Consider the following 57,671-nt stretch of genomic DNA (forward strand, 5'->3'; position numbering starts at 1 on the left):
CCCAACATGCCGGCTAACCCGCCCGCGCCGGGGCCGGCGATCGGCAAGCCGCACGGTCCGGCGCTCGCGAGCATTTTGTCAATCTGTCCTTCGACGAAGTTTCTGACGATGTTCTTCACGAGGTCTTTGGCCAGGAACGCGAACGGCCCGATGGCCTGTGCAGGCAGGGAGAGCAAGGTGACCAACAGGAAGTATCCGGCTATGCGCTTCATAGTTACTCCTCACCGTATTTTGTGCAGGATGCGGAATTAGTTGTTAGTTGGGATGGCGCGTCGAATTTCCCAGTATACAGAGCGACAGAAAAAAAGCGGTGGATAGTTGAATTACCGTGAATTAGGTCGGCATCCCAATGAAAAAAACTGAATCAAGAGGCCTGAGGAACTGCTTTGATGGGGACGAACAAGAAGTTAGCCGATCTCGCCCTTTTTGACTTTCAGCCGCAGCGCTTTGACACCCATCTTCTGCAACTGTTGGGCCGCGCCTTCTAATTGCTCGATATTATCGTAGGGGCCGAGGCGCACGCGGTGGTACTCGCCCTTGCCCTCGATAATGATTTTCTGGATATGCGCGACCAGGCCCGCGAGCGCGAGTTTGGCCTTCATCTGGTCAGCCTCTTCGAAGCCCGCAAAGGAACCTGCCTGCAGAATGTAACTCACTCCCTCCTCCGGTTTGGCTTTGACCGGTTTGGCGCGGGCCCGCCGCTCGGGTAGCACGGTCTCGGTTTCCGGCAGGATGGTATAGAAATCGAATTTCGGCTTGGGGGTTTTCGCGGGTTCCAGTTCTTTCCTGGCGGGCTTTTCCGCCGGCTTGCTGATACTGGAAAAGAAATTCCCGAGGCCGCTGCGGCCGTCTCCGCGGTGGGAGTACATCTGCCACAGCATCACCCCGGCCACGCCGATGCCGATGCCGACCACGAGCAGCAGCCAGCCGGGTTTGCGGAAACGGCGTGCCGAAAATCTTTTGCGTCTGCGCACCATGCGGCTACTTTACATTGCCTCGGGCGCTGACACACCCAGAAGCTTCAGCCCGTTGGCAATTACCTGACGCGTGGCCACGATCAGATTGAGGCGTACATCGCGTACCGCCGCGTCCTCGACCAGAAAGGTATGCGCACCGTAATAGGTGTGAAAGTCATGGGAGAGTTCGCGCAGGTAATAGGCAAGCTGATGCGGTTCGTGGTCCCGCGCCGCCGCTTCCAGCACCTCCGGGTAGCGCGCCAGCCGCTGGATCAGCGCCACTTCATGGGCCTGTGTCAGGCGCGCGAGGTTGCGGTCGCCGTTCGCCGGATCGTGACTGAAGCCCTTTTCCTTCATCTGCCGGAACACGCTGTAAATGCGCGCGTGCGCATACTGCACGTAATACACCGGATTGTCGTTGGACTGCGACTTGGCCAAATCGAGGTCGAAATCCATGTGCTGTTCGCACTTGCGTAGCACGTAGAAAAAACGCGCGGCGTCATTGCCGACCTCGTCGCGCAGTTCACGCAGCGTGACAAACTCGCCACTGCGGGTGGACATCTGCATGCGCTCGCCGCCTTTGTAGAGGATGGCGAACTGCACCAGCAGCACGTGCAGCCGCTCAGGATTGTCGCCGATGGCAGACAATGCTGCTTTGACACGTGGGACGTAGCCGTGGTGGTCCGCGCCCCAGATGTCGATAACCTGGTCGTAGCCGCGCTCTAGCTTGTCCATGTGGTAGGCGATGTCGTGGGCGAAATAGGTCATCTGACCGTTCTCGCGCACCACCACGCGGTCTTTCTCGTCGCCGTAGTCGGTGGAGCGAAACCACAGCGCACCCTCTTTTTCGTAAACATGTCCTGATTTCTTGAGGCGTTCGATGGCGCGCTCGGCGGCGCCTTCTTCGACCAGCGCGCGCTCGGAAAACCATTGATCATAGGTGACGCCGAACTCTTCCAGATCCTGACGGATGTCGTCGAGGATAATCTGTAACCCGAGGTCAAATACCTTGCGATAGGCCGTGGGACCAAGCAGGGATTTCGCGCGCTCAATCAGCGCGTCGATATGGGTTTCCTTGTCACCGCCTTTAGGTTCGTCGGGCGGGATGTTTTCAAATATTTTCGCGGACGCGTGCCGGTACTTGTCGGCGTTTTCGCGGTGCAGGGTGGCGCCGATGTCGTAGACATAATCGCCCTTGTAACCGTTGACGGGGAAGTCGAATTTTTCGTCGCACAGTTCGAGATAGCGCAGCCACACGCTGGTGGCGAGGATGTCCATTTGGCGGCCGGCGTCGTTGATGTAGTACTCGCGATGGACCTGGTAGCCCACGGCATCAAGCAGATTCGCCAGCGTGGCGCCATAGGCCGCGCCGCGCCCGTGGCCGACATGCAGCGGGCCGGTGGGATTGGCCGAGACAAATTCCACCTGTACCTTGCGACCGGCGCCCATCTGGCTGCGGCCGTAGGTCTCGTGCTTTTCCAGAATTTCGCGCACCACGATGTGATAGGCATCGGCGCTCAGGAAAAAATTAATGAATCCCGGACCGGCAATTTCGACCTTGACGATTTTTTCGGACGCGGGCAAAGCCTTGACGATTTTTTCGGCCAGCTCACGCGGTTTAACGCGCGCTTGTTTGGCCAGCACCAAGGCAATGTTGCAGGCGAAGTCACCGTGTTCCTGGGACTTGGTGTGGTCCACCGTGATCGCCGCGCCGTGAGCTGGTGGCAGCGCGCCGGTAGCCTCCAGGCCTGCGAGTGCCGAGGCGATGAGATTTTCGATGTGGTGCTTCAAGAGATGTCCGAGATTGTTTGTAGTCTCTGCGTCTGGCGCTTAGCCCTCACCCCTTGCCCTCTCCCGCTCGCGCGGGAGAGGGGGAGTCGGTTGGCTTCAAGCCGGAAATCTTATTTCGGCTTGAAGCCAGAGACATTGACTGGACGTCGATTCTACCGGCCCGGCGGGGGCGCGAAAAGCGTGATCGTGGCTCGAAAGTCGGTTATGGCTCAGCCTCCTCAGTCATGAGGTTTTCCACTTCGCGCAGATTGGCACGTTTCATCGGTTTGCCGTCCACCGGGCTCAAGGGCGATTCGCGCGCCTCGCGCCGGTCGAATATGCACAGTTCAATCGGAACGTTGTCGGCGGTGAAGCGGTAAGCCGGGAACGTCTCCTGACGGTCGCCGCCGAAACGCAGACGACGGTCGGCCTGTTCGTAGGGGATACTGTGTTCCTGCAGCCAGAATCCGATTTCCTCCGGGGTATCGGCGGTGAGGTGAATCTCGATCTCGGTGGCCGAGGTGACGGTGCCGCTCAATACCGGCCCCACCAGGCGTGGATCGAATTTGGACAAAAAGCGCATGGCCTCGGCGGCGAGTTCGCGCAACCGGCGCACACTTTGATTAAGGTGGCCTCCGTGAAACAAGCGCAGGTATTCCTGCAGCGCGGCATCCACTTCGTCGTTGCCCGGCAGGTTTTTGGTCTCGGGCAAGCCCAGACGCGCCGCGGCCTTGCGCTTGGCGGTATGGAAATCGCGCACGCCCTCCTCCGCCATGATGCGCGCGGCATCGGTCGCAATGTGCGTGCGCAGCTGATCCTCGCCCAGTGAGTTTGGTTTGGCCCTGTGCCCGTTCTGAGAAGAGCGGGGCTTGTGGCGCATCAGAAGAGTTTCTCGCGCACGTTTTCCGGCACCTTTTCCGGCACGGTCTCGGGAGAGGTTTCTCCTTCAAGCCCGGGAAGAGTCTGGGGGGTTTCCGTGCCCTGGACGAAATATTCCTCGATGGCCAACGGATTGTCGGGCGAGGTGGGTTTCCCGGTCTCGCTATCGATGGTGATGCGCACCATGGTTTCCGGCGGGATCAGCGGCTTTTCGGGAACACCCTCGAGCGCCGTGCGCATGAAATCAATCCACACCGGGAGTGCCGTGCGCCCGCCGGTTTCCGCCCGGCCGAGCGAGACCGGCTGATCGAAACCAATCCAGGCTGTCGTCACCACTTCACTGTTGAAGCCCGAAAACCAGGCGTCGCGATAGTCATTGGTGGTACCGGTCTTTCCGGACAGGTCTTTGCGTCCCAGAACCAGCGCGGCCCGACCGGTGCCGGCGCGAATGACATCCTGCATCATGCTGGCCATGAGAAAGCTGGTTTCGGGACTCAGTGCGCTCGGTGCGTACACCGGTTTGTTCTGATCCTTGCCTGGACCGGCGGCGGGTGCAGTGGCCGGATTGGGTGCAGCCTGACCGGAATTTAAAGGCATGTCGAGCGCCGGTGTTTTACATTCCCGGCAAATAACCGCCGGTCTGGCCTGTTCCAGTATTGTGTGGTTGGCATCCTCCACGCGCGCGATGAAGTATGGTGTGATCCGGTAACCGCCGTTGGCAAATACGGCAAACGCGCTCACCATCTGCATGGGAGTCGCCGAGGCGCTGCCGAGCGCGAGCGACAGGTTGCGTGGAATTTTGGCCGGGTCAAAACCAAAGCGTTCCATGTATTCGACGGTGTAGGAAACGCCGATGGCGCGCAGCAGCCGAACCGCAACCAGATTGAGCGATAGCGTTAGTGCCTTGCGCAGGCGTGTCGGACCGAAGAATTTTTTGCTGTAATCCTCGGGCCGCCATTCCTCCTCGGGGGAGTCGCCGCCATCCATCACGATCGGTGCGCCGCTGACCGTGGTCGCGGCGGTGAAGCCTTTGTCCAGCGCCGCGCTGAAAATAAAAGGCTTGATGCTCGATCCGGGTTGGCGCTCTGCCTGGGTGACACGGTTGAAACTGCTTTGTTGAAAGTCAAAACCGCCTGTAAGTGCGAGCACGGCACCGTCGCTGGGGCGCAAGGCCACTAGCGCGCCGGCCACTTTCGGAATCTGCGCCAGGCGCCACGAGCCGGTTTCCTGCATCTGTTGCGGATCTTCGACGGCTTCAAGATAAATAATGTCACCCGGCTTGACCACGTCGGCGGCATTTTTGGGGGCGTTACTCAGGCTGTTCTCATCAATATAACGTCGGGCCCACGACAAGCCCTCCCAGCCGAGCTCGACCGTGGCACCGTCCTGGGTATAGACCTGTGCGTTTTTTTCCTCAACCTTGAACACCACACCCGGCAACAATCCGCCCACGATGCGGAAATCCTTGAGGGCGTCGTCGAGATATTCGGCCTCGGGTTTTTCACGGATCGTCACGTGACCGGCTGGTCCGCGGTAACCGTGGCGGCGCTCGTAATCCAGCAGGCCGGTACGAAGCGCCTTGACCGCCGCCTGCTGGTGTTTGGCGTTGAGAGTGGTGTAGACGTGAAAGCCGCCGGCGTAGGTTTTTTCGTCGTACGTCTGGATCATGTACTGCCGAACCAGTTCGGCCACGTAGGGTGCCGCGGTGTCCGATTGGAGCGAGTGCTTGGCCGCCGCCAGCGGTGAATCGATTGCTGCCGTGAAAGCCGTTTCATCGATGAAATCGAGATTCAGCATCTGCTTCAGAATGGCGTTGCGCCGCTCGAGGGCGTTCTCGGGATTGGTCAGGGGGTTGTCCCGTGACGGTGCTTTCGGCAGGCCGGCGAGCATCGCCATCTCCGGCAGCGTCAGCTGCTGGAGATTCTTGCCGTAATAAATCTGGGCGGCGGCGGCGAAGCCGTAGGAGCGGTGCCCGAGAAATATCTTGTTGAAGTAGAGTTCAAGTATTTGCTGTTTGCTTAATTCACGCTCGATCTTGAAGGCGAGCAGAACCTCCTTGATTTTGCGCGTGTAGGTTTTTTCGGGACTGAGAAAAAAATTGCGCGCCACTTGCATGGTGATGGTGCTGGCGCCCTGTCCAGTCGACTGGGTGCGGAAGTTGTGCCACGCGGCCCGCAGAATGCCGACGAAGTCGACGCCATGGTGATAAAAGAAAGAACGATCTTCGGCCGCCAGTACTGACTTGATAAGCATGTCCGGCACCTCCTCAATTTTTACCGGAATGCGTTTTTCTTCGCCGAACTCGGCGATCAATTCTCCGTCAGCGGTGTAGACCCGCATGGGCACTTTCAGCTGTGCCCCCGAAAGATCATCCAGGGAGGGAAGTGTGGGCGTGAGAATAAGTGCGATCAGGGTGAGTAGCACCACCCCGCTCGCGAACAGACCAAAAAGCCCGATCAGCGCCAGTTGCCAACGCTGTGTGGGCAAGTGCTGGCGGGTCCATCGGGAGAAAAAACTCCCAGAATCATTCATGTTGGGAAAGGGATGTGGAAACCTGTGTCAGGGAACGTCCGAAGCCCGGCGTGCCAGGGATTATAAACCACTGCTTGCCGGACACGGTATTTCTGAACAAAACGCCTTTGTTCCCTGGGAAAATCTGTTGAAAAACCCATAAATCCCGGCTAATTCAATGATTTGTCATTATTGAATTCTATGGTCTATATTTGGTTCTAGCATTTAATCTACATTAGATGTATCAATCATAACTCATGGATTTAGAGAGGAAAATAAAGTGAGCGCCCTTGCGGGATTATTTTCCAAAAAGAAGCCGCCACTGATAGGGATCGACATCAGTTCCTCCGCCGTCAAGGTGCTCGAACTGAGCAGAAACGGCGAGCATTATCGCGTCGAGCGCTATGCGGTGGAGCCCCTACCCCAGAATGCGGTGGTGGAGCACGCGATTACGGAAGTCGAGCAGGTAGCGCAGGTGGTAGAGCGCGCCGTCAAGAAATCCGGAACGAAGGTCAGGCACGCCGCCGTCGCGGTGCCGGCGGCGCATGTCATCACCAAAACCATCAAGATGGCAGCCAACCTGAGCGATCAGGATCGCCAGACACAGGTGGAGATGGAAGCGGATCATTACATCCCCTATCCGCTGAATGAAATCAATCTCGATTTCCAGGTTCTGGGCCCGTCGGAGAGCAACCCGGAAGAAGTGGACGTATTGATGGCCGCCTGTCGCAAGGAAATCGTGGATGACTATCTCGCCGTCATCCAGGCGCCAGGCCTGACGCCCATGGTGGTGGATGTCGAAACCTATGCCATGGAAAATGCCTTTTCGCTAATCACCAGCCACATGCCCGGTGGCGGCATGGAAAAAACCATCGCCGTGCTGGATATCGGCGCCACCGCAACCACCATCAACGTGGTGCATAACAATCGCTCGGTTTATACCCGCGATCACGCCTTCGGCGGTCGGCAGTTGACGGAAGAAATTCAGCGTCGCTACGGCCTGTCTTATGAGGAAGCGGGGCTGGCCAAGAAACAGGGTGGCCTGCCTGACAACTATCAGACGGATGTGTTGCGGCCATTCATGGAAGCCATGTGCCAGGAAATCATGCGTGCGCTGCAGTTCTTTTACTCCTCCACGCCGTTCAATAGCGTGGATCAGTTACTGCTGGCCGGCGGTTGTGGGCAAATCTCGGGTATTGATGAACTGGTGGCGGCGCGCATAGGCGTGCCGGCGATGGTGGCCAATCCCTTCGCAAGCATGTCGCTGGCCTCACGCATCAAGCCGCAGCACCTGTCGAATGACGCCCCCTCGCTCATGATCAGCTGTGGGCTTGCCATGCGAAGCTTCGACCTGTGACCACGCGGGTTAATCTTCTTCCCTGGCGTGAGATGCACCGCAAGGAGCAGGATCGTCAGTTGCTGACGATCGCTGTGGGCGCATGGATTCTGATGGCTGTGATCATTTTCTATGCTCACGTGCACGTGACTGCTCTGATAGAAAACCAGACCAAACGCAACGATTTTCTTAATCAGGAAATTGCCAAGGTCGAGCTGGAGATCAAGGAAATCGCTGAGCTGAAAAAGAAGCGGGCAGATCTGATCGCGCGCATGAACGTGATCTATCAATTGCAGGGGGACCGCACCCGAGTGGTGCATCTTTTCGACGAACTGGCACGCAAGCTGCCGGACGGTGTCTATCTGGCGTCACTGGTTCACTCGGGTAGCAGCATCGCGCTCAAGGGTGTGGCCCAATCGAATGCCCGCGTTTCGGCGCTCATGCGTAACCTGGCTGCTTCGGACTGGTTCGCCGAGCCGGAACTCGAACTGATTACCGTCAAGGCCCAGGGAAGCGAGCGCGTTAGTGATTTTTCTCTCAAGGTCAAGCAAGCCGCCAAGCAGCAGAAAAAGATCGAGGATACCGGCACATGACGCTGGACGATCTAAAAAATATTGACTTCAATAATCTCGGTTCTTGGCCAGTACCGATCAAGATCGGCAGCATTCTGGTCATATGCATTGTCATTCTATTCGCCGGTTTCTGGTTTTTAATCCAGGGCGAACTCGATGAGTATGCCGGAGCGCAGAAAAAGGAAGAAGGTTTGCGCGAGACCTACATGAACAAGAAAGGCCTGGCGATCAATTTGCCGGCCTACCAGCAGCAGATGGATGAAATGGAGCAGACCTTTGGTAGCCTGCTGCGACAACTCCCTAATACGACAGAAGTTCCGGACCTGTTGGTGGATATCACTCAGGCCGGTCTGGGCCGTGGCCTGGAATTCACGCTATTCCGCCCGGAGAAGGAACTGCCCAAGGATTTCTACGCTGAAATGCCGATCAGCGTTCAGGTCCGTGGCAGCTATCATGAGCTGGCGCAGTTTGTCAGCGACGTCGCCGCGCTTCCCCGCATCGTAACTTTTGGCGACATCAATATCAGTTCATCTGGGAAGGACAACAAGCTGACCATGTCGGCCAAGGCCAGGACCTATCGCTATCTCGAGGAAGGGGGCGTTGCCAAACCGGTCAAAGCCAAGCCTCGGGGGCGGAAGTGATAGCCATGAAACCGGTAATACCACTGCTCATGGCGAGCTTGTTTTGCGTGACGCTGACGGGTTGCAGCAGCGATGGCTTGGAAGACCTGCGCGATTTTGTCAAGAACGCCTATGCCGACAAAAAGCCTAAGGTAGAACCACTGCCGGAAATCAAAATGCAGGAAACATTTATTTATAATTCGGCAAACCTGGCGGATCCCTTCGCTGCTTTCAATCTCAAGCCACAAGGTCAAAAGAGCGCCAGCGGACCGCGGCCGGATCCCAATCGTCGCAAGGAGCCGCTCGAAGACTATCCGCTGGATTCGCTGAAGATGGTGGGTACCCTTTCGCGGGGCAAGCAGGCGTGGGCTGTGATTCAAGCGCCAGACGGGACCGTTCACCGTGCGCAAGTTGGAGAACACCTGGGGCAGAACTCCGGCATGATCAACAAAATCACCGAGGAAAAAATCGATCTGATTGAGCTGATACAGGGCACCATGGGCGACTGGGTCGAGCGTGAAGCGAACCTGACATTGTTGGAATGAACTGGAAAAACAGAGGCGGGAAGATCATGAAACAGAAAATTCGAATCTTGCGCACCGTGGCGCTCGCGGCCGGCCGATCACTGGTGCTTCTGGTTGCCATGGTCGGGATATCCGCCAACGCGTTCAGCGCGGAAATCCAGTCCATCGTTTGGGAGCCGGGCAGCGAATCACCGGTGCTGCAAGTGCGCGCGGCCGGAGAGAGTACGTTTACCACCCAGGTGCTGGAAGAAGGCCAGCGTTTGCGTATCAGTTTTCCAGACAGCAGTATGGGACCGTCGCTTGCCGAGCTTCAGGGTTTGGACAAGGTGAAGGGTGCGTATCCCTATCTTGCCGATAATGGCACGACCGTTGTGGTGGATTTGCTGATGAACGAACCCGGCCAGCTCGATGTACAAAAGGCCGAATACGGATACCGCGTAGTAGCCTCCACGACAGCACCTGCACCCGTTACACCGGCCGTGAGCGTTGCCGAGACCCCGTCAGTGGCGCTTGCACCGCCTGCTGCGATGGAAACGCCGATTAAAGCCGAAGAGCCCATTACGGAAAAACCTGCCACCGCCGAGCCGGCGCAAGCTGTCGCCCCGGTCGCGGATGAGAAAAATTCCATTAATGAGATTGTCTACGCCAAGTTGCCCGGCGATCGTATTCAGATCACCTTCAGAATGACGAAGGCGCCTACCGAGCCGAACGCTTTCACCATCACTAATCCGGCGCGTATCTCGCTGGATTTTCCGAATACCCGTGTCGGACTCGAAAAGAAGAATCTCTCGATCAAGGAAGCGGCTGTCACCAACGTGACCGCCATCGAGGCGGAGGACCGCTCACGCGTAGTGCTGAGCCTGATCAAGCCGGTTGCTTATTCCACGAATATTGAAGGTAACAATTTTATTGTGACCGTGGAGGCGCCCGTCAGCGCCATTGCCGGGGCGGTCGAACCCAAGACCACGCATTTTGCCAGCACCCGCAAGACCGGTAAGTACAGTGTGAAGGGCATTGATTTTCGTCGTGGGCCGCAGGGCGACGGCAAGATCATCATCGATCTCTCCGATCCCACCGTGGGCATCGATATCCGTGAACAGGCCGGTGAGATCATGCTCGATTTCCTGAATACCTCGGCGTCCGCCGAGTTACAGCGCCGACTCGACGTGGTTGATTTCGCGACCCCGGTGCAAACGATTGATACCTTCACACAAGGCAAAAACACGCGCATGATCATCACGCCCAAGGGCAAGTACGAGCACCTGGCGTACCAGACCGGTAATGTCTTTACCGTCAGCGTCAAACCGGTGATTGAAAAGCCGGATGAAAAAAAGGTGGATGAGTTCGGTTATTCCGGCGAGAAACTGTCGCTCAATTTCCAGAATATCGAGGCGCGTGCGGCACTGCAGGTGCTGGCGGATTTTACCGGCCTCAATTTCGTCGTGGGCGACACGGTCAAGGGATCCCTTACGCTGCGCCTGAAAGACGTGCCGTGGGATCAGGCGCTTGATCTTATTCTTGACAGCAAGAACCTCGCGATGCGCCGCAAGGGCAATGTTGTGACAGTGGCGCCCGCGCCCGAGGTGGCGGCCAAAGAAAAGGCCAATCTGGAGGCCACCAAGGCGGTGATCGAACTCGAGCCGCTGATTTCGGAACTCATCCAGATCAACTATGCCAAAGCCGATGACATTGCGAGCCTGCTAAAGTCCATCAAAGCCGTGACCACTGCCAGTTCGCAAGAGCATCCGGTATTTGGCAGCTCGGCCACGGGCGCCACCATAGAGAAATCGAGCGCGTCCAATACGCTGCTGTCACCCCGTGGGCAGGTGACGGTTGATCAACGGACCAACTCTCTCCTCGTTCAGGACACGCCAGGCAAGATCCGGGAAATTCGCCGACTGATTGCCCAGCTGGACCAGCCTGTGCGTCAGGTGATGATTGAATCCCGTCTGGTGGAGGCCAGTCAGAATTACAGCAGGACCCTTGGTTCCCGTCTCGGTCATAAAACTGACAGGACCAAAGGTTCTACGCGCACTATTAGCTCGGGCAAATTAGATGTATTTGAAGACTACGTTAACAGTGGGACATTCGAATATATGCCAGGGGGTCTTAACGTTAACCTTCCTTCGGCAGGTATCGGTAGCTCAGCTCCTGGTGTGATTTCGGTTATCCTGTTTAAGGGCGCTAACATACTGGATTTGGAGTTATCCGCGCTCGAACAGGAAGGTGGAGGTAAAGTCATTTCCAGTCCACGCGTCATTACGGCTAACCAGAAAGTAGCGCGTATCGAGCAGGGTCAGGAGAGGGTATTCACTACCAACGTGCTGGGTGTGGGCTCCGTAGTTACAAAGAAGGCGACTCTGAAACTGGAAGTTACGCCCCAGATCACGCCAGATGACCGCATTAATATGGATGTGCATATCACCAAGGACAACTTTGCCGACGCCGCCACCGGCATATTGAACATCAAGGAGATAAAGACCCAGGTGCTGCTCGACAACGGTGAGACCGTTGTGATTGGCGGTATTTACGAGCAGGACAAGGTTGATACTGTCACCAAGGTTCCGTTCTTTGGAGATATTCCTCTGCTGGGCTGGCTGTTCAAGAGCAAGGAAGTCAAGGACAACAAGACCGAGCTACTGATTTTCCTTACCCCCCGGATCCTCGCGGATAACCTGAGCCTGCGCTAACCATCTCGACAAGCGGGACGGCTGTCTTACGGCGGCCGTCCCGCTTGCTATATGGTCGGGATGCTGGCATACCTGCGGCCATGAGCCGAGCGGACAATGTCTTTCTGATTGGCCCCATGGGGGCGGGTAAATCCACCATTGGGCGCCATCTGGCTGAACTCCTGAACAAGGATTTTCAGGATTCCGACCACGAGATCGAGAAACGCACCGGTGCCAACATCCCCCTGATCTTTGAAATCGAAGGCGAGGTCGGCTTTCGCAGCCGCGAGTCTTCTGTCATCGATGACCTCTCCCGTAAATCCAATCTAGTGCTCGCTACTGGCGGCGGTGTTATTCTGTCGGCGGATAACCGTCTTGCGTTACACAGCCGCGGCGTGGTGGTTTATCTGCATGCGCCGCTGGATACTCTCCTGCAACGCACGCGCCGCGACCGCCAGCGTCCGCTGCTGCAAACAAAGGATCGCCGCGGCACGCTGGAAGAGATCGTCAAGGCACGTGAACCGATTTACCGGCAAACGGCGGATATCGTGGTCGAAACGGCGCATCGCTCACCGGTGAGCGTGGCGCGCGAGATTGCGCGTAAACTGGAAGCCCTGCAATCCAATGAAAACGCTGGATCTTGATCTCGCGGCAAGGAGTTACCCGATTTATATCGGGGCGGGTCTGCTCGGCCAGGCCGAGTTGTTGACGCGGCATGTCGCGGGCACGAGGGTTGCCATTGTAACCAACGAGACAGTGGCCCCGCTGTATCTTGCCAAGCTTCGCGCCCACGTTGCCTCCCTCCAACCGGTCGAGGTGGTGTTGCCGGATGGCGAGCAGTACAAGTCGCTCGAGGTGCTGAATCGCATATTTGATGCATTGCTCTCAGCGCGCTGCGACCGGCGCACCACCTTGATCGCGCTTGGTGGCGGTGTCGTTGGGGACATGGCCGGCTTTGCCGCGGCGAGTTACCAGCGCGGTATCCCCTTCATCCAGGTACCGACCACATTATTGTCGCAGGTGGATTCCTCGGTTGGCGGCAAGACCGGCGTTAATCATGCGCTCGGCAAGAACATGATCGGCGCGTTCTATCAGCCACACGCGGTCATCATCGACACTGACACGCTCATCACCCTGCCGGACCGCGAGCTCTCCTCCGGGCTGGCCGAGGTGATCAAATATGGACTGATCCGTGACCCCGAGTTTTTCGTCTGGCTCGAGGCCAATCTGGACAAACTGCTGGCGCGCGATGCCGAAGCACTGGCCTTCGCCATCCACCGTTGTTGCCGCAACAAGGCGGAGGTGGTGGCCGCGGACGAGCTCGAATCCGGCGTGCGCGCCACGCTCAATCTGGGTCACACTTTTGGACATGCGATCGAGACCGGTATGGGTTACGGCGCGTGGTTGCACGGCGAGGCCATCGCCGCGGGCATGGCCATGGCGGCGGATTTGTCGCAACGGCTTGAGTGGCTCACCACGGCGGAGACGGCGCGCATTGAAAAACTGATAAGGCGCGCACGCCTACCGGTGCGTGCGCCCGGCTCGCTGTCGCCTGCGCGGTTTCTCGAGCTCATGGCCGTGGACAAGAAGGTGCAGGACGGTCGTTCGCGGCTGGTGCTGCTCAAGCATCTTGGCGAGGCCGTGGTGACCGACGAATGTCCACGCACGGCGCTTGAGGCGACATTGGCGAGCATGCGGGAAGCGGCGTAATGCTGGTCCCTTATGCCGCGCACGATGCTACTTCGCGCGGACGACGATATCCCGAACCCTCGCCCGCGAATCGTTCCGAATATCAGCGCGATCGCGACCGCATTATCCACAGTGCTGCTTTTCGCCGCCTGGAATATAAAACCCAGGTATTCATCAACCACGAAGGCGATCTGTTCCGCACGCGTCTGACGCATTCGATCGAAGTAGCGCAGATCGCGCGTTCCATCGGCCGTGCGCTGGGACTCAACGAAGACCTGACCGAAGCGATTGCGTTGGCACACGATCTCGGGCACACGCCTTTCGGCCATTCGGGTCAGGACGCGCTGAACGAATGCCTGCGCGATTACGGCGGTTTCGAACACAACCTGCAATCCTTGCGCGTCGTGGATGTGTTGGAAGAGCGCTACGCCGAATTTCCCGGGCTTAATCTTACCTTCGAGACGCGGGAGGGCATACTCAAGCACTGCTCGCTCAAGAACGCCCGCGAGCTGGGCGAACTGGGACAACGATTTCTGGAAAAAACCCAACCCGGCCTGGAGGCGCAGCTGGTCAACATCGCCGATGAAATCGCCTACAACAATCACGACGTGGACGATGGATTGCGTTCCGGATTGCTGACATTGGACCAACTGAAACCGATCGACCTGTTTGCCGGGCAATACGATGAAGTGATGCGACGCTACGCGGATATTCCCCCGCGCCGGGCCATTTACGAAACCATTCGCCGCATGATCAACCAGGTGGTCACCGACCTCATCGAAAACAGCCGGCATCGGATCGCGCAATCCGGGATCAAGGACATCGAGGGTGTGCGTCGCCACCCCGAGGCCTTGATCAGTTACACTCGCGAAGTGGCCGAAAAGTCACGCGAACTCAAGCGTTTTTTGAGACAGAATCTGTACGCGCATGAACGTGTGACCCACATGATGGGTGAGGCCATGAAGATCGTGCGCGAGTTGTTCGAGGCCTTCATGAAAGATCCGGCATTACTGCCAGATCAATACCAGGACAAACTCAGACAGCAGAACGGGGCGGGCGAGCAGGCCCGAATCGTGGCGGATTACATCGCGGGTATGACGGACCGTTATGCCGTGCGCGAGCATGAGCGGCTGTTTCCGGGTATTTAACCGGATAAAAGCCGTTTCCGCTCAATCCAACCTAATTGATCGCGACCGAAGGTCGCATCGGCTCGCTCCCTTCTCCCCAGCGGGAGAAAGGATGGGGATGAGGGGTGATCCCCCTCTCCCGCGAGGGGAGAGGGGATGTAGGTGAGAATCTCCCTTTGGATTGAACCGGCCCCGGTGGGCCGGTATACTTTTCGCCCCTTTTGCTCCTGTTTTTTCGAGGTTTTCGCGAGCAGAAGAACGAATATCCCCGATCCGGGCAAAGTCCCCGCTGGCGAGTTCGATAATGCAAACGGCAGATCGACGCATCAGAATGTCTGGTGCCGAGTCGCCACCGGCGGTAAATGAGAGCGGTGAATGAATTTGGGACAACATAAGACACATCAGGGTCTCTATGATCCGGCCTACGAGCACGACGCCTGCGGTGTCGGTTTCGTGGTGGACATGAAGGGTCGCCGTTCGCACAACATTGTCGAACAGGCGCTGACCGTTCTGCGCAATCTCATGCATCGTGGCGCCTGTGGCTGCGAGGAGAACACCGGTGATGGCGCCGGGATTCTGATTCAGATGCCGCACGCATTCCTGAAGCGCGAGTGCGGAAAGCTTGGCATCAAATTGCCCGAACCTGGCCATTACGGTGCCGGTTTGATTTTTCTCCCGCGCGAAGCCGCCGAAGCACGTCGCTGTCAGGATATGTTCGCCGATATCGTGCGCGAAGAGGGACAGACCCTGCTCGGCTGGCGCGATGTTCCGGTGGATCACGCATCGCTCGGTCCGACGGCCTGTTCAGCCGAGCCCGGCTTTAAACAGATTTTCATCGGCCGCGTACCCGGCATCGCCGACGACCAGGCCTTCGAGCGCAAACTCTATGTAATCCGCAAACGCATCGAGCATGCGATCTGGAATTCAGGCCTTAAGGAACATTCGCTGTTTTACATCCCGAGCCTGTCGGCGCGCACCCTGATCTACAAGGGCATGCTCACACCGACCCAGGTGGAGCCGATGTTCCCCGACCTGGCCGATCCCGCCGTGGAGTCGGCATTGGCGCTGGTGCATTCGCGTTTCTCGACCAACACCTTTCCGTCGTGGCCGCTGGCGCACCCGTATCGCTACATCGCCCACAACGGCGAAATCAACACCTTGCGCGGCAACATCAACTGGATGCGCGCACGTGAGGCCCTGTGCCAGTCACCGCTGTTCGGCGATGACCTGAAGAAAATCCTGCCCATCGTAATGGAGGGCGGCTCGGACTCAGCCACCTTCGACAACGTGCTCGAATTCTTGCACATGGCTGGACGTGAATTGCCACACGCCGTGTTGATGATGATTCCGGAGGCGTGGAGCGGGCACGAGATGATGGACGAGGACCGCAAGGCCTTCTACGAATACCATGGTTGTCTGATGGAACCGTGGGATGGTCCGGCCTCGATCGCCTTCACCGATGGCAACGTCATTGGCGCCATTCTCGACCGCAACGGTTTGCGCCCGTCGCGTTACTACGTGACGAAGGACGGACTGGTGGTCATGGCCTCCGAGGTCGGTGTGCTCGATATTCCGCCGGAGAACGTGCTTATAAAGGGGCGACTGCATCCGGGCCGGATTTTCCTGGTAGACACGCGCGAAGGCCGCATCATCGATGATGCCGAGTTGAAAAAGCGCTACACCTCGGCGCATCCGTACCGGGAATGGCTGAAGCAAAATCTGATCTCGCTCGATCAATTGCCGCAGCCTCCGCAGGTGCCAGAGCCGGACCGCGCGACCGTGCTGCAGCGCCAGCAGGCGTTTGGCTACACCCACGAAGATCTGCGTATCCTCATGGCGCCGATGGCACAAAAGGGCGAGGAACCGGTGGGTTCGATGGGCAACGACGCGGCGCTGGCGGTGCTATCGGACAAGCCGCGTCTGCTCTATGACTATTTCAAGCAGTTGTTTGCGCAGGTGACCAACCCGCCGCTGGATGCTATCCGCGAGGAACTGGTGACGCAGATCGAAACCCCGCTGGGTCCCGAGAGCAACCTGCTTCAGCCCGGTCCGGAGTCCTGCCGCATGCTCAAGCTCAAGACGCCGATCCTGAGTAACGAAGATCTGGCAAAGATCCGTGCCCTACAGGGACGTAGTAATGCCGCGGGAGACAGGATGTCGGGAGCGGCTCATCTCGATCGCCCCGGTTTCAAGACCGTCACGCTGCCCATGCTGTTCCCCGCCGGTTCCGATGGGCAAGGGCTGGCACGCGCGCTGGAAGAATTGTGCCGCCAGGCCAGCGACGCCATTGCCCAAGGCAGCACCTTCATCATCCTGTCGGATCGCGGCGTGGATGTGCAGCACATGCCAATGCCGGCACTGCTGGCCACGGCCGGGGTACACCATCATCTCGTGCGTGCCGGCACGCGTGTGAAGGTTGGGCTCATCGTTGAATCCGGTGAGGCGCGCGAGACGCACCACATGGCGCTGCTGCTGGGTTACGGCGCGGGCGCGGTGAATCCCTATCTGGCCTTCGAATCATTGGACGACCTGATCCGCCAGAAGCTGCTGAGCGGCGTGGATCACGCGCAGGCGGTCAAGAATTACATCAAGGCGCTGAACAAGGGCGTAGTGAAGATCATCTCCAAGATGGGCATCTCCACCATTCAGTCTTATCGTGGCGCGCAGATATTCGAGGCCATCGGTCTCGACAAGAAGTTTATCGATCAATACTTCACCTGGACCGCCTCGCGTGTCGGCGGTATCGGTCTCGACGTGGTAGCGCAGGAAACTTCCTTGCGCCATCACCGCGCCTATCCCGAGCGGCCGGTGGGCCCGCCCGAACTCGACTGGGGCGGACACTACCAGTGGCGCCGCGACGGCGAGTATCACATGCTCAATCCCGACACGGTAGCCAAGCTGCAGCACGCCACGCGCGCCAATTCCTACGAGATGTTCAAGGAATTCTCCCGTGCCTGCGATGACAGTGCGGAGCATCTGGCGACGCTGCGCGGGTTGATGGAACTGAAGCTTGCTGACCGGCCGATCCCGATCGGGGAGGTCGAGCCGGTGGAAGCCATCATGCAGCGTTTCGCCACCGGCGCCATGTCTTATGGCTCGATCAGCCTGGAAGCGCATGAGGCGCTCGCCATCGCCATGAACCAGATCGGTGGCCGTTCCAATTGTGGCGAGGGTGGCGAGGACCCCGAGCGTTACGGCACGGTGCGCAATTCGCGCGTCAAGCAGGTGGCCTCGGGCCGTTTTGGCGTCACCAGCCATTACCTGGTCAACGCCACCGATCTGCAGATCAAGATGGCACAGGGTGCCAAGCCCGGCGAGGGCGGCCAGTTGCCCGGTCAAAAGGTGTATCCGTGGATCGCCAAGGTACGCTTTTCGACGCCCGGCGTCGGCCTGATCTCGCCGCCGCCGCATCACGACATTTATTCGATTGAGGACTTGGCGCAACTGATCCATGACCTCAAGAACGCCAACCGCGAGGCGCGCATCCACGTGAAGCTGGTCTCCGAGATCGGCGTGGGCACGATCGCCGCCGGTGTGGCCAAGGCACACGCCGACGTGGTGCTCATTTCCGGACATGACGGCGGCACCGGCGCTAGTCCGCTGTCCTCGCTCAAGCACGCCGGCCTGCCGTGGGAACTCGGCGTGGCCGAGACCCAGCAGGTGCTGGTGATGAACAAGCTGCGTGACCGCATCACGGTGCAAACCGATGGCCAGATGAAGACCGGTCGCGACGTTGTCATCGCCGCGTTGCTCGGCGCGGAGGAATACGGCTTTTCGATTGCGCCGCTCGTGGTGCTCGGCTGCATCATGATGCGCGTGTGCCATCTGAACACCTGCCCGGTCGGTATCGCCACCCAGGACCCGGAGCTGCGCAAGAAATTCGCGGGTAATCCGGAGCACGTGATGAATTTCTTTCGCTTCGTGGCGCAGGAGACACGCGAGTGGATGGCGCGACTTGGATTTCGCTCGCTGGACGAAATGATCGGGCGCGTGGACCGCCTGAACGTGAAAAAGGCGGTGGATCACTGGAAGGCGCGCGGCCTCGACTTCTCGCAGATACTGCACCAGCCCGACGCGGGACCCGAGGTGGCGACCCGCCGCGTGCGCGATCAGGATCACGGCCTCGACAAGGCGCTGGACGTGGTGACCATCCTGCCGCTGTGCCGCGATGCGCTGGAATCAAAAAAACCGGTAGACATTATTTTGCCCATCCGTAACGTCAATCGCACCGTGGGCACCATTCTGGGCGCAGAGGTTTCGCGTCGTTATGGAGCCGAAGGGTTGCCCGAGGACACGATCCGTATTCACTTCAACGGCTCCGCTGGCCAGAGCTTCGGTGCGTTCCTGCCGCGCGGCCTCACCTTCACGCTTGAGGGTGACGCCAACGACTACGTCGGCAAGGGCCTCTCCGGCGGTAAACTCTTTGTCTATCCGCCGCGTCAGGCGAGTTTCGTCCCGGAGGAAAATATCCTCATCGGCAACGTCGCGCTGTACGGTGCTACCAATGGTGAAGCCTATTTCCGCGGTGTTGCCGGCGAACGCTTTGCCGTGCGCAACTCCGGCGCGCACACGGTGGTCGAGGGCGTGGGCGACCACGGCTGCGAGTACATGACCGGCGGCCGTGTGGTCGTGATCGGTTCCACCGGGCGCAACTTCGCGGCCGGCATGTCCGGCGGTGTGGCCTACGTGCTCGACGCGGTCGGCGACTTCAAGCGCCATTGCAACCTCGCCATGGTCGATATCGATCCCCTGGCTACCGGCGAGGACGTTGATCTGGTGAAGGACTTGCTCAAGCGCCATGTGCACCATACCGGCAGTACGGTAGCGGGAAAGATTCTTGCCAACTGGAAGTCCATGCAGGCGAAATTCGTGAAGATTACGCCCAAGGATTACAAGCGCGTGCTCGCGGCCATTTCCAACGCACGCCAAAATGGTATTTCGGAAGAACAGGCGGTGATGGAAGCAGCGCATGGGTAAGATCACCGGCTTCATCGAGTTTCACCGCGCCAAGCAAACCTACCGTCCCGTCACCGAACGGGTGCGCGACTGGAAGCAGGTCATGCGCCCGCTCCCCGAAGAGGAGCTCAAAAAGCAGGGCGCGCGCTGCATGGATTGTGGCATCCCGTTCTGCCATCAGGGCTGCCCGCTGGGCAACCTCATCCCCGATTGGAACGACCTGGTTTACCGCAGCCAGTGGCAAGATGCGATCGATCGCCTGCACGCGACCAACAACTTCCCCGATTTCACTGGCACGCTCTGCCCCGCCCCGTGCGAGGGCGCCTGCGTGCTCAGCATCAACGACGATCCGGTGACGATCAAGGCGATTGAACTCGCCATCATCGACCGTGCCTTCCAGGAAGGCTGGATCAAGCCCGAGCCACCGAAAGTGCTGACGGGCAAGAAGGTCGCCATCGTCGGTTCCGGCCCCGCGGGCCTGGCCGGGGCGCAGCAATTGCGGCGTGCGGGTCATGATGTCACCGTATTCGAGCGTGACGATCGCATCGGCGGCCTGCTGCGCTATGGCATCCCCGAATTCAAGATGGAAAAAAAAGTACTCGACCGGCGCCTGGAGCAAATGCAGATCGAAGGCGTGGTGTTTAAGGCGAATGCGCACATCGGTGTGAACGTCACGGTTGGGGAGCTGAAGAAAAAATTCGATGCGATACTGCTCGCCGGCGGCGCTTGCGCGCCGCGCGACCTCCCGGTACCGGGACGTGAACTCCAGGGCGTGCACTTCGCCATGGAATATCTCACCCAGCAGAACCGCCGTTGTGAGGGTGAAAAAGTCCCGATGAATCAGGAGATCACTGCCAAGGGCAAGCATGTCGTGATCATCGGCGGCGGCGACACCGGCGCCGATTGTCTGGGTACTTCTAATCGTCAGGGCGCCAAGAGTGTGCACCAGCTGGAAATCATGCCGCGCCCGCCCGAGCACCGGGCCGCGAACAATCCCTGGCCTGAATATCCCCACGTCTACCGCGTTTCCTCGGCGCACGAGGAAGGCGTGGAACGGGTCTACTCGGTTTCGACCAAACGTTTTATCGGCGATGATCAAGGTCGCGTCAAAGCGCTCGAACTGGTGAAAGTCGAGCTGGTCCACGAAGGCGGCCGCGCCAGCTTCAGGGAAATTCCGGGTAGCGAGTTCACCCTGCCCACGGAGCTGGTGTTGCTGGCCATGGGATTCGTCGGACCCGAGAAGCCGGGCCTGCTGGAAAACCTGGGCGTGAAACTCACCGAGCGCGGCAATGTCTGGCGCGACGGCAACTGGATGACGAGCGTGCCCGGTGTGTTCACTGCCGGCGACATGCAGCGCGGCCAGTCACTCATCGTCTGGGCCATTGCCGAGGCGCGCTCGGCCGCGCGCGGCATCGACAAATATCTCACGGGCGCCTCTGACCTTCCGGCGCCTTTGTAAAAAGAAAATCCACCGCCAAGACGCCAAGGGCGCCAAGATTTTCAGATTGAAATTGCTTTTCTTGGCGTTCTTGGCGCCTTGGCGGTTCAAACTCATATGGTAGAACTCAAGAACGACCGATTACTTCGTGCGCTGCTGCGGCAGCCGGTGGACGTGACGCCCGTGTGGATCATGCGCCAGGCGGGGCGCTATCTGCCCGAGTATCGCGCGGTGCGCGAGAAGGCCGGCGACTTCCGGACGCTCTGCACCACGCCGGAGCTGGCCTGCGAAGTGACGCTGCAACCGCTGCATCGTTTTGCGCTGGATGCCGCGATTTTGTTCTCCGACATTCTCACGATTCCGGATGCCATGGGTCTCGGGCTGTATTTCACTGAGGGTGAAGGCCCGCGTTTCCAGAGGCCGGTGCGTACGGCCGCCGATGTCGAGGCGCTGTCAGTGCCGGACCCCGAGGTCGAGCTGCGTTATGTCATGGACGCGGTGCGCCTGGTCCGGCGCGAGCTGAACGGCAAAGTCCCGCTCATTGGTTTCGCCGGAAGCCCGTGGACGCTCGCCACCTACATGGTGGAAGGTGGTGGCAGCAAGGATTTCGGTCTCGTTAAAGCCATGATGTTCGATCAGCCCGCGCTCATGCACCGGCTGCTGGATGTGCTGGCAGACGCCGTGACGGCCTATCTCAACGCGCAGGTGGCCGCCGGTGCGCAGGCGTTAATGGTTTTTGATACCTGGGGGGGTGTGCTCAGTCCGCGCGACTATCGCGCGTTCTCGCTGGAGTACATGGAACGCATCGTGCGCGGTCTGACGCGCGAACACGAAGGCCGGCGGGTGCCGGTGATCCTCTTCACCAAGAACGGCGGTCAGTGGCTGGAAGCCATGGCCGCTACCGGCTGCGATGCGCTGGGCATCGACTGGACTACCGATCTCGCAGACGCCCGTACGCGCGTCGGAAACAGCGTGGCCTTGCAAGGCAATATGGACCCGTCTGTACTGTATGCGTCGGCCGAGCGCATCCGCCACGAGGTTGGCGTCGTTCTCGAAAGCTATGGAAATGGTCATGGACATGTTTTCAACCTTGGGCACGGCATTCATCAGCACATTGAACCGGAAAAAGTCGCGGTGGCCGTGGACGCCGTGCACGAGCTGAGCCGTCCCTATCATCAGGCCTGATACGGATGGATCAAGGCCGGTGCCCGTTCGAGAAGGCCATTCTGAGCGTGCAGTGTGACTGTGAGCTGGCCACCCGGTTTTCCATCGCGGAACAGATAGGGGTGAATTGCCGCTCCGGCATCGCCCGCAACAATTGCACCATGCTGCTGGCCTTGATGCGCGAACGCGCGCGCTTTGCGCTCAAGGTGACGAACACTTCTGACAGCCTTCCCTTCGGCAAGGAAATGAAAGTCATGGTCGGCGGCCTCATCGGCCTGCAAGGCCTGCTGATGACGGAGCCGGGCGTCACGCGGGTGAGCAATATCCACGCGCTGGTGCAGCAGGCGCAGGAAAAATACACCTCGCTGGAGTCGCTGCCTTATCAGGAGATCATCAAATCCATTACGACGTTCCAGAACAAGCGCCGTGGTCACGCGCACCCCAAGCCCTGATCCCGGATCTAAGCCGGGTTCTCCGGTATCGGTGGTAAGTCTTTGATGCGCGTTGCATGCGCCTGTTTCATCTTATGAAACGTTGTTATTTGGAATGGGCGCGGGTAAATTGACGTCTATTCCGCAAATATACGGATGTCTTGTTTCGGTAAGAAAAACAAGAAAAACATAATAATCGTTCTGCGACAGCTCCACAGGGATAGGGCGCCCGTGTCGCATCACGCCGGCGGCTTGCGGATAGTACCGCCGTCCAGGCAGGAGGTGGGGTCAATTGGTGCAGGATGAATCCGAGGCGAGTGGTGCATCGTCCTCGAAAAAGTTGCTTGGATTGCTGGAAGGTCTGAAACGCACACCGGTCGGTGCCGTTATCTACGACCAGGTGGCGCGTGTCGTGGAAGAACAGGAAGGCGTCCAGGCCAAGGTGGACCATGCCTATGCCTCGTTGCTGCATCTGCTCCTGAATGCCTATGCGCGCGATCCGAGCGCGGATCACATTACCCGCATCAACGCGCGCCTGATCCAGTTGCGCCGTGGCCCGATCGCCCCCCGGATCGGCAGCAAAGTCCCGGAAGACAGCATCGAAGAGAAACTCCATAAGGCGGCTGAATCGCAGGTTCCCGGACGCGCGGCTACCGCGGACACGAAGACCGAACCCGAGCCGGCCACGCGGATGAAAGCGGCCCCTCCGCCGGCGCCAAGTTCTCCTCCGGCCTCGACGCCCCCGCCGAATGCCGGAAAGGGCATGACGGAGGCGGAACGCCGTGTCGACGCCGCTTACCGCCAGCACCTCGATCAGCAGCGCAACGAAATCGAAAAATTGCAGGAGACGCTTGCCAAGACCGTGGCCGATGCCATCACACAGAACCGTGAATTCGGCGCGTTGCTGCAAATCGAATTGCGCGCCTTGCAGCAGGCCAATGGCGACAAGGAAATCGAACAGCTGCGGCAGATTCTGGTCGGCGGTCTGGAAGAGCTGATCCAGGGACAGAATTCGCTCGAAACCAAGCTGCACAAAACCGGAGGTTATCTCCGGCTCGTCAAAGCCGACAGTGAGCGCTTGCACGATGAGCTCAACAAGGTACGGTTGCTGTCACTGACCGACGAGTTCACTGGCTTGCCCAACCGACGTGCGTTCATGCGCCGGCTCCAGGATGAGATCAGTCGCTCACATCGTTACGGTTCGTCGCTCGCACTCGCCATGATCGACCTGGACGAGTTCAAGGCCATCAACGATATCCATGGCCACGCCGCCGGCGATGCGATTCTGCGCTGTTACGCCACCGAGGTGCTGACGGTGTTGCGCCACCACGATTTGGTCGCGCGTTACGGTGGTGAGGAATTCGCGGTTCTCCTGCCCAACACCACTCGCGAGGGCGCGGTGGCCGCCATCCAGAAAGTAAGGAATCTCGCGCTGCAGGTAGTGTGTGAGTTCCAGGGCCGGGATTTCAAACTGCCCACGTTTTCCACCGGGGTCGCCCTGTATTCGCCCGGCGAATCTCACACCGATCTCATCGACCGCGCCGACCGCGCCCTGTACCGTGCCAAACGGCTGGGTCGTAACCGCATCGAGATGGAGCAGGGGCTGCCCCCGGCGACGACCCCGGCCCGAGACAAGAATAACGGCCACAGCGGCTGATCCGGCCTTCCCTACCGATCCGCTTTTTTTGAGTTGTGAACCGGATGTTTGCCGACTAATCTCCTTAAAGGCAGGTCTTTCACGCCTGCACAAAGGAGATGGCTTTGGCGGATTCCAGCACACCCATGTCGGCGGATCCGTCGCTGTTGCAAAGCCTCAAGCTCCATCTCGAGGGCCTCAAGCGCACCCAGCATGGGCAAATTCTCTACAACCAGATTCAGCGTGGCCTGCAGCAATACGGCAGCGAGGACGGGCGCATCGAGTTTGTCTTCGTTACTTTCCTGCATGCCCTGCTCGGCAAGTACGCCATGAGTCCGGCCTGTGATCCGGCCACGCGTGTAAAGGCGCGCCTCATCCAGCAGCGGCTCACGCTTTACCTGCCCAAGGCGCCGCCGGCGCCGAAACCCGCTGTCACGCCGCCCCGGACAGCCACGCCCGTGGAGGCAAAGCCCGTAATAGCTCCACCAGCAAAACCCAAACCTTCCGCTCCCCCCGTGCCCGTGGTTGTGGCGAAACCGGAGCCGGCACCAGTAATAAAGCCAGAGCCGGTTGTGGAAACAGCCACGCCTCCAATGGTGGCCAGCAAGCCAACGCCAGTCGAGGCGGAACCGGTACCACCCGCCGAGCCGATGCCACCGTCGCGGCAGGAGAAGATTGAGGCGCTGGAGGACACGCTCGCCGGGCAGGTGACGGAGAGTATCGCTGTCGACGAAAAATTCGGAGAGTTGCTGGAGAAAGAACGCGAGACCCTGAAAAATCTCGACAGCCCGTTGGGCGAGTTCGCTGACCTCAAGCAGATCCTGGTCAAGGGATTGAACGAACTGATCGAGGAACGCGAGTCGCTGATTGATAAGCTTTCCAGCGCCGGCGATTATCTCAAGGCGGTAGAAACGGATCGCGAGCGTCTGCGTCAGGAGCTCGGCCACGCGCGCAAACACAGCATGGCGGACGAGCTCACCGGCCTGCCCAAGCGCGACGTGTTCGTGAAACAGCTCGAGGCCGAGATCGGGCGCGTGAAGCGCTATGGCTTTGCGCTGGCTGTGGCAGTCATCGATGTGGACAACCTGGAGTCCGTCAACAAGCGCTATGGCCGGGACGCGGGTGATGCGGTGCTGCGTTGCTACGCCAGCCAGATTCTTGCCAAGTTTCGCACCTACGATCTGGTGGCGCGCTATGGCGACGATGAATTCGCCGTGCTGTTCCCGAATACGCAAAAGGACGGCGCCATGCACGCGCTGGAAAAGGCGCGCAAAAACGCCGCCAGCACCTTCATCCAGCTGGCTGGAAAAAATGTCCCGCTCCCGAGCTTTTCGAGCGTGCTCACCCAGTATTCTCCGGGTGAGCCGGCGACCATGTTGCTCCTGCGCGCCGACCAGACGCTGAGCCAGGCCAAGATCGGCGGCTATAACAGAATGGTGGTGGCGCTCCCGGCTTCCTGACGGGCAAATTAAACCGCCCGAGTTCTGGCCCACGATTCCTCGATACGTTAGTATCACGCCGCCACGTTCACATGGAGGAGAGGAATACATGCGTTTTCGTATCATTCTGGCCGCCCTGGCGGCAGGCTTTAGCAGCGCGGTTTCGGCCGATTCCCTCGACATCAACCTCAACGACGACAGCATTCAGGCGATTTACGCCACCAACTGGCGTACCGCTGAATTCAACGCGGGCCTTTTGTCCAACAGCGACCAGAACGACTGGGCGGCCAGCATCGGCCTGCTTGCCCTGGGCGAACAACAGACCGGTGAAACCCGGATTGAAGGCGGCCTCGGCGGTAAAATTTACCTGGCCGATGTCGCCAATCAGGACGTGCTGGCGCTTGGCTTGGGCGGCCAGTTCCGGACGTTCCCGAACAACGGCCCGATTGGTCTGAGCGGTTTCTTGTATTACGCCCCGGATATCGTGACGGCAATGGACGGCGAAAAATTCTGGGAATGGGGCGCCCGCGCCGAGTTCGAGGTGGTCAAGAAAACCGCCAATATTTACCTCGGCTACCGCAAGGTGCGCGCTGACCTCGACAATGGCCAGAACGTAACCGTGGATTCCGGCCTCCACGCGGGAATCAAGATTACCTTTTAATTTCGATATCTTCTCGTCCGCCGGCAGGCCAGCGTGAACAGCCTCTGGAGTGACAGTGAAGCCGGGAAATTCCCGGGCGATCTGGGGCAGCGCATTTACACCTCGCGCCTGCTCGGATGTGACAAGTCGTTGGTGCTGCACGGCGGCGGCAACACCTCGGTCAAGATCACGGAAAAAAACCTCCTCGGCGAAGACGAAACCCGGCTGTACGTGAAAGGCAGCGGCTGGGACCTGGAACATATCGAGGCCGCCGGCTTCTCGCCCGTGCGCATCGACCACCTGCTCAAGCTCGCCAAGCTCAAGCAGCTGTCCGATCCGCAGATGGTCAACGAGCTGCGCACGCACATGACACTGGCCTCGGCGCCCACGCCTTCGGTCGAAGCGATTCTGCACGCCATCCTCCCGTACCAGTACGTCGATCACACCCATGCCGATGCCGTCATCACCATCACCAACACTGCCGATGGGCTCGCACGCATCCGCGAAATCTACGGCGACAATGTCGTGGTCGTGCCCTACGTCATGCCGGGCTTCGACTTGGCGCGCCGCTGTGCCGAGCAGTTCGCCGCCGATGTACGCAAGAACACCATCGGCATGGTGCTCATGAACCACGGCATTTTTTCCTTCGGCAAGACCGCGCAGGAATCCTACGAGCGCATGATCGATCTCGTGACGTGGGCGGAAAATTATCTGGCGAAGTGCAAGGCTTGGGTGCTGCCGGAAGCCAGCGAAAAACCGGAAGCAAAATCCCTGCGACGGGAACTGGCCGCGCTGCGACGCGAGTTGTCCGTCACCGCCGGATTTCCGGTCATTCTTGCTGCGCACGAAGATCCAGCTAGCCTCGCCTTCGCGCGCCGTGACGACATCGCCACGATCTCGCAGCAAGGCCCGGCCACACCGGACCACGTGATCCGCACCAAGCGCCTGCCCATGGTGGGGCGCGATGTGAAGGCTTATGCCGAGGCGTACCAGAAATATTTCAACGAGCTTGCCCCCAAGGTGCGCGAGCCCAAGACCATGCTCGACCCGGCCCCGCGTATCGTTCTGGATCGCGAATTCGGCGTGGCCACCGTCGGACGCAGCGTGAAAGACGCCGCCGTCGCCCACGACATCTATGTTCATACGCTGGAGATCATCCAGCGCGCGACCCTCTTGGACCGTTATAAGGCCTTGCCGGCAAAGGATATTTTCGACGTGGAGTACTGGGACCTGGAGCAGGCCAAGCTCAAGGGCGGCGGCAAACCGCCGGTGTTCACCGGCGAAATCGCGCTGGTGACGGGCGCCGCCTCCGGCATCGGCAAGGCCTGCGTGGATTCACTGCTCGCGCGCGGCGCGGCCGTGGTTGGGCTCGATATCAATCCATCCATCACGGGTCTGTACAACCGCCCGGATTATCTCGGCCTCGTTTGTGACGTGACGGACGAGAAGCAGTTGGCCAACGCACTGGAAAAAACCGCGCGCGCCTTCGGCGGGCTCGACATGCTGATCCTGAACGCCGGGATTTTCCCCGCCGGCTGTCGCATCGAGGCGCTGACCACCACCGAATGGCAGAAAGTCCTGCGCATCAACCTGGACTCCAATCTGGTGCTGATGCGCGAGGCGCATGCGCTGCTCAAGCTCGCACCCGGTGGCGGGCGTGTGGTGGTGATCGGTTCGAAGAATGTTCCCGCGCCCGGACCCGGCGCCGCGGCTTATTCGGCTTCGAAAGCGGCGCTCAATCAGCTCGCGCGCGTGGCCGCGCTCGAATGGGGCGCGGACAACATCCGCATCAACTCGTTGCACCCGAACGCGGTGTTCGACACCGGCATCTGGACCGAGGAGGTATTACAGGCGCGCGCGAAGCACTATGGGTTGACGGTCGAGCAGTACAAGAAGAACAACGTGCTCAAGATCGAAGTCACCAGCCGCGACGTCGCCGAACTCGCCGCCGAGATGTGCGGCCCGCTGTTCGCCAAGACCACCGCCGCGCAGGTGCCGGTGGATGGCGGGAACGAGCGGGTGATTTAGCTGCGGTTTGACATACTTAATACGTAACCTATAATAGTACTAATTCAAGTACTGAATAGGGTTCACCATGAAAACGATTCCGGCCCAGGAAATTAAGCGTTGCGGATTATCCGCCCTCGACAAAGACCTGAAAGAAGGCGCGGTGCATGTCATCAAGAACAACCGCCCGCAATATGTCGTGCTCTCGCAGGAGCGATATCAGGAATTCCTCGCCGCCGAGGAAGAGGCACATTACGCCCGCGTCCGCGAATCGCTGGAAGACGTGAAGGCGGGGCGCGTGCGCCGCGGCAGTGCGAAGGATCTGATCAAGGAACTCGGTCTGGAAGACTGATGTACCGGTTAGTCTGGACCGCCCGGTTTACGCGCGCCGCCAAAAAGTTTGCGCAAACCCACCCCGACCTCCGCCCACGCCTCGCGCAGATTCTGCGCGATCTCGAAAGCGATCCATTGCAGTCACATCTCCGGCTGCATCCCCTCAAAGGCAAATTGCAGGGACTGCATGCTGTCAGCGTTACCTACAGTTACCGTATCACCCTGACGCTCAAGGTGACGAAAAAGGAAATTATTCTGCTCGATGTCGGCAGCCATGATGAGGTATATGGGTAAAAAACAGGGGTGATTGTCGCCTGTTGATTTCCGAGATGTGCGGCCCGTTGTTCGCCAAGACCACTGCCGCGCAGGTGCCGGTGGTTGGCGGAAATGAGCGGGTGATATAGAAAAATGGATAAGTCATGGGTTTTCGGTCCGAGGAAATTTGCTTCTATCGTTATGACGAGTCATACGAAAGGGAATACGGGTGGACGAGATGGTAAAGAAGAAAGGGTCTTCGAAAAACGGGTGCTCAGTGGCTGCTCGCGGAAGCGGGAAGGGCAAAAGTCGCGACACCAGCGCGAAATCGACGATCGGTGTACACGCCGGTGATCTACCGGATACTGAGTTTATTCTCGAGGCGCAAACGGCGGCCGAGGACGGTGGCTCGCGCCGGGCGCATGGACAACGCGTACTACCTCTGGATACAGCTCTTCTTTTCGGCGCTCAACGACAAGGTCCGCGCCGGCTTTGCCATGGCCAAGCCGATTTTCAGTAACTTCGCTACGAGCCCATGTGCAATTCCACAATTCCTCCAATAAACTGACCACATCCATGGCCACACCGCGCGAAAAATTTCAAGAGCTGCTGAAAAAGTTGTTCCAGTTCGACAACGCCGAACTGGACTTCGGCATCTACCGCATAATGAATCATAAGCGGGCGGTCATTGAGCAATTCATCGAAACGGATTTGGTCAAAGGCATCGCGACGGAGCTGGCTTCCGGCGCGCTGGCACAGGAAGCGGGACTCGCACAGCAACTCGCGGAAGTCACCGCGCAGATCAAGGAGAACATTGGGGACGAAGTGCTCGACGCCGAGGGAAATTTGGCGGCGGAATATCACGGCAGCAAACTCGGCAAACAATATCTCGCCTTGCGCGAGCGCGCTGGGAAATCAAAAGCTACTCCCGAACTCGAAGCCGACATCTTCAATCACCTCTACGCTTTTTTCAGCCGCTACTACGACGAGGGCGATTTCATGTCGCTGCGGCGTTATTCCAAGCGCGACAAATACGCCATCCCCTACAACGGCGAGGAAGTCCACCTCCACTGGGCCAACGCCGACCAGTATTACATCAAGACCGGCGAAAACTTTACCGATTACAGCTACAAGCATGGCGGCTGGACCGTCCATTTCAAACTACGCAATGCCGACGTGGAGCAGAACAACGTCAAAGGCGCGAAACGCTTCTTCGTCCCGCGCGCGGCGGAAGTTTCGCTGGACGAAAAAAGCTCAACGCTGACAATTCCGTTTGAATTCCGCCCGCTCAATGCCTCCGAGGAAATCAGCTACGGCAAAGGCAACGGCACGGAGGAAAACGGCAACGGCAAGACTAAGACGAAAAAGAAGAAAGGTCAGGAAGGAATTCTCGCCGACGCCAGCGCTGCCATTCAAAACGCGGCGAAGAAAAACGCCAATGCGCTGGCCGCGCTCTTGCACGAGAAGCGCAGGGACGCCGACGGCAACCCAGTGAGCCTGCTCGAACATCACCTGCGCACCTACACGCGCGTGAACAGCACCGACTTTTTCATCCACAAGGACCTCAAAGGCTTTCTGGAGCGCGAACTGGATTTCTACCTCAAGAACGAAGTGCTCAACCTCGACGAACTGGAAGCGGGCGGCGAGGCGCGGTCGGAAAGTTGGTTTCAAACGCTCCGCGCCATCAAGGGCATCGGGCACAAAATTATCGCGTTCGTGGCTCAGATTGAGAATTTCCAGAAGCGGCTGTTCGAGAAAAAGAAATTCGTCACCGAAGTCCACTACTGCGTCACGCTTGACCGCGTGTCGGAGGAACTGTATCCCGAAATCGCGAAGAACAAGGCACAGATTGGGGAATGGAAACGCCTGTTCTACATCCACGAAATTAAAGGCGATCTGGCAACGCAGGGTTTCAAAGAGCCGGTAAAGGTGGAATTCCTCAAAGCGAACCCGTTTCTCGTGTTGGATACACAATTCTTTTCTGCCGAATTCAAGGCGAAGTTGCTCGCTTCCGGCGAAATTCTGAGCGGAGCGAAAACGCTCGAAGAGGCAATCGACGGCTTATTGATTCACAGTGAGAATTTCCAAGCACTCAATTTGGTAATTCCGCGTTATGCCGGACAGGCAAATTGCATATACATCGATCCTCCATACAATACTAATTCGTCTGAGATTCTCTACAAGAATGGCTACAAGTCGTCTACCTGGATCACACTGATAAACAACTCCCTTCCTTTAGCTAGAGCCATGCTTAGGTATGACGGAATCCTCTGTGCAACCATTGACGATGAGCAACAAAAAGAACTAGCTACGCTGCTATCACGGGTGTTTGGAAGCGATAATATTCTTGGCACGGTATGCATCCGAATGAATCCCTCGGGAAGAATCACGCTCAAGGGATTTGCACAGGCACATGAATACGCAATCTTTGCCGGTCAATCGCATGAGTCCGCGATTGCGAAGCTGCCCAGGACCGACGCTCAGTTACAGCGTTTTAACCAGTCCGACGGTAAGGGTTCTTTTGAATGGCGAAACTTCCGTAGAGAGGGATCAAGCTCAGAACGGGGAAGTCGCCCGCGGCGCTATTTTCCAATCTACGTTAAGGGAGCGGCCATACGCATACCGAAGCTTCGATGGCAGGAGAATACACGATCCTACGACATTTTGGAAAAACCGAACCGTGACGAGGTAGTGATTTACCCAATCGACGCGAAGAGCAGTGAACGCGTTTGGCGCTGGGGACTGGAAAGGGTGCAACGCGAGCTTTCAGAGGTCGTCCCCAAAAAGAATCCTCAAGGAGAACTGCAACTGTATTACAAATACCGACCAAACGAAGAAGGAGTTCTGCCAACCACCGTATGGGTCGATAAAAAATACTCGGCCACAGAATACGGAACAGCAACACTCAAAGACCTTTTTGGCAGCCGGAACGAGTTCAGCTTTCCGAAGTCGATTCATGCTGTTGAAGATTGCGTAAAGATTTCTGTTCCAGACAACGATGACGCTCTAATCGTTGACTATTTCGGCGGGTCTGGTACGACGGGGCATGCTGCAATAAATCTAAACCGGGAGGACGGCGGTAAACGCAAATACGTCCTAGTCGAAGTGGGCGACTATTTTAACACGGTCACCAAACCACGCATTCAGAAAGTCATTTACTCCGAGGATTGGAAGGACGGCAAACCAGTGTCGCGGCAAGGCTCAAGCCACGCGTTCAAATACCTTCGCCTCGAATCCTACGAAGACGCGCTGAACAACATCACGTTCGAGGCGGCGGACGCGCAGACGATATTCCAACTGGAGGATTACATCTTGAGCTACATGCTCGATTTCGAGACGAAGGCGAGCGAGACGCTGCTGAACGTGGCCAAGCTGGATGCACCGTTCGATTACAAGCTGCGCTGTCACGGTAAGGACGAGCCGATGCCGGTGGATTTGCCGGAGACGTTCAACTATCTCATCGGCCTACACGTCGCGTGGCGCCGCGTGTATGAGAACAAAGGCACGCGCTATCTCGTCTATCGCGGCACAGCCGACGGGCGGGAGACGGCCATCCTCTGGCGCACCACGCGCGGCTGGAAGCAGGAGCAATTCGAGGCCGACCGCGATTTCGTGGCGAAGCAAAAATTGACGGAAGGCGCGGAGGACATTTTAGTGAATACGGACAGCTTCATCGAAGGCGCGCGTTCGCTCGACCCGGTTTTCAAACGCCGCATGTTCAACTAGGAATAAGCCGATGCCCGCGAGCGATTACGTCAAACTGGAGCAACGGCTGGTGCTGGCGGATTGGGCGTGCCACCAGCTTGGCTATGAATCAAACAAGGCGATGCTCCAAAATCTGCGCGAAGTGGAAGAAGGCTTCGACGGCAAGGGCAATTCGTATCTCGTGCAGGCCATTGCTGCACGCGGCTCAAAATGCAAAGTTGCCCGTGAGGATCTGGATCGTTATGACGCGAACATCCGGGCGCACTTGAATTACTTCAACAAACATCGGAAGGAGCGTCTGACGCTGCGCTATTTCCAACTTCTTTCGCTGATTATCGCAGAGTTTTTTCTCGACCGCCGCTTCAATCACGAGGCAGCGTTGCGAAAGGAGTTGAACCAGTTTGTCTCCCAACGGAACAGCAAGCGCGGGCTGGGAGATTTTCAAGACCCGGAATTTGCTAAAGCGGATTTGAACAAGCTGGCGTTTCTCATGGCGACGGGAAGCGGCAAGACCATTTTGATGCACTTCCATTACCGGCAGTTCCTCCACTACAACCCGAAGCCGCTGGACAACATTTTGCTCGTCACGCCGGACGAGGGGCTTTCGCAACAGCATTTGGAGAACATGGAGGATGCGGGCATCCCGTGCGCGCGTTTTTCGCTCGAGGACAGCGGCTTTGAGGCGGTGAAGAAAAACACGATGCGCGTGATCGAAATCACAAAGCTGGTGGAGGAAAAGAAAGGTTCGGGCGTGAGCGTGCCGGTGGAAGCGTTCGAGGGGAACAATCTCATCTTCGTGGACGAAGGTCACAAGGGCGCGAGCAGCGAGGCGGGCAAGTGGATTGGCAACCGCGACAAGCTGGCGGAAAACGGCTTCACTTTTGAATACAGCGCGACGTTTGTTCAGGCAATGACCGCCGCGAGAGACGACGAGATGACCAAGGAATATGGCAAGGCGATTCTCGTTGATTACGGCTACAAGTATTTTTACGGCGACGGCTTCGGGAAGGATTTTGAACTGTTGAACCTGACGCACGAAACGAACGAGGAACAGACTCGGATGCTTCTGCTGGCGAACCTGCTGGCGTTTCACGAGCAGAAGCGGGCATTTCACTCGAAGTCGGAAGCGATGGCGCGCTATCACCTAGCCGATCCGCTGTGGATTTTCGTGGGCAGCACGGTCAACAAATCAAAAGACAACAAGCAGGCGAAGGAATCAGACGTTTTGACCATCGTTAAGTTCCTCGATTCGTTTCTGCGCAACAAACGCGGCTGGGTGCAAAAGGACATCAAACGGATTCTGAACGGCGAAAGCGGAATCGAAGCCGACGGCGGGCATGATGTTTTTGCTCCACGTTTCAAGAGGTTGAAAGCGTGGAGCAAGGATGCGGACGCGATTCATCGCGATTTGCTCAAGCGCGTTTTCCATGCGACCGGCAACGGGCGATTGCACGTCGGGGACATCAAGGGCAAGGCGGGAGAGCTTGGTTTGAAAGTCAGCGGAGCGGAGAATTATTTCGGCCTCGTTTACATCGGCGACACGGCGGCTTTCAAGACGCTCACAGAGGAACAATGCCCTGATGTAGAAGTTGAGGATGACGAGATAGCGGAGGGTTTGTTCGAGAACATCAAGAAGCCGGATTCACGCATCAACATCCTCATCGGCGCGAAGAAGTTCATGCAGGGTTGGGATAGCTGGCGCGTGTCGAACATGGGCCTGCTGAACATCGGACGCAGCGAAGGTTCGGAAATCATTCAGCTATTTGGGCGCGGCGTGCGCTTGCAGGGGCTGAACCGGAGTTTGAAGCGCAGTTCGGCGCTATCCGGCATCGAACATCCGGCTGGGATTGATTTATTGGAACGGCTAAACATCTTCGCCATCCGCGCGAATTACATGACGCAGTTCCGCGACTACCTGGAACGTGAAGGCGTGGAACCGTTTGGCGAAGTCGAATTACACCTGCCTATCAAGCGCAACGATGACTTTCTCAAGAAGGGCTTGATTGCCCCGCGTTTGCCAAAGGAGAGCCGTTTTGCGACCAGTGAGCGCATCGTGCTCGAACCAGATTCAGCGGCCCGAGTGACTTTGGATATGTCGGTGCGAGTGGAGAGCATCGGCAGCGCAGACGGAGAATTTCAGACATCAGCGTTCGTTGGAGGAACTGAGCGATGGCTAAAACCGGAGCAATTCCGCTGGCTCGATTGGGAGCTCCTGTACCTTGCGATGCTCGAATTCAAAGAGGAGCGCGGCTTTCACAATCTACTCATCCTTCCAGAACATCCACGGCAAATTCTACAAGCGAACGATCCAAAACTATATGGGCTAATTTGCGACGAGCAGCTTTTGAATCCCACGCGAGTAGAGCAAGCCGTACAGTTGCAAGCTGCCGTGTCAAGCGTTCTGAACAAGTATGTCGAAAGCTTTTACCGCAAACGGCAACAGCGATGGGATTCGTCTAAGATGATTTATGGGCCGTTGAAAAAGGACGACGCAAACTTCCAGAACTACGTCGTCAAAGTGCCGCGAAGCGATAAAGATTTGTTGCATACAATTCACGAAGCCATCGAGGAATGGAAGAAATACAAGAAATGTCTCTCATCGGAATTGCCGAACATCCACTTTGACCGACACCTTTACCAACCTCTCCTGGTTGCCAAGGGAAACAAGGCGCGTTCTGTTCCGCCCCCGCTGAATGACGGCGAATGTAAATTTGTAGAAGACTTGAAACTCTTCTGCAAATCCGAACCTGCGTTGTTGAAGGGTAAAGAGCTTTTTCTGCTTCGTAACTTGAGCCGAGGGAAAGGAATCGGGTTCTTTGCGGATAGCGGCTTTTATCCCGACTTCATTCTGTGGATTACGGAGGGAGATAAACAGCGCCTCGTCTTCATTGAACCGCATGGAATGCTCAACGAAGATCATCCCGACAATAACTCGAAGATTGATCTACACAAGAAGCTTCAAACGCAAATTGCTGACGCCCGCAAGAAATCCAAGAACAAGCATCTTCTGCTCGACGCGTTCATCATCTCGCGAACTCCTTTCGATGACTTGCGAAAGAAGCACGGCGCGGCGTGGGACAGAGACAAATATGCAGAGGCGCACGTGCTCTTTGGTGATGAACCGAACAACGGGCACATTGAAGCCATTGTGAGTGGCTCCGCGAAAAATATGATCTGATCCTGAGGTATCCCCACATCTACCCGCACTCATGCGCCCTCATGCAACATGGGCAAGCGCCGGATGCGTAAAAGGGGACGGATTAAAATAAGACTTAAACGCTAATGATGATTCCTGCACAGAAGCTTGAGATTATTGTGGCTTTGTCTGATTTTGTTGGCATTCTTAAAGCCGCTAAATATGGCGCCAAGCTTGGCAAGCGCAATATTGCTCGTGAAAATGTTGAGTTTCATTTCGATGGGGCCCATCTCATAGTCACTATTGTTGGAGTTAATCGAACCATACCAGCTAGCGGCTCATGGGTAGGTAAGGTCGCAGTAGCGCTATCATTCATGGGAGGTCTAAATAAGTTCCCACCCACACAAAGTCCTCTGACTATCAGTTACGAAAATTCAAAGCTAAAAATTGGTACAACATCATTTCCAGCCGAATGGACACAGTGATAATAGAGAACAACCGGTAGCAGGGAACTAGGTAATTGGGGACGCTACCCTTAAATAGCAAATCACCAGCCAACCCTTACCCAACCCAACATGTTTAATGGCCATGCGAAAACTGCCGCGCGCGTTCTATGACCGCGACACGGTCGCCGTGGCCCGGGATTTGCTCGGCAAATATCTGGTGCACAAGGCGCGCGCGGTGGAGCGCGTGGGCCGGATCGTGGAAGTCGAGGCCTATCTCGGGCCGCACGATCTCGCGGCCCATTCCGCGCGCGGGCTGACCGAGCGCACCAAGGTCATGTTCGGGCCGCCGGGCCATGCCTACGTGTACATGATCTACGGCATGTATTTTTGCGTGAACGTCGTGACCGAGCGCGAAGGCCATGCTTCCGCGGTGCTGTTGCGCGCGGTCGAGCCGGTGAAAAATATCGCCGAACGAACCCAGGGCCCCGGTTTGCTGTGCCGCGCCATGCGCATCGACCGGCGGCTCAACGGGCACGACCTGATCAGTAAAAATTTTTACCTCGCCGCGCCCGAGAAATCCGAGCCCGTGACCATCGTCAAACGGCCCCGGGTGGGCGTGGACTATGCGGGGCACTGGGCCAGACGGCACCTGCGTTTTTACATCAAGGACAATCCCTTCGTATCGAAACGCTGACGCGCGATTCCTCTCGCGCCTGTCGTCAGCTTGCCTGCACCATTTCAGGTCAGTGTCCGTGCGCGCTTCACGGAATTGGTGCATCTTGTTTTCCCGTCGTAGCGCCAAATCCTTCCAGTTGCCTGATTTCAAATGAAACCTTGAGGTGGCACACCGGTTGCAATGGCGTTGGCAGCACGCACGTGCACTCGCAACACAATCGGGAGAACAGTATATGAATTGGCGGGAGTTCAAACAGGCAGGCCACTGGCCGACATTGTTGGCGGCGTTTCTGTATTTCGATGTCAGCTTCATGGTCTGGGTGGTGCTGGGGCCGTTGTCTCTGTATCTCACTCAGGACCTCGGGCTTACGATTGAGGAAAAATTCAGCGTAGTGGCGATTCCGATTCTGGCCGGCGCGCTGCTGCGCGTGCCGCTCGGCATGTTGGCGGATCATATTGGCCCCAAGCTCACCGGCAGTCTGGCGCAAATGATTGTGATCGTCGGTATGGCCTATGTCTGGATTTTCGGTTTGCACTCCAAACTGGAAGTCGAACTGCTCGGCGTGGTGCTCGGTCTCGCCGGCGCCAGTTTCGCGGTTGCGCTGCCGCAGGCCTCGCGCTGGTATCCGCCAAAATACCAGGGCGTGGTCCTGGGCATCGCTGGTGCCGGCAACATGGGCGTGGTGCTTGATTCCCTGTTCGTGCCGTGGATGGCCGAGCACTGGGGCTGGCAGTCGGTGTTCGGCGTGTTGCTGATTCCACTGGGCATCGTACTGGTGCTGTACATGCTGATGGCCAAAGATGCACCGGAAACGCGTGCGCCGGTGACATGGGTGAACTATGCGAATGTATTGCGCGACCGCGATACCTGGTGGTTCATGTTCTTCTACTCCATCACCTTCGGTGGCTTCGTGGGTCTCGGCAATGCGTTGCCGCTGTATTTCACCAACTGGTATCACACCTCCGGTATCGCCGCCGGCCTGATGGCGGCGCTGGTGGTGATGGCCGGATCGATGGCACGTCCCATCGGTGGCATATTGGCCGACCGGTTTGGCGGTATCCGTACCCTGGAGTTGTTGTTTGTGGTGGTCGCGCTCGCTTACATGACGGTGGCCATGTTGCCGCAGGGACCGGCGCCCGTGGTGGTGGGCGATGCCAAGGTGGCCGGTTGGTCACTTGCCGAGCTGCCGGGCATGGCATGGCTGGCCGTGGCGGTGTTTTTTCTCGGCGCGACCGCGCTCGGTGCGGGCAACGGCTCGGTGTTTCAGTTGGTACCGCTGCGGTTCCGTAATGAAATTGGCGTCATGACCGGGCTCGTCGGCGCTGCCGGCGGACTCGGCGGATTCTTTCTCGCCAAGGCGCTCGGCATTTCCAAGGGCATGACCGGCAGTTTCATGGGCGGATTCACGGTGTTCGCCGGCCTGGCGGTCATCGGCCTGTTCGGCCTCATGGCGGTCAAGACGCGCTGGCGCACAACGTGGGGCGCTGTGTCAGGAGCACAAGTATGAATCTGTGCTTGTGGGCTGACCCGGCGCACCGCTAATCTCACAGCATGAGCGAGAACCAGCTCGAAGTCCGGTTCGGCCAGGCGAGCGAGCAGGGACGGCGCGAAACCAACGACGATTTTGCCTCCATCCGCGTGTACAACGGCAGTGTCCACACTGTTGTGGCCGCGATTGCTGACGGCGTGAGCGGCGCCGGTGGCAGGCCAGCCGCTGAAACTACAGTGCGCGGTTTTCTCGACGGCTTTCAGGGCGAACCGGCCACGCTTACGGTGGAGCGTGCCGCCAGCCGTGTGCTCGCCGCGTTGAACCGCTGGGTGCATGCCCAAGGCCAGCAGGATGTCCTGCGACGCGGCATGTTGACTACTTTTACTGCCGCCATTCTGCGCGGCCGGCGTCTGCACTCCGTGCATGTCGGCGACACACGCACTTACCGATTACGCGATGGCGTGCTCACGCTCCTGACCCGCGACCACACCCGTGACCATCCGGATATGCGGCACGTGCTGGTGCGTGCCGTGGGGTTGGAGGAAAGCGTGCGTGCCGATTACAGCGCCTGGGATTTGATCCCGCACGATCGCTATCTGCTGTGCTGTGACGGTGTTCATGCCACGCTCAAGAACGACCGCTTGCAGCAATTGCTGGTGGAGCGCACCGCGCCGGACGAAGTGGCGAGCCGCATTGTGACCGCGGCGCTTGAGGCCGGCAGTCACGACAACGCCACGGCCGTGGTGCTCGATGTCCTCGCGGTGCCGGCCGCTGACCGGCTCGACCTCGAAGCGCTGGTAGCCGATCTGCCAATTCTGGAGTTGCCCAAGGTGGGGGAGACGGTGGACGGGTTCCAACTCGAGGAGCAGGTATCGGACGGCCGCTACAGCCGGCTGTTCCGCGCCGAGGACACCGTGAGCCAGCGCGAAGTGATCGTGAAGTTTCCGCACCCGCGCGTGATCGCGGAGGCCGCCTACCGCAACGCCTTTGTGCGCGAGGCTTGGGTGGCCTCGCAGGTGCGCAGCCCCTATATCAGCGAGGTGATCGAGCTTCCCATCGGACGCCAAACACGACTGTATTCGGTGATGCCGTTTTACAAGGGGGAGACGCTCGAACAACGTCTCAAGCGCGCACCGCGCGTGGCGCTCGAAGAGGGTGTGCGCATCGGCATATTGCTGGCCAAGGCGGTGTATGCGCTTAACCGGCGTTACATCGTACACCGCGATATCAAACCGGATAATGTCATGCTCGCGACCGATGGCAGTCTGCGATTGCTGGATCTGGGTGTGGCGCGCCTGCCGGGACTGGAGGCAGCACCGGACGAAGCCATCCCCGGCACGCCGAGTTACATGGCGCCGGAATTGTTCGACGGCCAGGCGGGTGACGAGCGCTCCGATCTCTACGCGCTCGGCGTCACGCTCTATCGCCTGTTCAGCGGTCACTATCCGTATGGCGAGGTCGAGCCCTTCTCGCGCCCGCGTTTCACGAAGCGCATACCACTCAGTCAGTATCGCCCCGACCTGCCGGCTTGGCTGGATGCGTTGCTGGAGCGCGCCACCGCCGTCGATCCGGCGCAGCGACTGGGCGATGCCATGGAACTCGCCATTGAGCTCGAGCACAGCCTGGCGCACGCGCCGCGTGTCGTGGTACAGCGCCAGTCATTTTACGAACGCAATCCACTGCGCTTCTGGAAGATTGTTTCGCTGTTGCTTCTTTTGGCATTGCTGATTTCGCTCGCGTTGAATTAACACACTCGGTTTTGGTGCAGGGAAAAATGCTTTGCACCACGATGGTTCTTTGCATCCCGTCTGCTGCCTCTATCCCGTATTATTTACTATACATATCAGCAACTTAATAAAATGCTGATACTGGCACATCGATTGCTCTAGAGCATGGATGAATCTGTGTCTCTGGAGAAGCTGATGAAAGAAAAACTGGTCGTGGTCGGCAACGGCATGGCCGGCATGCGTGCGGTCGAGGAGTTGCTCAAGCTCGCGCCGGACAAGTACGCCATCACCGTGTTCGGCGCCGAACCGCACCCGAACTACAATCGCATCCTGCTCTCGCCGGTGCTGACCGGCGAAAAGCAGTTCGGCGAAATCCTGCTTAACGAAGATGCCTGGTACGCCGAGCACGGCATCGCCCTGCACAAGGGCAAGACCGTGGTCGAGATCAACCGTCGCCAGCGGCAAGTAAAAGCGTCCGATGGCACCACGGCCGTTTACGATCGGTTGCTGCTCGCAACCGGTTCCAATCCGTTCATGTTGCCGGTGCCGGGCAAGGATTTGCCGGGCGTGATCGGCTTCCGCGATTTCGCTGATGTTGAAATTATGCTCACGGCGGCGAAGGCATACCGCCATGCGGTGGTCATCGGCGGCGGGTTGCTCGGGCTCGAGGCTGCCAATGGTCTGATGAAGCAGGGCATGAAGGTCACGGTGGTGCACCTGCCGGATGTGCTCATGGAGCGCCAGCTGGATGCGCCGGCCGCGAAGATGCTCAAGAAATCGCTTGAAGACCGCGGGCTGGAATTCGTGCTCCAGGGCGTGACGCAGGAGATCATCGGCAAGAATCGGGTGCAGGGTGTGCGTCTGAAAGATGGCCGTGAATTGACCGCCGACTTGGTAGTGATGGCAGTCGGTATCCGTCCGAATATCGAGCTGGCCAAAAAGTCCGGTCTCTATTGCGAGCGCGGCGTGGTGGTGAGCGATACCATGCAGACTTATGACCCGGCGGTGTACGCGGTCGGCGAATGCGTGCAGCACCGCGGCCAGACCTACGGGCTGGTGGCGCCACTGTTCGAGCAGGCCAAGGTCTGCGCCAATCATCTCGCCCACTTCGGCATCTCGCGCTACGAGGGTTCGATTACCTCGACCAAGCTCAAGGTCACCGGCATCGACCTGTTCTCGGCCGGCAATTTCTCCGGCGGCGCCGATACCGAAGAGATCGTGCTGCAGGACGCCGGCGCCGGCATGTACAAGAAGGTGGTGCTCAAGGACAACCGCATCCAGGGCGCCGTGATGTACGGCGACACCATGGACGGCGCCTGGTATTTCCAGCTGATGCGCGATGGCACCGATGTCTCGAACCTGCGCGACAAGCTGCTGTTCGGCCAGGCGCACTTGGGCAATGCCGGTCACGGCGATATCAAGAGCCGCGTGGCGGCGATGGCCGACAGCACCGAGATCTGCGGCTGCAACGGCGTGTGCAAGGGCACGATCGTCAAGACGATTGTCGATAAGAAACTCTTCACTCTCGAAGAAGTGCGCGCCCACACCAAGGCCTCCAGCTCCTGCGGTTCGTGCACCGGCCTGGTCGAGAACCTGCTGGCCGCGACGCTCGGCGGCGATTATTCCACCGCGCCGAAAAAGAAACCGATGTGTCCGTGTACCGAACACACGCACGACGACGTGCGTCAGGCGATCCGCGCTCAGAACCTGAAAACCATACCGGCGTTGTTCAAGGCGCTGGAATGGAAAACGCCGGATGGTTGCAACAAGTGTCGCCCGGCGCTGAATTTCTATCTGCTGGTGGCGTGGCCCGGTGAATACGTGGACGACAACCAGTCGCGCTTCATCAACGAGCGTGCGCATGCCAACATCCAGAAGGACGGTACCTATTCGGTGATTCCGCGCATATGGGGCGGCGAGACCACACCGGCCGAGTTGCGCGCGCTGGCCGAAATTGCCGAGAAATATGAAGTCCCGACGGTGCACATCACCGGCGGCCAGCGTATCGATTTTCTCGGCGTGCCGAAGGAAACGTTGCCGGCCATGTGGGGCGACCTGAGCCGGGCCGGGTTTGTTTCCGGCCACGCCTATGGCAAGGCGATTCGCACCGTGAAGACCTGTGTCGGCAAGACCTGGTGCCGCTTCGGCACCCAGGATTCGACCAGCATGGGCATCGATCTGGAAAAGATGGCCTGGGGTTCGTGGACGCCACACAAGTTCAAGCTCGCCGTGTCCGGCTGCCCGCGCAACTGTGCCGAGGCCACGATTAAAGATTTTGGCGTGGTGTGCGTGGATTCCGGTTACGAGCTGCATGTCGGCGGTAACGGCGGCGTGAAAGTGCGCGCCACCGATTTCCTGTGCGCGGTGAAAACCCCGGAAGAGGTGAAGGAGTATTGCGCCGCCTTCCTGCAGGTGTATCGCGAGGAGGGACATTATCTGGAACGCACCGCGCCGTGGGTGGAGCGCGTTGGACTCAGCTATATCAAGCAGCGTGTGGTGGAAGATACCGTGGGGCGTAAGGCGCTCACCGGGCGTTTCCTGCACTCGCAGAAATTCGCGCAGATCGATCCGTGGGCGCAACGCGCCAAGGGTGCGGACAAGCACGAGTTCATCCCGCTCAAGATGGTGGGTTAATAAATGTAGGGTGGGTTAGGCCCGCAGGGCCGTAACCCGCCGATCAAGTTGTGTAGCCCGGATGAAGCGAAGCGCAATCCGGGAATCCGAGGACGACATGCAGACAACGGCAAAGAAACAAATGAACGACTGGATCCAAATCGGAATCCTCGATGACATTCCGCGCCAGGGTGCGCGCGTGGTGCGGCGGGTGGACGGCGACATCGCCGTGTTCCGCACGCTCAACGATGAAGTGTTCGCGCTGCGCGACAAGTGCCCGCACAAGGGCGGGCCGCTGTCGCAGGGCATCGTGCACGGCAACAAGGTCGCCTGCCCGCTGCACGACTGGAAAATCAATCTCGACACCGGGCTGGCGGTGGCGCCGGACGCAGGCTGCGCCGCGCGCTTTCCGGTGCGCATCGATGGCGGCAAGGTGTTCCTCTCGCTGATCCCTGTGGAAGGCAGTGATAAGTGATTAGTGGTAAGTGCTTAGTTGTGGTGCGCGTAACGCGCTCATTTACTTATCACTCAACACTCATAACTTAGAACTGGCTAATGAATGAGACCCGCACCACCTGTCCCTACTGCGGCGTCGGCTGCGGCGTACTGGCGCGGGTGGCGGACGACGGCGCGGTCAGCGTCGCCGGTGATTCGCAGCATCCGGCTAACTTCGGACGTTTGTGCTCCAAGGGCGTGGCGCTGGCCGATACCCTCGACCCGGCGACGCGCCTGCTGCACCCGCAAGTCAACAGCGAGCGGGTGAGTTGGGACACGGCGCTCGATACCGTCGCTGCCGGCATCCGCACCGCCGTGCAAAAGCATGGCCCGGACTCGGTGGCGTTCTACGTCTCGGGACAATTGCTCACGGAAGATTATTATGTCGCCAACAAGCTGATGAAGGGCTTCCTCGGCAGCGCCAATATCGACACCAATTCGCGCCTGTGCATGGCCTCGGCGGTGGCCGGCCACAAGCGCGCCTTCGGCTCCGACACCGTGCCCGGGTGTTACGAAGATCTGGAACGCGCCAAGCTGGTGGTGCTGGTGGGTTCGAACGTCGCCTGGTGCCACCCGGTGCTGTACCAGCGGCTGGTGCAGGCGCGTGAGAAACATCCGGAGCTGCGCGTGGTGCTGATCGACCCGCGCCGCACCGCCAGCGCCGATCTCGCCGATCAGCATCTGGCATTGTGTCCCGGCACCGATGGCGTGTTGTTCAATGGCCTGCTGGTTTATCTCCGCGATCACGACGAAACGCATTCACTGTTCGTCGCCAACCATACCGAGGGCGCGGATGAAGCACTGGCCGCTGCGCGCGTCAGCAGCCCGGATGTCGCCAGCGTGGCCGAACAATGCGGGCTCAGCGCCACGCAGGTTACGGAGTTCTTCGATCTGTTCGCGCGTACCGAACGGGTGGTGACGCTGTTCTCGCAGGGCGTGAACCAGTCAACGAGCGGCACCGACAAGGTCAATGCCATCATCAACTGCCATTTACTCACTGGCCGCATCGGCCGCCCCGGCATGGGCCCGTTCTCGCTCACCGGCCAGCCGAATGCCATGGGCGGGCGCGAGGTCGGCGGGCTGGCCAACCAGTTGGCCGCGCACTTTGATCTTGAGTCCCGGGAACATCGCGCCCAGGTGCAGGAATTCTGGAAGGCCCCGACCATCGCAGCACTTCCCGGCCTCAAGGCCGTGGACCTGTTCCACGCCGTGGAGCAGGGCAAGATCAAGGTGCTGTGGATCATGGCCACCAACCCGGCAGTGAGCCTGCCGGATGCGCAACAGGTACGGCGCGCGCTGGAACACTGCGAGCTGGTGGTCGTTTCCGACTGCGTGCGACACACCGACACCACGCGCTATGCGCATGTGCTATTGCCGGCCGCGGCCTGGGGCGAGAAGGAAGGCACGGTCACCAATTCCGAGCGGCGCATCTCGCGCCAGCGCGCATTCCTGAAACCGTTGGGCGAGGCGCAGCCGGACTGGTGGATGGTGGCGCAGGTGGCCAAACGCCTCGGGCATGGCGCCGCCTTCGACTACCCGAATGCCGCCGCCATCTTCCGCGAACATGCGGCGCTCTCGGCGCTGGCCAATGACGGCTCGCGCGATTTCGATCTCTCCGGTCTCGCCGATGTGAGCGACGCGGACTATGCGCAACTGGCACCGGTGCAGTGGCCGGTGACGCGCGCCACACCGAAAGGCACGGCGCGCCTGTTCGGCGACGGCGCGTTTTTCACACCCAGCCGACGTGCGCGCTTCTTGGCCATCACGCCGCGACCACCGGCGCACCCGACAGATACGCAGTATCCGCTGGTGCTCAACACCGGCCGGGTGCGCGATCACTGGCACACGCTTACACGCACCGGCCTGGCAGCGCGGTTGTCGGCGCATACCATCGAACCCTGTATGGAGATCCACCCGCAGGACGCCGTGAGCTTTGGCGTGGCCGACGGCGCGCTGGCGCGGGTGGCATCGAAATGGGGCCAGTCGACAGTGCGCGTGCGCGTGACGGACACGCAACGGCGCGGATCGGTATTCGTGCCCATGCACTGGAACGACCAGTTCGGCAGCAGCGGTTGCATCGACGCGGTGGTAAACCCGGCCACCGACCCGGTCTCCGGTGAACCAGAATTCAAGCACACGCCAGTGCGTGTCGAGCCATTGAATCCAAAGTGGTACGGTTTTCTGCTATCCCGCCGCCAGCTGATCCCGGGTACGGCGACGTACTGGACCGCCGCGCGCGGGGCGAATCTCTGGCGCTACGAGCTCGCCGGCGACGAACTACCGCAAGACTGGGCCACGGCGGCCCGCACCGTGTTATGCGCGCAGGATGAGAAGGTTGAATGGAGCGAATATTTCGACAAGACCGCGCGTCGCTACCGCGCCGCGCGTCTGACCCAAGGGAAACTCGAAAGCTGCATCTTCATTGGTCCGAACCCGGAACTCCCACCACGCGACTGGCTCGCCGGCCTGTTCGCGCTGGAGGCGCTCGACACCCCCACCCGCGCCGGACTTCTGGCCGGCCTCCCGCCCAAGGGCAGCCGCGAGAGTGGCCGTCAGGTGTGCGCTTGCTTTGGCGTTGGTGAGGTCGCGATTCTAGAAGCCATTCAGTCCGGGTGTGCGACCGCCGCGGATATCGGCGCACGCCTCAAGGCCGGCACAAACTGCGGTTCCTGCCTGCCGGAACTCAAGGCGCTGCTGGCGCAGCAAGATGCCAGAAAGACAGCCTGAAAAGCACTGTGTCGGTGGATGGCGGGGATGAAAGAGTTATATGAGTTTTCAACGCAAAGACGCAAAGGGCGCAAAGAAAAACATTGGGTAGTTTATGTAGTGCAGATTAGCGCCGGTTTCAGGCGCGTAACCCGCCGGAAACCAAACGTGTTTTGGCGGTGTGTTATAGTTTGTACTTGGCCGAAAGCGAGAGTTCGATATGGCTGCCCCCAAAGACGTCATCGAAAAAGCTTTATCCCTAAAGCCGCTTGAAAAAGCGGACTTGGTGGATCGGCTGCTGTCGAGCCTGGATCAGCCTGACGAAGCGATCACCGAGCTGTGGGCCAAGGAAGCAGAAAGCCGCCTCGATGCCTACGAAAAAGGAAAACTGAAAGCCGTTTCCCTCGAAAAAGTCTTGTCCAAATATAAATAAATGAGAATTCGATTTCTCGAAATAGCAGAAATCGAATTGGACGACGCCGTCAAGTTCTACAACCACGAATCGCCAGGATTAGGCGATGAATTCCTCACCGAATTAATGCACGCGCTGGATCGGATCGCCCGGTTTCCGGAGGCGTGGCATCCTTGCTCGAAAAGAACGCGGTGATGCCAGACCCGTCGCTTTCCTTACGGTGTCATTTATCGGCACAAGGAAGACGAAATACTGGTTGTTGCCATCGCCAATCTCCACCGCAAGCCGGATTATTGGCAGGACAGGTTGGCGTAAAACGCGGTCCGCTGTTCGCCAAGACTACTGCCGCGCAGGCGCCGGTGGATGGGGGAATGAGCGGGTGATCTGAGTCCTTTCAGTGCATCGGCTGCCAGATTTGGCTGTCTTGAAACTCCCCATCATGTCGTGTTTGTCTTTTTGTATTATTGCGCACTACAATGAACAAATATGAATGTTTTTAACCACTTACAACAGACTACTGTAAATATATACAGTATAATGTCGTTTTATAAAACGACATTTAGGCCGTCTACTTCTAGTTAGGGTGCTGAGGAAATATGGTACCAAAACCTATAGTTGGTTTTCTTGTCAGTCCGTTGGCCGTTCCACTCGTAATCGCTCTGTATATGTTGTGGAACGGCAGTAATAATTTACCGTTGGCAAGTTTGCTGGTAACAGCTGCCTTTAGCTACTTTGTAATGTTGGTCGCTGGTCTTCCGATTCACTTCGCCCTAAAAGCAATTAAGTTTCAGGGGTGGTGGCTCTATACTCTTTGTGGCGCTCTCCTCGGAGGGTTTATCTCGTGGTATGTCGATATCGAGCTTTTCAGTCCAGGTTTTGCGTTGCTTCCCGTTGCAGCATCGCTGTCGGCTTTAGTTTGGTGGGTGCTGGCGTGTCCGCACCCTAACTCGGCGCTCCACCGGACGCGCAAAGACGGCGCGCCGGTGAGCTAGTTCGTTGGGCATCAAAATCACCGAGCTTCGTAAGTGAGGAAATATGGAACTAAGACAATTTGTATCTCGGGCTCTTTGCGACATCGTGAACGGCATCAAGGATGCGCAACAAGAAACTGACAAAGGAACAATTGTTCCCAAAGTCGCCAGTAGTTTCAAAGCAGTTGAGACGGGTATCAGTGATCTGACAGCCATAGAGTTTGAGGTAACTGTAAAGACCGATGAGCGCGCTGGGAGTGAAGCCAAGTTGAGTGTCGTAGCCGCCATTGTTGGTGGCAGCGTGAAAGGCGAAAGCGGTAACAGCAGTGGACATGCAGCAAAGTTGTCTTTCAGAGTTCCGGTCAAACTTCCGCGGGCTGAATAGCTATCGTGATGCCCAACCCGTCGTTCAAGCGGGACTGCGCAAAAGCGCGCAGCCCCTTAACTTTACGTTACGGCTAAATTATTTTCCCGGCCCAATCCAATACCGCCAGCACCCGCGGCACCAGCAATCCAAAGGCGGCGTCGTATTCCATCCAGCGGAATTCCTCGTGTTCCGGTTTGCCGAGTTCTTCGGTGACGGGGAGAAACACTTCACCTTCGGCTGATTCCGCAACGTAGTAACGCGCAATCTTGTTTTTGCCGTAAGGCTCGGTTTCCGTGAACGCATGTCCCCAACGGAAATCGAGCTGGATCAGCGTGGTTTCCTCTTCCACTTCGCGGATGGCGGCGGCCAGCGGGTCTTCGCCGGGCTCGACCATACCCTTGGAAAAATCCCAATAATCACGGATGCGCAATAGCAGGTAACGATATTGATCGTCGAAGTGTCGGACGATCACGACACCGGCAGAGAGTGTTGGTTTGATGTTCATTTGTACATAGAGCACATAGCAATTTGTAGGGTGTGCTGAGCGGCAGCGAAGCGCACCAGCTGACGGTGCGCAACGCTTCGCTTTTGCGTACCCTACGATTGTATCTTGGCGTCCTTAGCGTTCTTGGCGGTTTAAGACCATAAAAAAGGGCGGCTTGCGCCGCCCTTGATACATCTTTGGAGGAGAAACCGCGATCAGCCCCAGATATCGGCAGTGATGCTCTGGTACCAGCCGACGGTGTACTTGGCCTCTTCCTCGCGGAAGGAGTCCGGCGCGTCCTTGGGGCTCACGCCGCCCGAGCCTTCCACTTCCGTGATGCCTTTCTCCGTGTTGCGGTACACGCCCGCGACCGAGATGCCGTACTTCGGCGCGATCAGGCTGTAGCAGGTGTTGACGAACGAGTTGGCCGCCGGCGATTCACCCTTGAACATGGCCACAATCGCGGCGGCGCACATCTTGGCCTCGCTGCTGGCGGCGAAGCCGGACTTCGGCAGCGCGCCGGCGATCGAGGAATCGCCCACCACGTGGATGCCAGGGTGCAGTTTCGACTCGAAGGTTACCGGATTCACCGGGCACCAGCCCTTGTCGTCGGCGAGGCCAGAGGCCAGCGCGATTTTGCCCGCGGTCTGTGCCGGGATGAAGTTCACGACATCGGCCTTGTGCTTGGCGAGTTCGGCGTCGAGAACCATCTTCTTCACGTCCACCGCTTTCACTGTGCCGCCCTTCGCACCCGACACCCATTCGATCATGCCGGGATAGAGCTTGTCCCAGCCAGCCTGGAACAGACCCTGTTTCGAGAACTTGTCCTTGGCGTCCAGGATGATGATCTTGGACTTGGGCTTATGCTCCTTGAAATAATGAGCGACCATGCTGGCGCGTTCGTACGGTCCGGGTGGGCAGCGGAACGGGTTGGGCGGCGCGACCATCACAAAAGTGCCACCGTCCTTCATGGCCTTGAGCTTCTTCTGCAACAGCAGCGTCTGCGGCCCGGCCTTCCAGGCATGCGGCATCACTTCCGCCGCCTTTTCGCTGTAGCCCGGGATGGCGTCGTACTTGAAGTCGATGCCCGGCGATACCACCAACCGGTCGTAACTCAGCGTCTTGCCGCTCTTGAGCGTGACCTTCTTGCCGGCCGCGTCAATCGTGGTCACGGTGTCGTGCACGACATTGACGCCGTGTTTCTTTTTCAGTGCATCAAAGTTTTGTGTGATGGAGTCCATGGTGCGCAGGCCGCCCAGCACCAGATTGCTGAACGGGCAGGTGATGAATTTCGTGCTCGGCTCCACCAGTGTCACGGCGATGCCGGGGTCGAGACGACGCAAATACTTGGCGCAAGTGGCGCCGCCAAATCCACCGCCCACCACGACCACACGGGCGCTGCCCATGCCGTGCTTGGCGGCTTGCGCCAGCGAGGCCTGACCGAGCGCACCGGCCGCGGAGGCCGCGCCGGCGATTTTGAGAAAATCTCTGCGAGTAATTTTGCTCATGTCATTCCCCTATTTAAGATTGCTGCCGATGTAGTTGGCGAGCGCCTCGATCTCGAGGTCGGTGTAGCCCTTGGCGTGGCGCGTCATGACCGTGGCCGAACGCGCACCGGATTTGAATTCCTTCAGCACCAGCAACGCCTGCTGCGAATTCATGCCGGTGAGGCTCGGAATGGCGCCGGGGCTGCGGCCGTCGGTGCCGTGGCAGGAGAAACAGTTGGTGATCATGTTTTTCACCGCGGCGGCACTGGGCGGTGACGCGGGCGGTGCAACAACCGCCGGTGCGGGGGCCGCCGCTGGGGCCGGCGTGGCTGCTTTGGCGGTTGGTGGTGGAGATTGCGTGGCGCAGCCGACCAGGGCGGCCCCCAGCAACAGTGTCAGGGTGTGATTTTTGAAACGCATCAGGCACCTCCTCAGGTGGTTACATGTTTTGAATAATAATAATGACTGCTTTTGTGTTCTTCGAATGTTCAGCTGAGCGCACATGTAATGAGAGGATGAGTTCGACACAGCGGATTGATCTCATCCTTGATATAAGTCAAACGCAATTTACAGATTCACTTCGACCCTCAGTTAATTCCTTTTGGCTATCTAACTCTTCTGCAACGGCCCTTGCAAGTCGCCGGAATTTCACTTGCGGCAAAATGCCGCAAATTTGGCCTCACGATTGAAAAAACGCGCGCGGCGTCAGCGGATTTCGGAGTGTGAGGAAAGAAGATTCAGCCGCTCACCGGGTTTTGGCATCAGCACCGGCGCGCGCAGGGCTTCCAGGTATTGCGCCAGTGTTTGCATTGGCTCGGTTTCCCCATGCACCAGCGCCACGGTAGGGCGGCTGGAAAAATTCCGGTACCACTCGAGCAGACCCGACTGGCCCGCATGCGCCGACAGGCCGCCGACAGTGTGAATGCGCGCGCCGACACGGATGGTTTCGCTCCAGAGTTTGACGGTTTTGGCGCCATCCACGATTTTCCTCCCGAGTGTACCCCGTGCCTGGAAGCCGGCGAAGATGACGTGGCACTGCTCACGCCAGAGGTTGTGCTTCAAATGATGCCGGATGCGCCCGCCGTCGCACATGCCGCTACCGGCGATGATAATGGCGCCGCCGCGCACGCGATTGATGGCCATGGATTGCGTGGGCGTGCGGCTGAAATGGAGGTTGGGCATGGCAAAGGGGTCGCCGTCTTTTTTGCGACGGCGGTGGGCCTCGGCATCGAACAGCTTCCAGTGCTTGCCATAGACTTCCGTGGCTTCAATTGCCATCGGGCTATCGAGGAAGACCGTCCAGTGATCGATGCCCCATTCCCGATTATGGTGTTTAAGAAAGTAGAGCAACTCCTGGCTGCGGCCGATGGCGAAGGCGGGGATGAGGATGTTGCCCTGGCTTTGCCGCGCCTCGCGGAACACCTCGCCCAGTTCCGTGAGCGTCTCGTCCCAGGAGCGGTGTTCGCGGTCGCCGTAGGTGCTCTCCATCACCACCAAATCGGCCTCGCGCACGGATTCCGGATTGCGCAGGATCGGCGCGCCGGCATGCCCCAGGTCACCGCTGAAGACGAGCTTGCGCCGGTGGCCGTTCTCCGTGAGCCACAATTCCACGATGGCCGAGCCGAGGATGTGGCCCGCGTCCTGCAGGCGTACGCGTACACCCGGCAGTAGTTCCCGTTCCTGACCGTAATCGAGGGCCTGAAACTGGCGCATGGCCTTCTCGGCGTCCGTGCGTGTATAGAGTGGTTCGACGGGGCGCTTACCCCGGCGCAGGCGGCGCCGGTTTTCGTGTTCGGCATCCTTCTCGTTCAACGAGGCCGCGTCCTTGAGCATGATCTGGCACAGGTCGCGCGTGGCGCGGTGAGTGTAAACCGGTCCGCGAAAACCGGCCTTGACCAGCAGCGGCAGGCGGCCGGAATGGTCGAGATGGGCGTGGGTGAGAATCACGGCATCGATCGCGCGCGGGTCGAAAGCGAAGGCGGCGCGGTTGCGCGCTTCGTCCGCGGCAGCGCCCTGTATCAAGCCGCAGTCGATAAGTAGCTGCCGCTCACCGCAGCGCACCAGAAAACAGGAACCGGTGACTTCGCGTGCCGCCCCCAGAAACTGGATATCCATATCTTGATTATCGCAATTCGCTTAGCAGTGAATCTATCATGTGTTCCGCCTGGGAAGCGTAACCACCGCCGAACAGGTTGAGGTGGTTGAGGACGTGATAGAGGTTGTACAGCGTCTTGCGTATCTTGTAACCCGGATCGAGCGGCCACGCCTCCTGATAGCTTTGGTAAAATCGCGCGGGAAATCCCCCGAATAATTCCGTCATGGCCAGGTCCGCTTCGCGATCGCCGTAATAAACCGCCGGGTCGAAAATCACCGGCTGCTCTCCGGTAGCACTGACATTGCCGCCCCACAGATCGCCGTGCAGCAGCGAAGGGGCGGGGTGGTAACTGTGGAAAAATTTTTCCATGTTTGCCATCAGGCGCTCGCCCTTTTTCATCATATTGCGACCGTTTTGTGTGGCCAGCTCGAGCTGAAAACCGAGACGGTGCTCGCGCCAGAACTCCACCCAGTCGGCGCCGGGCGTGTTGATCTGTGGAGTCGAGCCGATGGTATTGTCGAGATGCCAGCCGAATCGTTTCTGAGTGCTGCGGTGCATCTGTGCCAGCTCCCGCCCGAGCTGTTCGAGGCCGCGTGCGTCAGCGCCTTCCAGTTCGAGATGTTCGAGCACCAGAAAGGCGGAGTCCTCGACTTCGCCGGAACATATCGGCCGCGGCACACGCACGCTGCGTGTCTGTGCGATTTCCTTCAGGCCTTCGGCTTCGGCCTCAAACATGGAAAGGCGTGCAGCGTCGTTGAGTTTGACAAAGAATTTCCTGCTCGTGTCCTGCAGGACCGTGGCGGAGTTGATGCACCCGCCACCGACGGAATGCTGTGACCGGACAGCAAAGGGCGCGCCGGTGGCTGCGGAAATGTGCTGTGCGATGGTTACCCAGGCTGACTCCATTCCTCCGTCTCCCCAATGTGAGACGGGTAATGTAGGGGCAATTCCGGAAGGCGAGAAGCACGTGTTGGTCCGAAACCCGCCGAAAAATGACACCTGAACCGACCGAAAAACTGCCAAACCCCGCCGCATGTCCCGCCGCCAGCCAAAAATCGCCAAAAACGCCTTATTTTCCGCCGTTATTTTCCGCAAGCCACTGATTTTATGGATGCCGATAAGTGGCACTGGAATTGCAGGATTTACAGGCCGCCAGCGCGTTTGCGCCTAAGGATTGGTCTGCGTCGGGCGCTTTAGGGACAGGGACATTACAGGAGGTAACAAGAGTTCCAATGGAACGGGAACATCAACGAACGGATTCGCATCGGCGTTTATTCGTCTTAAGTCGGTTTTGGCGATTAAGAATAACGATGTTGTTTAATCAGCTATCGATGCGTACGAGCCTCACCTTCGCTGTGACCGCGGTGGGATTGCTCGGCGTTTTTTTTGTGTTCACCAGCGGTGATATCTACCGCGACGTCAGCTTGGCACAACAGCGTACTGCTCTTGGCGAGCAGGTCAAGACGCGGATCAGTGATCTGCGCCGGGAATTGGATGCGGAATCGCAACGCCTTGTGCTGCTGTCCCGTCAGGAGTCTGGTTTCGTCACGGCGGTGGCGGGCGGCAAAGTGGCGGCTTCTGTCCGTCATCTGGACCAATTGTTTGAGAAACCCGGCTTCATCTCTGGCCGCACCACGCTGGCCAAGCTTCAGGTGCTGAAAGCAGATATGAATGTGCTGGCCTCCTCCAGCAAGGGCTTGCCCGAGAATGTTTTGAGTCAACCCGCCTGCGCGAACCTGCGTTCCCTGGCCGCGAAGCGCATGGGCGCGGATATTCAAAAGCCGGTAACCGGCTTTTGCGTGGCGGAAAAAAATATTTATCATCTACTGATCCAGGCGTTGAGTGAACGCCCAGCGTCCGGTTTTCTGCTGGTCGCCACGGACGTGACCCCGCGGCTGACCGGGTCTGACAACATTTTCAGTCTGCCTGTGCGCCTGACCTTCCCGGACGGGGCCTTGTTGTTTCGTTCCGTCAACTGGCCGAGCGACGATGAATGGAAGAATTATCTGGTGGTGGAGCAACCCTACGGTGTGGCATCCCGCCCGTTGTTTAATATCGGTGTCAGCCAGGATATACGGCTGTTCAGCGAGGGACTGACGTTTACCGGCTACTACACCGTGGCTGTGGCCGCTTCGGCGATTCTGCTGGTGGCTCTGCTTGTGTGGTTTGTGTTGCAAAAAACCACCGCCATGCCACTGCGTAGACTGGTGACGCAGCTGCGCAAGGCCCGTTCTGACAAGAGTCATCTCGGCGAGCACGTGGTGTTGAGCGGTTGTGCCGAAGCTGTCGAGTTAGGCGCCGCTTTCAACAGCATGACGACGCGGCTCAAGGAGCTTTACGAAAGCCTGGAAAGCCTCGCTTTCACCGATCCGCTGACGAAGTTGCCGAATCGCACCTTGTTCCACGAACGCCTGGAACACGCCATCGTGGACGCCAAGCGCGATTACAAGCCATTCGCTCTGATGCTGATGGATCTCGATCGCTTCAAGGACATCAACGACACCCTGGGTCACCAGATTGGCGACAAACTGCTGCAACAGGTTGCGGCACGCCTGCGCAGCAAGCTGCGCGATATCGACACGGTGGCGCGCATGGGTGGCGACGAATTCGCCATCCTGCTGCCGGCGGTGAATGACAAACACGCGACCATGGCCGCGCGCATGCTGCTCCAGGCCTTGCGCGCCCCGTTCCGTATCGAGGAACAGAGCCTCGATATCGGGGCCAGCATCGGTATCGCGCTCTATCCCGATCACGGGGTGGACGCCAATATCCTGATTCAGCGCTCGGACGTGGCCATGTACTCCGCCAAGAACAGCAACAGCGGACACGCCTTCTACGACGGCAAGAACGACCAGCACAACTCGACACGCCTGACATTGCTCGGTGAGCTGCGCCATGCTGTGGAGCAGGAGCAGTTTGTGTTGTATTACCAGCCGAAGGTGGATCTCAAGAATTTCCAGGTCAATGGGGTCGAGGCGCTGATACGCTGGAATCACCCGCGCGAGGACCTGTTGTTGCCGGACACTTTCATTCCACTGCTCGAGCAGACCGGCATGATCCGCAGCCTCACGCCGTGGGTGCTGAACGAATCCCTGCGGCAGGGCCAGCTGCTTCAGCATCAGGGCTTGCCCATTACCATTTCCATGAACCTGTCGGTGCGCGACCTGCAGGACCCGTACTTGGCGGAAGCCTTTGCCGAGCAGTTGGAGGCGCTGCAAATTTCGCCGCGCTGGCTGGAACTGGAAATAACCGAAAGTGCGGTGATGACCGAGCCCGAGCGCGCCCTTGAGGTGCTGACGCGTCTGTCCAAGATGGGGCTGCGAATCGCGATTGACGATTTCGGTACCGGCTATTCTTCACTCTCTTATCTGAAGAAGCTGCCGGTCAACACCATCAAAATCGACAAGTCCTTTGTCATCGGCATGGTGCGCGATGAAAACGATGCCGCTATCGTGCGCACCAGTATTGATCTCGCGCACAATCTCAAGCTCGAAGTGGTGGCGGAAGGCGTTGAGAACGAGGAAACACTGAAACGTCTCGCCGAACTGGGATGCGACACCGCGCAGGGCCACTACATCAGCCGTCCGCTGTCGGCGGATGACCTGTCCACCTGGCTCAAGCAGTCTTCCTGGGCTCTCAAGCGCAATTCCAAACTGATCCGGTTGCACAAGTAAGCTGTTTTCTCCTGCCGCGCGGAAATTGAATCTGCGCGTGCAAGTCGTATCCGCTGCTATTTACAGTTATCCCTTCCCAAGCTGTATGGACCGGTGCCTTGGGCGACGATAAGCAGCAGGGCGCCCATGATCGCCAGGTTTTTCTGGAACTGGATGAACTGCATCTGCATCTGATCCGGCGGCAACCCCCAGTAGGCGTGAAACAAATACGTCACCGGGATCATCCACAGGAAAATAATCGTGGCGGCCCAGCGCGCCTGCCAGCCGACCAGTATCATCAGGCCGCCGCCCAGTTCGATGGCGATGGTCAGCACCAGCATGATTTTGATCAAATTGGGATCAAGGCTCGGCATTTTGGCGGCCATGTAGCCAGCGGTGCCAGCGAAACCGGTTATTTTCTTGAAGCCGGCCACGATGAACAGGTTCGCCAGTAACAACCGCCCAATCAGCGGCCCGTATTGTTGGACCCACTTGCATGCACCCTTCATAGTCATCCTCCTTTTCCAGTGGTTTACGGCATCCTAAGCTTTGTCTTTCAGGCTTGCCAGCACAGACCTGTATGGAAAAAACAGATGAATTCCCGCTAAAGAGGGTCGTCAGCTGTTTACTTTATGCACAGCTAAAATAGTCCTGAAATTATATTCGGCATGCCCGAAAATAATTGCTCGATAAAACGCGGGTGTTTTTACTTAACTTGTTGATCCAAAGAAACTTAATGCCTCAGTTTATTTTTTAATCAAACTAACAAAATCCTCGGAAATTGCCGTGCGACTGATTGCGCGCCACGACTTCATCAACACTGTTATCCACAGATTCTGTGAGTAAGGTTTGCACCGTTTAGATACAAGCGCTTAGAGGCATGTCATAACAAAATAGTGAGCGTGGAGCACGGTTGTTTCACGCGTTGCACAGAAAATGCGCAAAAAAATTCGTTCAATGGCCATGTGATAGAGTCGCCGCCATGTCCGCCGCGTCGCGAATTTACCAAGTGGCTGTACCGACTCCCCTGTATCACGCGTTTGATTATCTGGCCACCGTGCCACTGGTGCCGGGCGCGCGCGTGCGGGTGCCGTTCGGTCGCCGGGAAATGATCGGCGTCGTGCTGGGCGAGGTTGCGCAAAGCGAGCTGCCAGCCAGCCGGTTGAGGGCTATCACACAATCGCTGGATGCCAGCGCCATTCTCCCGCCGTCGATACTGGGGCTGCTTCGGTGGGCGGCGGATTATTACCATCATCCTCTCGGCGAAGTCATTCACACGGCGCTGCCGGTGCGCTTACGACAAGGCCGCGCGCCGGTCGTGAGCGGGGCAAAGGTGTGGATGCTTACGCCTGAAGGCCGCTCCGTGGACCCGCAGACGCTGAAACGCGCCCCGGCGCAAAGGCATGTGCTCGAGGCGTTGACCGTCGCCGCGGAAGGGCTCGATGCGGAGCAGCTTGCTCAAATTTCGCAGCGCTCGGCCGCTGCGCTCAAGGCGCTGCATGCCAAAGGGTGGGTGAGCAGTCACCAACGTGACCCACGGCCTGTGTTAAACGGGGAGTTGCAGTCTGCGCCGGATCTCAATTCGGACCAGAAGTCCTCTGTGACCGCCATCGTTGCCAGGCTGGATGGCTTCCACCCCTTCCTGTTGCACGGAGTCACCGGCAGCGGGAAAACTGAGGTTTACCTGAGTGTGATTAAAGAAGTGCTGGCGCAGGGAAAGCAGTCGTTGGTGCTGGTGCCGGAAATCAGCCTGACACCGCAACTGGTTGGTCGTTTCGAGAGGCGCTTCCGCACACCAATTGCAGTGTTGCATTCCGGACTCAATGAGCAGGAGCGCCTGAGTGCCTGGGTGAGGGCCAGTGAAGGCAAGGCGCCCATTGTCCTCGGTACGCGCTCGGCCGTTTTTACGCCGCTCAAAAATCCCGGCGTCATCGTGGTGGACGAGGAACACGATGGCTCGTACAAGCAGCAAGACGGCTTTCGTTATTCGGCGCGCGATGTGGCTGTCATGCGCGCGTCGCGCGAAAAAATTCCCATCATTCTGGGCTCGGCCACACCGTCGCTGGAGAGTCTCAAAAATGCGCGGCAGGGTACTTATGCCCTGATCGAGTTGCCGGAGCGTACCGGCAGCGCTGTCATGCCGCAGGTGCGGCTGCTCGATATGCGCCGGCTCAAGCCGAGCGAAGGGCTTTCACTGCCCTTGCGCGAAGTGCTCGCGGCCAAACTCGAAAAGGGCGAGCAGAGCATCCTGTTTCTG

The 57,671-nt window shown here is 58.5% G+C and carries 43 protein-coding genes (1 of these 43 running past the window's edge); 32 read left to right on the forward strand and 11 right to left on the reverse strand.

Annotation, left to right across the window (positions count from 1 at the left end):
• The 5 genes from NUV55_RS03505 to NUV55_RS03525 all read right to left on the reverse strand — a co-directional run.
• On the reverse strand, positions 1-212 hold a 212-nt coding region (locus NUV55_RS03505; RefSeq protein ID WP_296670437.1), incomplete at its 3' end, for a hypothetical protein.
• 195 nt (positions 213-407) lie between these two features.
• Positions 408-977 carry an SPOR domain-containing protein gene (locus NUV55_RS03510; protein WP_296670439.1) on the reverse strand — a complete coding sequence of 190 codons (570 nt, stop codon included), beginning with the start codon at positions 975-977 and terminating at the stop codon, positions 408-410.
• Positions 978-986: 9 nt separating this feature from the next.
• Entirely contained in the window at positions 987-2,747 is a 1,761-nt protein-coding gene (gene argS, locus NUV55_RS03515) for an arginine--tRNA ligase (RefSeq protein ID WP_296670441.1), read from the reverse strand.
• A 202-nt stretch (positions 2,748-2,949) separates the two neighbouring features.
• Positions 2,950-3,606, reverse strand: a complete 657-nt coding sequence (locus NUV55_RS03520; RefSeq protein ID WP_296670442.1) for a hypothetical protein — start codon at positions 3,604-3,606, stop codon at positions 2,950-2,952.
• Positions 3,606-6,092 (reverse strand): penicillin-binding protein 1A, encoded by a 2,487-nt coding sequence (locus tag NUV55_RS03525; RefSeq protein WP_296670445.1) that lies wholly within the window; start codon positions 6,090-6,092, stop codon positions 3,606-3,608. The genes NUV55_RS03520 and NUV55_RS03525 overlap by 1 nt, the downstream gene beginning before the upstream one ends.
• A 304-nt stretch (positions 6,093-6,396) precedes the next feature.
• Here NUV55_RS03525 and NUV55_RS03530 point away from each other — a divergent pair, with 304 nt between their 5' ends.
• The 30 genes from NUV55_RS03530 to NUV55_RS03675 all read left to right on the forward strand — a co-directional run bounded on the left by NUV55_RS03530 (position 6,397) and on the right by NUV55_RS03675 (position 47,713).
• Positions 6,397-7,473, forward strand: coding sequence for a pilus assembly protein PilM (locus NUV55_RS03530; protein ID WP_296670448.1), 1,077 nt, complete (start codon positions 6,397-6,399; stop codon positions 7,471-7,473).
• Entirely contained in the window at positions 7,470-8,045 is a 576-nt protein-coding gene (locus NUV55_RS03535) for a PilN domain-containing protein (RefSeq protein WP_296670449.1), read from the forward strand. Before NUV55_RS03530 ends, NUV55_RS03535 begins: the two co-directional genes overlap by 4 nt.
• Entirely contained in the window at positions 8,042-8,665 is a 624-nt protein-coding gene (locus NUV55_RS03540) for a type 4a pilus biogenesis protein PilO (protein WP_296670451.1), read from the forward strand. The genes NUV55_RS03535 and NUV55_RS03540 overlap by 4 nt, the downstream gene beginning before the upstream one ends.
• 5 nt (positions 8,666-8,670) lie before the next feature.
• Positions 8,671-9,189 (forward strand): pilus assembly protein PilP, encoded by a 519-nt coding sequence (locus NUV55_RS03545; RefSeq protein ID WP_296670452.1) that lies wholly within the window; start codon positions 8,671-8,673, stop codon positions 9,187-9,189.
• A 26-nt stretch (positions 9,190-9,215) separates the two neighbouring features.
• Positions 9,216-11,858 carry a type IV pilus secretin PilQ gene (gene pilQ / locus NUV55_RS03550; RefSeq protein WP_296670454.1) on the forward strand — a complete coding sequence of 881 codons (2,643 nt, stop codon included), beginning with the start codon at positions 9,216-9,218 and terminating at the stop codon, positions 11,856-11,858.
• An 80-nt stretch (positions 11,859-11,938) separates the two neighbouring features.
• Entirely contained in the window at positions 11,939-12,481 is a 543-nt protein-coding gene (aroK, locus tag NUV55_RS03555) for a shikimate kinase AroK (protein WP_296670456.1), read from the forward strand.
• Complete coding sequence (aroB, locus tag NUV55_RS03560; protein ID WP_296670458.1) at positions 12,462-13,547, forward strand: 3-dehydroquinate synthase; 1,086 nt, start codon at positions 12,462-12,464, stop codon at positions 13,545-13,547. The genes aroK and aroB overlap by 20 nt, the downstream gene beginning before the upstream one ends.
• Positions 13,547-14,674 carry a deoxyguanosinetriphosphate triphosphohydrolase gene (locus tag NUV55_RS03565; protein WP_296670460.1) on the forward strand — a complete coding sequence of 376 codons (1,128 nt, stop codon included), beginning with the start codon at positions 13,547-13,549 and terminating at the stop codon, positions 14,672-14,674. The genes aroB and NUV55_RS03565 overlap by 1 nt, the downstream gene beginning before the upstream one ends.
• Before the next feature lie 354 nt (positions 14,675-15,028).
• Complete coding sequence (gltB, locus tag NUV55_RS03570; RefSeq protein ID WP_296670461.1) at positions 15,029-19,630, forward strand: glutamate synthase large subunit; 4,602 nt, start codon at positions 15,029-15,031, stop codon at positions 19,628-19,630.
• Positions 19,623-21,068 (forward strand): glutamate synthase subunit beta, encoded by a 1,446-nt coding sequence (locus NUV55_RS03575; RefSeq protein ID WP_296670462.1) that lies wholly within the window; start codon positions 19,623-19,625, stop codon positions 21,066-21,068. Before gltB ends, NUV55_RS03575 begins: the two co-directional genes overlap by 8 nt.
• A 96-nt stretch (positions 21,069-21,164) precedes the next feature.
• Complete coding sequence (hemE, locus tag NUV55_RS03580) at positions 21,165-22,232, forward strand: uroporphyrinogen decarboxylase (RefSeq protein WP_296670464.1); 1,068 nt, start codon at positions 21,165-21,167, stop codon at positions 22,230-22,232.
• 5 nt (positions 22,233-22,237) lie between these two features.
• Complete coding sequence (locus NUV55_RS03585; RefSeq protein WP_296670466.1) at positions 22,238-22,663, forward strand: hypothetical protein; 426 nt, start codon at positions 22,238-22,240, stop codon at positions 22,661-22,663.
• Positions 22,664-22,937: 274 nt separating this feature from the next.
• Positions 22,938-24,299, forward strand: a complete 1,362-nt coding sequence (locus NUV55_RS03590) for a GGDEF domain-containing protein (protein ID WP_296670731.1) — start codon at positions 22,938-22,940, stop codon at positions 24,297-24,299.
• 104 nt (positions 24,300-24,403) lie between these two features.
• Positions 24,404-25,738 carry a diguanylate cyclase gene (locus tag NUV55_RS03595; RefSeq protein ID WP_296670468.1) on the forward strand — a complete coding sequence of 445 codons (1,335 nt, stop codon included), beginning with the start codon at positions 24,404-24,406 and terminating at the stop codon, positions 25,736-25,738.
• 88 nt (positions 25,739-25,826) lie between these two features.
• The gene (locus NUV55_RS03600; protein WP_296670470.1) at positions 25,827-26,378 is read left to right on the forward strand and encodes a hypothetical protein; all 552 of its coding nucleotides are present in this window, start codon (positions 25,827-25,829) and stop codon (positions 26,376-26,378) included.
• 33 nt (positions 26,379-26,411) lie between these two features.
• Positions 26,412-28,385: a bifunctional aldolase/short-chain dehydrogenase gene (locus tag NUV55_RS03605; protein ID WP_296670471.1), complete on the forward strand. Its 1,974-nt coding sequence runs from the start codon at positions 26,412-26,414 to the stop codon at positions 28,383-28,385.
• Between the two features lie 67 nt (positions 28,386-28,452).
• Complete coding sequence (locus NUV55_RS03610; protein ID WP_296670473.1) at positions 28,453-28,716, forward strand: hypothetical protein; 264 nt, start codon at positions 28,453-28,455, stop codon at positions 28,714-28,716.
• Positions 28,716-28,991 (forward strand): type II toxin-antitoxin system mRNA interferase toxin, RelE/StbE family, encoded by a 276-nt coding sequence (locus NUV55_RS03615; protein WP_296670475.1) that lies wholly within the window; start codon positions 28,716-28,718, stop codon positions 28,989-28,991. Before NUV55_RS03610 ends, NUV55_RS03615 begins: the two co-directional genes overlap by 1 nt.
• 537 nt (positions 28,992-29,528) lie before the next feature.
• Positions 29,529-32,678, forward strand: a complete 3,150-nt coding sequence (locus NUV55_RS03620) for a site-specific DNA-methyltransferase (RefSeq protein WP_296670476.1) — start codon at positions 29,529-29,531, stop codon at positions 32,676-32,678.
• 10 nt (positions 32,679-32,688) lie between these two features.
• Positions 32,689-35,835 carry a DEAD/DEAH box helicase family protein gene (locus NUV55_RS03625; protein ID WP_296670479.1) on the forward strand — a complete coding sequence of 1,049 codons (3,147 nt, stop codon included), beginning with the start codon at positions 32,689-32,691 and terminating at the stop codon, positions 35,833-35,835.
• A 104-nt stretch (positions 35,836-35,939) separates the two neighbouring features.
• The gene (locus NUV55_RS03630; RefSeq protein WP_296670481.1) at positions 35,940-36,278 is read left to right on the forward strand and encodes a hypothetical protein; all 339 of its coding nucleotides are present in this window, start codon (positions 35,940-35,942) and stop codon (positions 36,276-36,278) included.
• A gap of 103 nt (positions 36,279-36,381) precedes the next feature.
• Positions 36,382-36,933: a DNA-3-methyladenine glycosylase gene (locus NUV55_RS03635; protein WP_296670483.1), complete on the forward strand. Its 552-nt coding sequence runs from the start codon at positions 36,382-36,384 to the stop codon at positions 36,931-36,933.
• Between the two features lie 214 nt (positions 36,934-37,147).
• On the forward strand, positions 37,148-38,422 hold the full coding sequence (locus tag NUV55_RS03640; protein ID WP_296670484.1) for a NarK/NasA family nitrate transporter: 1,275 nt from the start codon (positions 37,148-37,150) through the stop codon (positions 38,420-38,422).
• 44 nt (positions 38,423-38,466) lie between these two features.
• A complete protein-coding gene (locus tag NUV55_RS03645; protein ID WP_296670486.1) occupies positions 38,467-40,152 on the forward strand; it encodes a bifunctional protein-serine/threonine kinase/phosphatase in 1,686 nt (561 codons plus the stop codon).
• Between the two features lie 174 nt (positions 40,153-40,326).
• Positions 40,327-42,765: a nitrite reductase large subunit NirB gene (gene nirB / locus NUV55_RS03650; protein ID WP_296670488.1), complete on the forward strand. Its 2,439-nt coding sequence runs from the start codon at positions 40,327-40,329 to the stop codon at positions 42,763-42,765.
• A gap of 121 nt (positions 42,766-42,886) precedes the next feature.
• Positions 42,887-43,219 carry a nitrite reductase small subunit NirD gene (gene nirD, locus NUV55_RS03655; protein WP_367280343.1) on the forward strand — a complete coding sequence of 111 codons (333 nt, stop codon included), beginning with the start codon at positions 42,887-42,889 and terminating at the stop codon, positions 43,217-43,219.
• Positions 43,220-43,299: 80 nt separating this feature from the next.
• Positions 43,300-45,966 carry a nitrate reductase gene (locus tag NUV55_RS03660; RefSeq protein ID WP_296670491.1) on the forward strand — a complete coding sequence of 889 codons (2,667 nt, stop codon included), beginning with the start codon at positions 43,300-43,302 and terminating at the stop codon, positions 45,964-45,966.
• Between the two features lie 199 nt (positions 45,967-46,165).
• Positions 46,166-46,378, forward strand: a complete 213-nt coding sequence (locus NUV55_RS03665) for an addiction module protein (RefSeq protein WP_296670493.1) — start codon at positions 46,166-46,168, stop codon at positions 46,376-46,378.
• 575 nt (positions 46,379-46,953) lie between these two features.
• Positions 46,954-47,349: a hypothetical protein gene (locus NUV55_RS03670; protein ID WP_296670494.1), complete on the forward strand. Its 396-nt coding sequence runs from the start codon at positions 46,954-46,956 to the stop codon at positions 47,347-47,349.
• A gap of 43 nt (positions 47,350-47,392) precedes the next feature.
• Complete coding sequence (locus NUV55_RS03675) at positions 47,393-47,713, forward strand: hypothetical protein (protein ID WP_296670496.1); 321 nt, start codon at positions 47,393-47,395, stop codon at positions 47,711-47,713.
• A gap of 73 nt (positions 47,714-47,786) precedes the next feature.
• Here the strand turns inward: NUV55_RS03675 and NUV55_RS03680 are convergent, their stop codons facing one another.
• The 5 genes from NUV55_RS03680 to NUV55_RS03700 form a co-directional block, all read right to left on the reverse strand.
• Positions 47,787-48,200 (reverse strand): NUDIX domain-containing protein, encoded by a 414-nt coding sequence (locus tag NUV55_RS03680; RefSeq protein WP_296670498.1) that lies wholly within the window; start codon positions 48,198-48,200, stop codon positions 47,787-47,789.
• Positions 48,201-48,394: 194 nt separating this feature from the next.
• A complete protein-coding gene (locus tag NUV55_RS03685; protein ID WP_296670500.1) occupies positions 48,395-49,687 on the reverse strand; it encodes an NAD(P)/FAD-dependent oxidoreductase in 1,293 nt (430 codons plus the stop codon).
• 9 nt (positions 49,688-49,696) lie between these two features.
• The gene (locus NUV55_RS03690) at positions 49,697-50,086 is read right to left on the reverse strand and encodes a c-type cytochrome (protein WP_296670501.1); all 390 of its coding nucleotides are present in this window, start codon (positions 50,084-50,086) and stop codon (positions 49,697-49,699) included.
• A gap of 285 nt (positions 50,087-50,371) precedes the next feature.
• Positions 50,372-51,781 (reverse strand): MBL fold metallo-hydrolase RNA specificity domain-containing protein, encoded by a 1,410-nt coding sequence (locus tag NUV55_RS03695; RefSeq protein ID WP_296670503.1) that lies wholly within the window; start codon positions 51,779-51,781, stop codon positions 50,372-50,374.
• A 7-nt stretch (positions 51,782-51,788) separates the two neighbouring features.
• Complete coding sequence (locus tag NUV55_RS03700; protein ID WP_296670506.1) at positions 51,789-52,667, reverse strand: fructosamine kinase family protein; 879 nt, start codon at positions 52,665-52,667, stop codon at positions 51,789-51,791.
• Positions 52,668-53,092: 425 nt separating this feature from the next.
• On the opposite strand from NUV55_RS03700, the gene NUV55_RS03705 reads away from it, so the two are divergent.
• Positions 53,093-55,435, forward strand: a complete 2,343-nt coding sequence (locus tag NUV55_RS03705; protein ID WP_296670508.1) for an EAL domain-containing protein — start codon at positions 53,093-53,095, stop codon at positions 55,433-55,435.
• Between the two features lie 56 nt (positions 55,436-55,491).
• Here the strand turns inward: NUV55_RS03705 and NUV55_RS03710 are convergent, their stop codons facing one another.
• Positions 55,492-55,923 (reverse strand): DoxX family protein, encoded by a 432-nt coding sequence (locus tag NUV55_RS03710; RefSeq protein WP_296670509.1) that lies wholly within the window; start codon positions 55,921-55,923, stop codon positions 55,492-55,494.
• A 473-nt stretch (positions 55,924-56,396) separates the two neighbouring features.
• Between NUV55_RS03710 and NUV55_RS03715 the strand changes: the two genes are divergently transcribed.
• On the forward strand, positions 56,397-57,671 hold the 5' portion of the coding sequence (locus tag NUV55_RS03715; protein ID WP_296670511.1) for a primosomal protein N'. Its footprint extends 924 nt past the window's final position; 1,275 of the gene's 2,199 nt are visible here — the first part of the coding sequence; its start codon is at positions 56,397-56,399; its stop codon lies off the right edge, out of view.

The organism is Sulfuricaulis sp. (assembly GCF_024653915.1).
In the GTDB taxonomy this organism is placed as follows: domain Bacteria; phylum Pseudomonadota; class Gammaproteobacteria; order Acidiferrobacterales; family Sulfurifustaceae; genus Sulfuricaulis.

What these genes read in the sequence shown, in the direction of transcription:
- NUV55_RS03510 (WP_296670439.1), bottom strand. Translation starts at nt 977, where the DNA reads ATGGTGCGCAGACGCAAAAGATTTTCGGCACGCCGTTTCCGCAAACCC.
- NUV55_RS03520 (WP_296670442.1), bottom strand. Translation starts at nt 3,606, where the DNA reads ATGCGCCACAAGCCCCGCTCTTCTCAGAACGGGCACAGGGCCAAACCA.
- NUV55_RS03540 (WP_296670451.1), top strand. Translation starts at nt 8,042, where the DNA reads ATGACGCTGGACGATCTAAAAAATATTGACTTCAATAATCTCGGTTCT.
- NUV55_RS03545 (WP_296670452.1), top strand. Translation starts at nt 8,671, where the DNA reads ATGAAACCGGTAATACCACTGCTCATGGCGAGCTTGTTTTGCGTGACG.
- pilQ (WP_296670454.1), top strand. Translation starts at nt 9,216, where the DNA reads ATGAAACAGAAAATTCGAATCTTGCGCACCGTGGCGCTCGCGGCCGGC.
- aroK (WP_296670456.1), top strand. Translation starts at nt 11,939, where the DNA reads ATGAGCCGAGCGGACAATGTCTTTCTGATTGGCCCCATGGGGGCGGGT.
- aroB (WP_296670458.1), top strand. Translation starts at nt 12,462, where the DNA reads ATGAAAACGCTGGATCTTGATCTCGCGGCAAGGAGTTACCCGATTTAT.
- NUV55_RS03565 (WP_296670460.1), top strand. Translation starts at nt 13,547, where the DNA reads ATGCTGGTCCCTTATGCCGCGCACGATGCTACTTCGCGCGGACGACGA.
- gltB (WP_296670461.1), top strand. Translation starts at nt 15,029, where the DNA reads ATGAATTTGGGACAACATAAGACACATCAGGGTCTCTATGATCCGGCC.
- NUV55_RS03575 (WP_296670462.1), top strand. Translation starts at nt 19,623, where the DNA reads ATGGGTAAGATCACCGGCTTCATCGAGTTTCACCGCGCCAAGCAAACC.
- hemE (WP_296670464.1), top strand. Translation starts at nt 21,165, where the DNA reads ATGGTAGAACTCAAGAACGACCGATTACTTCGTGCGCTGCTGCGGCAG.
- NUV55_RS03585 (WP_296670466.1), top strand. Translation starts at nt 22,238, where the DNA reads ATGGATCAAGGCCGGTGCCCGTTCGAGAAGGCCATTCTGAGCGTGCAG.
- NUV55_RS03600 (WP_296670470.1), top strand. Translation starts at nt 25,827, where the DNA reads ATGCGTTTTCGTATCATTCTGGCCGCCCTGGCGGCAGGCTTTAGCAGC.
- NUV55_RS03610 (WP_296670473.1), top strand. Translation starts at nt 28,453, where the DNA reads ATGAAAACGATTCCGGCCCAGGAAATTAAGCGTTGCGGATTATCCGCC.
- NUV55_RS03615 (WP_296670475.1), top strand. Translation starts at nt 28,716, where the DNA reads ATGTACCGGTTAGTCTGGACCGCCCGGTTTACGCGCGCCGCCAAAAAG.
- NUV55_RS03620 (WP_296670476.1), top strand. Translation starts at nt 29,529, where the DNA reads ATGGCCACACCGCGCGAAAAATTTCAAGAGCTGCTGAAAAAGTTGTTC.
- NUV55_RS03625 (WP_296670479.1), top strand. Translation starts at nt 32,689, where the DNA reads ATGCCCGCGAGCGATTACGTCAAACTGGAGCAACGGCTGGTGCTGGCG.
- NUV55_RS03630 (WP_296670481.1), top strand. Translation starts at nt 35,940, where the DNA reads ATGATGATTCCTGCACAGAAGCTTGAGATTATTGTGGCTTTGTCTGAT.
- NUV55_RS03635 (WP_296670483.1), top strand. Translation starts at nt 36,382, where the DNA reads ATGCGAAAACTGCCGCGCGCGTTCTATGACCGCGACACGGTCGCCGTG.
- NUV55_RS03640 (WP_296670484.1), top strand. Translation starts at nt 37,148, where the DNA reads ATGAATTGGCGGGAGTTCAAACAGGCAGGCCACTGGCCGACATTGTTG.
- NUV55_RS03645 (WP_296670486.1), top strand. Translation starts at nt 38,467, where the DNA reads ATGAGCGAGAACCAGCTCGAAGTCCGGTTCGGCCAGGCGAGCGAGCAG.
- nirB (WP_296670488.1), top strand. Translation starts at nt 40,327, where the DNA reads ATGAAAGAAAAACTGGTCGTGGTCGGCAACGGCATGGCCGGCATGCGT.
- nirD (WP_367280343.1), top strand. Translation starts at nt 42,887, where the DNA reads ATGAACGACTGGATCCAAATCGGAATCCTCGATGACATTCCGCGCCAG.
- NUV55_RS03660 (WP_296670491.1), top strand. Translation starts at nt 43,300, where the DNA reads ATGAATGAGACCCGCACCACCTGTCCCTACTGCGGCGTCGGCTGCGGC.
- NUV55_RS03665 (WP_296670493.1), top strand. Translation starts at nt 46,166, where the DNA reads ATGGCTGCCCCCAAAGACGTCATCGAAAAAGCTTTATCCCTAAAGCCG.
- NUV55_RS03670 (WP_296670494.1), top strand. Translation starts at nt 46,954, where the DNA reads ATGGTACCAAAACCTATAGTTGGTTTTCTTGTCAGTCCGTTGGCCGTT.
- NUV55_RS03675 (WP_296670496.1), top strand. Translation starts at nt 47,393, where the DNA reads ATGGAACTAAGACAATTTGTATCTCGGGCTCTTTGCGACATCGTGAAC.
- NUV55_RS03680 (WP_296670498.1), bottom strand. Translation starts at nt 48,200, where the DNA reads ATGAACATCAAACCAACACTCTCTGCCGGTGTCGTGATCGTCCGACAC.
- NUV55_RS03685 (WP_296670500.1), bottom strand. Translation starts at nt 49,687, where the DNA reads ATGAGCAAAATTACTCGCAGAGATTTTCTCAAAATCGCCGGCGCGGCC.
- NUV55_RS03690 (WP_296670501.1), bottom strand. Translation starts at nt 50,086, where the DNA reads ATGCGTTTCAAAAATCACACCCTGACACTGTTGCTGGGGGCCGCCCTG.
- NUV55_RS03695 (WP_296670503.1), bottom strand. Translation starts at nt 51,781, where the DNA reads ATGGATATCCAGTTTCTGGGGGCGGCACGCGAAGTCACCGGTTCCTGT.
- NUV55_RS03700 (WP_296670506.1), bottom strand. Translation starts at nt 52,667, where the DNA reads ATGGAGTCAGCCTGGGTAACCATCGCACAGCACATTTCCGCAGCCACC.
- NUV55_RS03705 (WP_296670508.1), top strand. Translation starts at nt 53,093, where the DNA reads ATGCGTACGAGCCTCACCTTCGCTGTGACCGCGGTGGGATTGCTCGGC.
- NUV55_RS03710 (WP_296670509.1), bottom strand. Translation starts at nt 55,923, where the DNA reads ATGAAGGGTGCATGCAAGTGGGTCCAACAATACGGGCCGCTGATTGGG.